Raw genomic sequence first — 57,671 nt, 5'->3', positions numbered from 1 at the left:
TGGATCACACCTTCTTCATCAAGATGCTCGCGCATAACGGTCGCGGCCTGCTGGCGAGTTTTAACATCTGCCTCGGTAACTGCATTAATCGCTGCGAAAATTTCATCGTGGCGCCGAACTTGATAATCCACTGGGGCAATGTCAATCAGCACTAGTTTATCAATACGTTCCGGGGCAATAGCAGTCAGTGCCATTGCCACTTTGCCACCCATTGAATGGCCAATAATAATGGCTTTTTCAATGCCATACTCGTCGAGCGTTTCGACGACGTCTTGCGCCATCGCGGCGTAGTTCATCTCTTCGCTTCGTGGCGATAACCCGTGGTTGCGTAGATCGATTTGCAGTAAATCATGATCCTTCCCAAGGTCACGGGCCAGCACGCCCAGGTTATCAAGGCTACCAAAAAGACCGTGAATAAGGACGATGGGGGAATTACTAGTCGATTGTTGCGCAGTTTGCAGGCGAGCATTCAATTTCATGGCAAAGTTCTTTTTTTTTACTTCGTGTGGTTAGGGTATCATAACGGCATCCTGCCGCACTGCCGCAAATTTCCAGTTTAGTCTGACTTTGTGGTGTGACAAAAGCTTGGCGCTACCCGAGGTTGGGTTTTGTACTTATAATCCCAACAACTTGTATACCCGTCATACTTCAAGTTGCAGGGGTGTTGGCTGCACTCACAAACCCCAGTCACTTACTTTAGTAAGCTCCTGGGGATTTGCTCCCTTGCCGCCTACCTGTAACTCGAATTATTTGGGTCAATTCAGAAAAGATATCGCACTGGATTAAGATGAAAACAATTGAAGTTGATGACGAGCTCTATCGCTATATTGCCAGCCACACGCAGCACATTGGTGAAAGCGCGTCCGATATTTTACGGCGCATGTTGAAATTTACCGCCGGCCAAACTCCAGCTACACCAGCAACTACCGGTCAGACGGCGGCAACTGCTGCACCTGCTCCGGAAGCCAAACCCGTAAATAAAGCACGCGATCGCGTTCGTGCGGTTCGTGAATTACTGCTGTCCGATGAATATGCGGAGCAAAAGAAAGCGGTTAACCGTTTCATGATGGTGCTTTCAACTCTGTATACACTTGATGCTCAAGCTTTTGGTGAAGCGACTGAATCGCTGCATGGTCGTACACGTGTCTATTTTGCAGGTAATGAACAGACGTTGCTGCAAAACGGAAACCAGACCAAACCTAAGCATGTTCCAGGAACGCCATACTGGGTTATTACTAACACCAATACTGGTCGTAAATGCAGCATGGTCGAACACATCATGCAATCAATGCAGTTCCCAGCGGAATTGATTGAAAAGGTTTGCGGCACAATTTAACACCTCGCGTCAGAAGGAAAGGCCAATGGCTAACCACCCTCGTGCAGGACAACCGGCACAACAGAGCGATTTGATTAACGTAGCCCAACTGACGGCCCAGTATTATGTACTGAAGCCTGAAGTGGGGAATAGCGAACATGCGGTGAAGTTCGGGACATCCGGTCACCGTGGTAGTGCGGCACGTCAAAACTTCAACGAGCCTCACATTCTGGCAATTGCTCAGGCGATTGCAGAAGATCGTGCAAAAAATGGCATTACCGGGCCGTGCTACGTGGGGAAAGATACCCACGCGCTGTCTGAACCTGCGTTTATCTCCGTACTGGAAGTGCTGGCTGCGAACGGTGTGGATGTCATTGTGCAGCAGGCGAATGGCTACACGCCAACGCCAGCTATCTCTCACGCCATTCTGACGCATAACAAAAATGGCGGTGCACTGGCAGACGGTATCGTTATTACGCCTTCACACAACCCGCCTGATGATGGTGGTATCAAATACAATCCACCAAATGGTGGACCGGCTGATACTAATGTCACCAAAGTTGTTGAAGATCGTGCCAATGCATTGCTGGCCGCAGGTCTGAAAGACGTGAAACGTATCTCTCTTGATCAGGCGTGGAAAAGTGGCCACGTACAAGAGCAAGATCTGGTGCAGCCGTTTATTGAAGGGCTGGTGGATATCGTTGATATGGCCGCCATCCAGAAAGCGGGCCTGAAGCTGGGTGTTGATCCACTCGGTGGTTCCGGTATCGAATACTGGCAGCGCATCGCCAAACACTACAATCTGGATCTGACGATTGTTAACGATCACGTCGATCAAACCTTCCGCTTTATGCATCTAGACAAAGATGGCGCGATCCGCATGGATTGTTCATCCGAGTGCGCAATGGAAGGTCTGCTGGCGCTGCGTGACAAGTTCGACCTGGCTTTCGCCAATGACCCGGATTACGACCGCCACGGTATCGTCACTCCTGCAGGTTTGATGAACCCAAATCACTATCTTGCTGTTGCGATTAACTATCTGTTCCAGCACCGCCCGCAGTGGGGCAAAGATGTTGCCGTCGGTAAAACACTGGTTTCTTCTGCAATGATTGACCGCGTGGTTAACGATTTGGGCCGCAAACTGGTAGAAGTACCGGTTGGTTTCAAATGGTTTGTCGACGGTTTGTTTGACGGCAGCTTCGGTTTTGGTGGCGAAGAGAGCGCTGGGGCATCGTTCCTGCGCTTTGACGGTACACCTTGGTCGACGGATAAAGATGGCATCATTATGTGCCTGCTGGCGGCAGAAATTACAGCCGTAACCGGTAAAAACCCGCAACAGCATTACGACGAACTGGCTGAACGCTTCGGCGCGCCAAGCTACAACCGCCTACAGGCTTCCGCCACTTCCGCTCAGAAAGCGGCGCTGTCTAAACTCTCCCCAGAAATGGTGAGCGCAAGCACCCTGGCGGGTGACCCGATCACCGCACGCTTAACGGCGGCTCCGGGCAACGGCGCATCCATCGGCGGCCTGAAAGTGATGACTGAAAACGGCTGGTTTGCGGCGCGTCCTTCCGGTACGGAAGACGCGTACAAAATCTATTGTGAAAGTTTCTTAGGCGCAGAGCATCGCCTGCAAATTGAGAAAGAAGCGGTAGAAATTGTCAACGAAGTGCTGAAAAACGCGAAGTAATTTGTAGAGTTTAAGAGGGCGCCGTAAGGCGCCTTTTTTGTTTGTCGGATCTACAACATGAACCGATAACCAATCCCCGTTTCCGTCAACAAATGCGCCGGGCGCGCAGGATCGTTTTCCAATTTCTGCCGCAAATGCCCCATATAAATCCGCAAATAATGGCTGTGTTCCACCGCGTTCGGCCCCCAAACCTGGTTGAGCAACTGGCGCTGCGTCAGCACTTTTCCATGGTTATTGATAAGCGTGGCGAGCAGGCGAAATTCAATCGGCGTGAGGTGGATTTCTGCACCATCGCGGGTAATGCGGCGGTTCGCGAGATCAACGCTGATATTTGAAAACTGATAAACCGGGTCGGGCTGCGCAAGACTTGCATGGCGACGTAAGACTACGCGCAGTCGCGCTTGCAGCTCACCAATACCAAAGGGTTTGCTGAGATAGTCATCGGCGCCGGCATCCAGGGCATCAATCTTCACCTGTTCGTCGCTTCGAGCTGAAAGCACCACAATCGGCGTCTGGCTCCACTGGCGAAAATCGCGGATAAAATCAATGCCGTCACCATCTGGCAAACCAAGATCGAGAATGACTAAATCGGGCTTGCGCGTTGCGGCTTCCAGCAAACCACGTTGCAATGTTTCTGCTTCATGTACGCGTAGCGATTCGGCTTCCAGCGCAGTGCGCAGAAAACGACGGATCTCTTTTTCGTCTTCAACAATCAAAACTGATATCACATAACCTCGTTCATCTCAGCCAGCTCAGGTGGTGGGGGCAGAGGTAAAATAACATGAAAACTGGCTCCGCCTTCTGGTCGGTTGGCTGCAATAATTTTCCCATCGTGAACTTCGACAATCGCCCGGCAAATTGCCAGACCCAATCCGACACCAGGAATGGCTGACTCTTTGTTGCCACGGGAAAATTTATCAAAAATCTTCTGTTCTTGCCCAGTTGGAATGCCTGGGCCGCTGTCCCAGACTTCCAGATCGAGTTTATCAGCCGATGCCTGCGCGCGAATGCCAATTTCCGCTTTATACCCGGCGTATTTCACGGCGTTTTCCAGCAGATTTATTAACACGCGCTCAAACAGCGGGCCATCAACATGAATCAATAACAGCGGGTCAGGCAACGCCAAATCAATATGCCGCCCGCCGAGTCCTGGCTCCAGCATTTTTAACGCGCTGCCGACCACTTCTTCCAGCGTCAGCCACTCTTTGCGCAGATTAAATCCACCGGACTGAATCCGCGCCATATCCAGTAAGTTGTTCACCAGGCGCGTGGTATTGAGGACGTGCTGGCGAATATCGTTGGCTTGCGGAGCGTGTTTCGAACCTTCAGAGGCCAGATCTAACGTCAGAATTTCTGCCTGACCAAAAAGCACTGTCAGGGGAGTGCGCAAGTCGTGTGAAAGTGCTGCAAGCAACGAGTTGCGCACTTGTTCTCGCTCACTGGAAAGTCGGGCTTGTTCTTCGCTGGCGGTCAGTAACAATCGCTCCAGTGCAGTCGCCGCCAGTAACGTGAAGGTCTCCAGTAACCGTTGCTGCTCGGGGATCATTAACTGGCGTAAATTATTCGGTTCGACAATTAACAGGCCGAGAGTTTTTTCCGGTGTTTTTAGCGGCAGAATTTGATACGGCACACCGGGCAGTGTATCCGTGCCGGCACCGGCTGGTTGGCCTTTATCAAAGCTCCAACGCGCTATAGCTTCGTCCCAGTTTTGAGGTTCGCCCCTGGCATTTACCCGCTCTAATTGGCCATTTTCGTTGGGCAGCAATAACTGTGTACGGGCATTGAAACTGTTATTGATAAATAGCTCGCTGGTGGCCGCAATATCCTGCGGAGTGCGTTCTGCGGCGAGGGCTTTCGACATCTCATAAAGATGACGTGTGCGCTGTTCGCGATAACGGGCAATTCGTGCCTGATAACGCACCCCCGCGGTGAGATTACCGATAACGAGGCCGACCGTTAGCATCACGGCGAACGTTAGCAGGTACTGAATATCAGAAACCGCCAGCGTGCCATGGGGGGCAATAAAAAAGAGATCAAAACTAAGAACGCTTATCACAGTTGCCAGCACCGAAGGCCAGCGCCCGTAGAATAGCGCGACGATAACGACACCCAGCAAATAGAGCATCACCAGGTTGGCGGCATCGAAGTCCATCAGCCACTGATTGGCAATAAACGTTGTGATGGCACATAAAGCAATCGCCACCCCGCAGCCGCGTAACTGCACGCGCCATTTTTCCGCAAAGCTGCGCGAGTCCGTGGCTGATGGTGACGCTGATGCGGGTTTATCGTCGAGGGCGACGATCACTAAATCGAGGTCTGGGGCACGGCGGGCTAAACGATCGGCAAAGGATTCCCGGCTCCAGAAGCGACGAGTGGTGCGCCTGCCGATAATAATCTTGCCGAGATTGTGCTCGCGTGCGTAACGCAAAATCGCTTTATCTTCTGCCGGATCGGCAAGTGTGGTGGTCTCTGCCCCCAACTCTTGAGCGAGGCGAAGCGAAGCTAAAATAGCGCGACGTTGATGTTCAGGTAAACGGTGAAGCTGTGGCGTTTCGACATACACGGCGTGCCAGATGCTACCTAGTTTTGCTGCCAGGCGTGCGGCGGTACGAACCAGTTTCTCATTGCCAGAACTGTGGCCGATACACAACAAAATGGCATCACGCGTGTGCCAGACTTTCTCTTCGCCCTGGTTATCACGCCATGCCCGCATTTGGTCGTCAACGCGATCGGCGGTGCGGCGCAGTGCCAGTTCACGCAGCGCAATCAAATTCCCTTTCCGGAAGAAGTGCTCAATGGCGCGTTCGGCCTGGCCTGCGATATACACTTTGCCTTCGTGCAGACGCTGGCGTAAATCATCGGGCGGCAAGTCGACCAGCACGATTTCATCGGCAGCATCAAAAATAGGGTCGGGTACCGTTTCGCGTACTTGAATCCCGGTCACGCCGCCGACAATATCGTTGAGGCTTTCAAGATGCTGCACGTTGACGGTGGTAAATACATCAATCCCGGCATCCAGTAACTCGTCCACATCCTGCCAGCGCTTAGGGTGACGCGAACCGGGCGCATTGCTGTGCGCCAGTTCGTCCATCAGAATCAGCGCCGGGTTACGCGCTAGTGCAGCGTCGAGGTCGAACTCATGAACCCAGCGTCCACGATGGTGCGTGCGCCTGGCGGGCAGCAGATCCAGCCCGTCAAGCAATGCAGCCGTCTCTTTACGCCCGTGAGTTTCCACCACGCCAATCAAAATACCTAGCCCTTGTGCGCGCAGGCGCTGCGCTTCCTGGAGCATGGCGTAGGTTTTCCCCACGCCCGCACAGGCACCGAAAAATATTTTCAGCTTCCCGCGTGTTGGGCGGCTAACCTGCTCTAGCAGCTTATCCGGATCGGGGCGCTGCGGTTCCTGCGTCATAACAACTCCTTTGAGCCTGGCTTTGGTAGATGTCGCTTACGGTGCTTGCAAAGCATCCAACGCCACGTTAACCAACAACACATTCACCACCGGTTTACCGAGGAAACCGACCAAAGGCTGAGTAGTATTTTCGTCTATCAACCGTTGGATCTGTTCAATCGGAAGATTGCGTGCTTTGGCGATACGCGGGATTTGCCAGGCTGCGGTTTGCGGGGAGATCTGCCCGTCCAGACCGCTGGCTGATGCGGTCACCAGTTCAACGGGAACAGCCGGATTAGCCTGCGGATTTGCCGCGCGTAACGCTGCAATACGTGTCGCGACCACCTTATCCAGCTCTGGGTTACTTCCCGCCAGGTTGCTGCCGCCTGAAGCCATGGGATTATAGGGCGTTTCAGCCGTAGCAGAAGGGCGGCCTTGTAAATACTTCGCCTCGGTGAAGTTTTGTCCAATCAACTTCGAGCCACGTACCGCCGTGGTATCAATAATCAATGAACCATTGGCTTGTGCCGGGAACCACCACTGGGCTAGCAGCGTTGTCATTAGTGGGTACAAACCCCCTGTAATCAGGGTGAGCAAAATCAGTAACAGTATAGCGGGACGTAAACCAGACATTTGTTTTTCCTCTTAAACCAGGCCACAGACGGTCAGCAGCAAGTCGATAGCTTTGATGCCAATAAACGGCACAACTAAACCCCCCAGACCGTAAATCCACAGGTTGCGGCGCAGCATCGCTGCGGCACTGAGCGGTTTGTAGCTCACGCCCCGTAACGCCAGTGGAATCAAAAAGATGATGATCAGCGCGTTAAAAATCACCGCACTTAAAATCGCCGAAGCAGGGGAGTGCAGGTGCATCACGTTTAGCGCATTAAGCTGCGGATAAGTTGCAGCAAACGCGGCGGGAATAATCGCGAAATACTTCGCCACGTCGTTGGCAATACTGAAGGTGGTCAGCGAGCCACGGGTCATCAGCATCTGTTTGCCGATGTGTACCACTTCAATCAACTTGGTGGGGTTAGAATCCAAATCCACCATGTTGCCCGCTTCTTTTGCCGCTTGCGTGCCGGAGTTCATGGCCACCGCCACATCCGCCTGCGCCAGCGCCGGGGCATCGTTGGTGCCGTCGCCGGTCATCGCTACTAAACGACCTTCCGCCTGATACTGGCGAATCAACGCCAGTTTCGCTTCCGGTGTTGCTTCCGCAAGAAAATCATCAACACCCGCTTCGGCAGCAATCGCTGCCGCCGTCAAACGGTTATCCCCGGTGATCATCACCGTTTTAATCCCCATCTGGCGCAGTTGGGCAAAGCGCTCTTTAATGCCGCCTTTGACGATATCCTTCAGGGCGATAACACCGAGCACATTGGCACCTTCTGCCACCACCAGCGGTGTTCCACCGGTGCGGGCAACACCTTCTACCAGAGTGTCGACCTGCGGCGGGAAGTGTCCGCCGTTCGCCTCAACGTGGCGACGAATAGCATCCACCGAACCTTTGCGAATCATGCGGTCTTGAATATTGATGCCGCTCATGCGGGTTTGCGCGGTAAACGGCACAAAGGTGGCATGCAGGTTTTGCACGTCGCGTTCGCGCAGGTTAAAGCGCTGTTTTGCCAGCACCACAATGCTGCGGCCTTCCGGTGTTTCATCGGCTAGCGACGAAAGTTGCGCCGCATCGGCCAGAGTTTTTTCATCAATACCGGGTGCAGGCAGGAAATCAGAAGCCTGGCGGTTACCAAGCGTAATGGTGCCGGTTTTATCCAGCAGCAATACGTCGACATCGCCCGCGGCTTCAACGGCACGCCCGCTGGTGGCAATCACGTTTGCACCCAACATGCGGCTCATCCCGGCAACACCAATCGCTGAAAGCAGCCCGCCGATGGTGGTGGGAATTAAACAAACCAGCAGGGCAATCAGCACCGTGACGCTAACTGCCACACCACCGTATTGCGAGAAGGGCCACAGCGTGGCGGTTGCCAGTAAAAAGACGATAGTCAGTGCCACCAGCAAAATCGTCAGCGCAATTTCATTCGGCGTTTTGCGGCGTTGCGCACTTTCCACCATCGCAATCATGCGGTCGAGGAAGGTTTCGCCAGGGTTCACGCTGCACTGAATCACCAGCCAGTCGGAAAGAATGCGCGTGCCGCCAGTGACGGAGGCAAAGTCGCCACCTGATTCACGAATCACTGGTGCGGATTCGCCGGTAATCGCGCTTTCATCGACTGATGCGCCGCCTTCCAGCACTTCGCCATCACAAGGGATAATGTCGCCCGCTTCAACCAGCACAATGTCGCCTTTACGCAGATCGGCGGCGGGAACATGGTCCATTTGCGCGTCATGGTGAGGGGCGCGTAATTTGCGCGCCCAACTGGTTTTCTTCACCCCTTTCAGGCTATTGGCTTGCGCCTTGCTACGGCCTTCAGCCAGCGCTTCGGCAAAGTTTGCGAACAGTACGGTAAACCACAGCCAGATGCTGATGGCTAAGGTAAATGGTGCGTCACCCTGAAGTTTTCCACTGAACATGGCAATCGCCAGAACCGTAGTCATCACGCTACCCACCCAGACGATAAACATCACCGGGTTACGCCACTGCACCTGCGGGGTAAGTTTTTTAAAGGAATCTATTAGCGCCTGACGAATCAGCGATGGTTCAAATAGCGCCTGTTGCTTGCGACTCATGGAAGCCTCTTAATCACAAATTCACGAAGGAAAGGTGTTCCGCAACCGGGCCTAATGCGAGGGCGGGGATAAAGGTCAGTGCACCGACTAACAATACGGTGCCAATCAGCAGGCCAATAAACAGAGGGCCGTGAGTCGGCAGCGTACCGACGCCTGCGGTTTGCGACTTTTTAGTGACTAGCGTTCCGGCAATCGCCAGCACCGGGACAATCACCGCAAAGCGGCCGAACCACATGCATACTGCCAGAAGCACGTTCCAGAAAGGCGTGTTGGCGCTAAGCCCTGCAAATGCGCTGCCGTTGTTATTAGCGGCAGATGAGACTGCGTAAAGCACTTCGCTAAAGCCGTGGATACCAGAGTTGAATATCCCGGCGCGACCAGCCTCAGTCATCATCGCAAGGGAGGTACCGAGCAGTACCAATGTCGGGGTGACGAGGATTGCCATCGCAGTCATTTTCATCTCTGCGACGTCGATTTTTTTACCCAGATATTCCGGTGTGCGGCCAATCATCAACCCAGCGATAAACACGGTGAGCAAGACGAACAGCAACATGCCGTACAGCCCGGAGCCGACGCCGCCAAACACCACTTCACCGATCTGCATCAGCCACATGGGAATCATGCCGCCTAATGCTGTGAAGGAGTCATGCATTGCATTAACAGCGCCACAAGATGCTGCGGTGGTAATCACGGAAAATAGGCTACTGACCAGAATGCCAAAGCGACTCTCTTTACCTTCCATATTGATATTGCTATCAGCACCAAGCTGCATGAAATGCGGGTTACCTTGTGTTTCAGCCCACATCACCACCACAACGCAGATAACAAAAATGATGCCCATCGCCCACAAAATGGCGCGCCCCTGGCGTTTGTCGCCCACAGCTTCACCAAAGGCGAAACACAGAGCGGTTGGGATCAGGAAGATCGCCAGCATCTGCACAAAGTTGGTCAGCGCCGTTGGGTTCTCGAAAGGGTGAGAGGAGTTAGCGTTAAAGAAACCACCGCCGTTGGTGCCGAGCATTTTGATCGCTTCTTGCGAAGCCACCGGCCCCATAGGCAAGACATGCTGCACACCTTCAAGCGAGGTGAACGGCTGATATGCGGCGATATTCTGCAAGGTTCCCTGGCTAACAAAGAACAGTGCAATCAACAGTGAAATCGGCAGCAGGATGTATAACGTGATGCGAGTTAAATCGACCCACGCGTTACCAAGCGTAGTGGCGCTATGACGGGAAAATGCGCGAATCAGTGCAAACACCACGGCGATACCCGTTGCAGCGGAAAGGAAGTTTTGTACTGTCAAGCCAACCATCTGGCTGAAATAACTCAGCGTGGTTTCGCCGCTATAGGATTGCCAGTTGGTATTGGAGACAAAACTAACAGCAGTGTTTAACGCCAGATGCCAGGAAAGGCCAGGCAATTGCTGTGGATTAAGCGGCAAACTCCCTTGCGTCATTAAGATGATGAAAAGCAGTAGCAAACCTAAAACGTTGAAGACCAGGATCGCGGCAAGATAACGTTTCCAGCTCATTTCAGCCGTTTCGCTTCCCAGAACTTTCCACATCACCGATTCAACACGGCCCACGCCTGGCAGCGGTTCTCCTTCAATTAACCGCGCAAGCACGCTACCCAGCGGTTTTGCTAGTGCAAAAAGCACCAGCAGGAAGCTGGCAATTAATAAGAATGCAGAAGCGGCCATTAGAACGCCTCCGCATTAATCAGGGCATAAATTAAATATCCCAACAGCATAAAGACCAGCACAACTCCAACGATCAGTCCTGCACTCACAATCCACCTCCGCGTGCCCTTCATACTTCGATTTGCAGGTGTGTTGGCTGCTCTCGCTCACCCGAATCACTTACTTGAGTAAGCTCATCGGGATTCTCTCGATTGCCGCGTTACTCGGCAGAGCCTCGCCCCGTTGGGGCCAGCGCAAGCGCTGTTCAAAAGGATTAAGCCTTTTGTCCTGCAACTCGAATTATTTAGGGCTGATATGTAATGCAACGAGTGTGAAATTTTCAGTGCAAAGATGTCGTAAAAGTCTGGGGACGGGGTGTAAAAAAAGTATAAAAATGCCATATACACCTCGCCCTGCATCCCAAAGTGACTTTGGGATAAAGCCATTAATTAACTAATGGTTAGTATCTATTTAACTATTTTGTAACTTAATTACGCAGGGGGAATGTAAATTAGTGGCAAAAAGTGTCCTTTAGTGGTCGGATGAGTAGTAAACTTTCAGCCAATGCGATACTATTTTGGGCAGATAACAAGTTCCAACTTCCCGGTTTTTGCTACCGGTCACAATTTAAGGGAGAAGCCTATGACTCTATATAAAGACTATCCATTGCATCAGGTCATCCTGCGTCGCACTTTTGTTGTTGTAGCAGGTGTTCTGGCTTTGCCAGTGATGCTGTTCTGGAAAGATCGCGCCCGTTTTTACAGCTACCTGCACCGCGTCTGGTCTAAAACCAGCGAAAAACCAGTTTGGATGGCTCAGGCTGAAGCCGCATCCGCTGATTTTTACTGAGTTTGCTAAGCGGATATAAAACATCAAAGCCCCATCAGCTCATAACTGATGGGGCTTTTTTACGGCTCATGATCGCGGGTTAATGTGCCAACTCTTTCCAGTTATAAATATGATTGGTGGTATCCATCACGGGTGCTTTCCCTGCCAGCCTGTTAGCGGTACGTTGCACTGTTTCTTCTAGCCTGTCTCCAGGTAGCGAAATTCCCATCCAGCGGCGCAATATTTTGTCGTTATTCACCGTTGAATAAATATCCTCTACCGTTCCGGTATCTGGGTTATTAACCTGCTGGCTGTACCAGATAAACATTGGCACTTCAAAAGCGTGCTGGCTTGGTTTTACCCCTCCGTGGTGATAAACCACGTTTTGTGTCGGTTCGCGTTCCAGCGCGTGATCGGAAAAATAAGCGACAGAAGCTCGCCTGTCTTTCAGCAGAGAGAAAATATTGCCGAGTAGTTTGTCAGTGAAGTGGATCGAGTTGTCATAACAGGCATCTATACCATCACTTTGCCTGCTGAAGGGGGCGTCAGTGGTCGGAAAACGTGTGCATTCCGGTTCATGGCTACCATAGATATGCAGCACAATGAGCTGTTTACCTTGATGATTTAAAGCCTTACGCAAATCGGGTAACAACGCATCATCAAACCCATTGTTAACCCAGTGTTTATGGGCGGCATTCATCGCGATACCGGTAATCGCATTATTGTAATCACCAAGCATCCCCTGCTTACTAAACCATGATGTATCAAAACCGGCCTGATTCGCCAGGTTAATAATGTTATCCGAGTAATGGTGGATATTATGGTTTTGCACGGTATCTGCTGTGATCGCCAGCGGTACGGCGGTAATAGTGATCGGTGCGCCGCTAATGGCATGATTCCAGAGTAGAAGGTGGCTGCGCTCGGCCTCCAGTTGTGGCGTGGTGGGTTGCGGGTAGCCATAAATACTCATGTTTTCGCTACGCGCTGACTCCCCGATAACCAACACATAAGTATCAATACCGGTTTCCTGTGTTTGCAACTGGTAATCAGGGATCTGACTTGCTATTTGCCTTATTAATCGCTGGTCACTCCATGCCTGAAGAAAGTATTTAACATTGCTTATAGGTAAATAGTTAATTACACGTGCAGTAATACTTCCCTGGCTGTTTTTCTTAATGTTATGGACTGTCGCTTGCACAATATTACTGAACAGTAATATGGCTAATAAATAAAACGGTGATTTTGCGAGCCATTTATCACCAGGCGTAGGAATAGTCGCAACGCTGCGTAATAACAAAATGACCAGGGCGAAAAAACCGAAGCAATATTTTTTGTAGAGCCACAACATTGCGCTGATTTCGTGGCTATCGCTCTCCAGTACACTCATTGCGAAACCATAACTAAACTCTGTGCCAAAGGTGCCGTGGGCATAGAAAGTTAGCGTAACATCCCATGCCACCAACAATAGCGGCAGCAGTGCCACGAATAAGCGGAGGAGTTTGTTTTTAATTAACCCAAACGATAACATTAATAATACAAATATTATCATTCGTTGAAACATAACATGCATTGGTGAGAACAAAACATTCGCCACTGCAACAATTAACATACAAACAACCAAGGGAATAAATTGGCGCGCTTTACCTAACATATAAATAACGTCCACGAAGAGTTACCGTTTAAACGGTCTTATAAAATGTGCTATCAACGGGGAATTAATATACCGGAAGGCATAATTAAGAATAGATATATTCATTGGATGAATTGATTCTTTGACATAAATCAGTATGTCGAAGGATGAACATCAGCTACTGAACCTTTTAGTTATTGCTCTAAATGTGGGAGGATAAACCCCTCATCACAACTACTGGAGCACAGCATGTTGATTTGGCAAGATTTACACCATTCGGAATTGAGCGTAACCGATCTCTACACACTTTTGGCGCTACGCAATGAAGTGTTTGTGGTCGAGCAAAATTGCCCCTACCAGGATATTGATGGTGATGATCTGGTGGGTGAGAACCGCCATATTCTTGGTTGGAAGGGTGGCAAACTTGTGGCCTATGCCCGCATCCTTAAAAGCGACAGCGAGTTTGAACCGGTAGTGATTGGCCGTGTCATTGTTGATAAAAGCGTGCGCGGTGAAAAACTGGGTTACCAGTTGATGGAACAGGCGATGGCGTCTTGCCAGCAATATTGGCCAGAAAAAACAGTCTATTTAGGCGCTCAAGCTCATCTGCAATCGTTCTATGCCCACTTCGGATTTACCCCAGTTACTGACGTGTATGACGAAGACGGTATTCCCCATATCGGTATGGCAAATCGTTAATGACAGATTAATCGCCAGGTAAAAAGCACTAGTGTTGTCTATAGTTAGCGGACGAGTATTTTTTAAACACGGAGAACAGTGATGCAACCGTATGAATCTCGTCTTGATGATGATTTAACTCTGCTTAGTGAAACGTTAGAAGAAGTGCTGCGTTCCTCAGGCGATCCTGCTGACCAAAAATACATTGAGCTGAAAGCACGTGCAGAAGCGGCGCTCAGCGAAGTCAAAGCCCGGGTCAGTAGTGCGTCGGATAATTATTACTATCGTGCAAAAAAAGCCGTTTATCGCGCCGATGATTATGTGCGTGAAAAACCATGGCAAGGAGTGGGTGTTGGGGCGGCGGCAGGTCTGGTGTTAGGACTGTTACTCGCCAGACGCTAACCCAAATCGGCACATAAATTCACCGTGTGCCGATTAAAGAAAATCTTACCCATTGGGTGGGATTTTTTTTTGCCGCCATGACCACGTATAATCAGGGGTTTTCAGGGAAGGTGAGGTAAACGTGAATTCAGTTGTCGTCGCGCTGCAACAGTTACAGCTTGCATTGAACGCAGAATTTGCGGATGCACCGGGCTTACAGCAGTTATCTTGTGCTGTTACCCTCAGTGATGCCTCAGATGCACTCGCATGGTTGACTAGCCAACGTCTTTATCCTCAGTTTTACTGGCAACAGCGCAATGGCGATGACGAAATTGCCGCCCTCGGTGCTGTTTGCCAGTTCGATACCTTAGATGCCGCCAGGGCATTTATTGATGCCTATGCGGACCAGCCAGCTGTTCGTATTACTGGCGTAAATGCATTTTCACCCACCAGCAGTTTTTTATTTCTCCCACGCCTTGAATGGCGGCGCATTGGTGGCGATGCTTTTCTCTACCTTAATATTTACAGCGAAACTTCCCTGCAAGGTGATGCGCGGGCAGCACTTCAATTCCTTGAGCAAATGCTGCCTGCAAAGCAATTGCCATTACAGCGTTTAAATTGCGTCGGTGAGCAACATATTCCAACACAACCAGAATGGAATCAGTTAGTTGACCGTGCGATATCTGCAATTGAGCAGCACGAGCTCGATAAAGTCGTCCTGGCGAGAGCCACCGATCTGCAATTTACTACCGCAGTTTCCGCAGCCGGGTTTATGGCGGCCAGTCGCCGGGTGAACCTGAATTGCTATCATTTCTTGATGGTGTTTGATGGTAGCCATGCGTTCCTTGGCTCGAGCCCGGAACGCTTGTGGCGGCGCATTGATAGCGCTTTACGCACCGAAGCGCTTGCCGGAACGGTTGCTAACCATCCCGACGACCATCGAGCCTGGTCTTTGGGGCAGTGGTTGCTCAAAGACGATAAAAACCAACGTGAAAACATGTTGGTCGTTGAAGATATTTGCCAGCGTTTGCAAAAAAAGGTGGGGGCTATTGATGTATTGCCGCCGCAGGTGGTACGTCTGAGAAAGGTACAACACTTGCGCCGTTGCATCTGGACCGATTTGGCTCAGCCTGACGATGCTTTATGCCTTGCAATGTTGCAACCTACTGCCGCTGTTGCCGGGTTGCCGCGTGATGTAGCGCGTGGGTTTATCGCCCATAATGAACCGTTTGAGCGTGAATGGTATGCGGGGTCGGCGGGTTATATCTCGCAGCGTCAAAGTGAGTTCTGCGTTGCGTTACGCTCGGCAAAAGTAATCAATAATATGGTGCGTTTATATGCCGGAGCTGGAATTGTCGCAGGTTCTGATGCGGCGGAAGAATGGCAGGAAATAGAAAATAAAGCCGCCGGGTTGCGAACGTTGTTAACAAAATCAACGTTCTAAATTATAGGTATGTCTGAGACAATTCGAACTTCATTGTGCTTGTTGCCAACAAAAATGCAGTTTGAAGGGTATTACCGACCCATATCAAAATAACCGTTCCAGCAATAATTATAATGAGTCAGCAAAATTGACTCAGGACTGAATCATGTCGATAAGCTCGTTTAACCGCCGTTGGGCTACGGTAATCCTTGAAGCGCTGACTCGCCACGGCGTGCGCCACGTCTGCATTGCTCCTGGCTCGCGTTCTACACCTCTGACCCTTGGGGCGGCTGAAAATCGGGCTTTTATTTGTCATACACATTTTGACGAGCGTGGTTTAGGTCACCTGGCATTAGGTCTGGCAAAAGCAAGCCAGGCTCCGGTCGCTATTATCGTGACTTCCGGTACGGCGGTGGCAAACCTCTATCCGGCGATTATCGAAGCGGGTTTGACCGGTGAAAAACTGGTGGTGCTTACCGCCGATCGTCCACCGGAACTTATTGATTGCGGCGCCAATCAGGCGATTCGCCAGCCTGGGATTTTTAGCTCCCATCCTACTCAATCGATTAATTTACCTCGTCCAACACAGGATATTCCTGCGCGCTGGTTGGTTTCGACTATCGATAACGCACTAGGCCAGCAGATGGCTGGTGCGATTCACATCAATTGTCCATTTGCCGAGCCGCTGTATGGCGAGCCTGATGAAACAGGCATGAGCTGGCAACAGGCATTGGGCGGCTGGTGGCAAGGTGATAAACCCTGGTTACGTACTGGCCTGACTCAGGAAGTGCTTAAACAGCGTGACTGGTTCTTCTGGCGTCAAAAACGTGGCGTGGTGGTTGCCGGGCGTTTGAATCCTGAAGAAGGAAAACAGGTCGCTGCATGGGCGAAAATGCTCGGCTGGCCGTTAATTGGCGATGTGCTTTCGCAAACTGGGCAGCCATTGCCGTGTGCAGATTTATGGCTGAGCAACAGCCAGGCGGTGACCGAACTTGCCGAAGCACAAATTATTATTCAGTTTGGCAGTAGCCTGACCGGAAAACGCGTTCTGCAATGGCAGGCAACCTGCGAGCCTGAAGAGTACTGGTTGGTGGATAATTTGCCAGGCCGACTTGATCCTGCGAATCATCGTGGCCGTCGCTTGTGTTGCGATATTACACAATGGCTCGAACTTCACCCCGCTGAAAAGCGCGTGGCGTGGGATGAGAAATTAACTACGCTTGCAAAAATCGCCCAGCAGGCGGTTAAAAAGGGCACTCTCGAATTCGGCGAAGCCCAGGTTGCGGCGCGCCTGGCTGAATTGTTACCGGAAGCCGGGCAGCTGTTTGTCGGCAATAGCCTGATTGTTCGTCTGGTTGATGCTTTCGCGCAATTGCCCGCTGGTTATCCGGTATTTAGCAATCGCGGTGCAAGCGGTATTGACGGCTTACTTTCAACAGCTGCCGGCGTGCAACGAGCCACCGCGCGTTCAACGCTGGCGATTGTTGGCGATCTATCGGCACTTTACGACATCAACTCACTGGCATTATTACGTCAGGTTTCCGCTCCCTTCGTTTTGCTGATCGTGAATAATAATGGCGGGCAAATATTCTCGCTGTTGCCAACGCCTGCAGACGAACGCGAACGCTTCTATACCATGCCGCAAAACGTCAATTTTGCCCACGCAGCAGCGATGTTCAGCCTCTCCTATAACAATCCGGCAAGCTGGGATGAGTTGCAGGAAGCAGTGACCCATGCCTGGTGTTCTCCTCATGCGACCATCATTGAGCTCACCGTTAGTGAAACTGACGGTGCGCAAACCTTGCAGCATTTGCTCGCACAGGTCAGTCAGGCATGATTCTGCACGCTGTTTTTCATGAAGGCCGCGATGCCAACTTGCCGTGCCTGGTTTGGCTGCATGGCTTTTTAGGCAACCGTAAGGAGTGGGAAACCTTCAGCGAACATTTCACCGATTGGCCGCAACTCTTCATCGACTTGCCCGGTCACGGTAAATCAGCCGATATTACGGCTGAAGGCTTTGCACAAGTCGATAAATTACTGCGAAATGCGCTACTTAGTTACAACATCCTAAAGTACTGGCTGATTGGTTACTCTCTTGGTGGACGAGTGGCGATGTATCATGCTTGTCAGCTTGAGAATTCCGCTTTGTGCGGCTTGATTGTTGAGGGGAGCCATCCTGGACTTACGGATGAGAATGCTCGCCGAGAAAGAAAAAACAGTGACCAGCAATGGGCGCAGCGGTTACGCACACAACCGCTAAAAGAGGTGCTGAACGACTGGTATCATCAGGCCGTTTTCCAGTCGCTCAATAAACAGCAACGCGCTTTGCTTATCGCACAACGCAGCCAGAATAATGTCCAGAGCCTTGCCGCAATGCTTGAGGCGACTTCTCTTGGGAACCAACCAGATTTAAAGGCTACGCTCAAGCAATTGCCGTTGCCTTTTTACTATCTTTGCGGTGAGCGGGATGAAAAATTCCGCGCCGTGGCAACCAGCCTGGAATTGTCACCGCACCTTATTACTGCCGCAGGCCATAACGCGCATCGGGAAAACCCGATGGCTTTCACGGCCTGCCTGCTCAATTTTTTGCGAAAACCTATCGAGGAAACACCATGATTTATCCAGATGAAGAAATGCTTTATGCGCCAGTTGAATGGCAGGATTGCTCGGAAGGTTACACCGATATTCGCTATCACAAATCAGCTGACGGTATCGCTAAAATCACCATTAACCGCCCCGAAGTGCGTAATGCATTCCGCCCGTTGACCGTAAAAGAGATGATTAATGCGCTGGCTGATGCCCGTTACGACGACAACATTGGCACCATCATCCTGACCGGCGAAGGCGAAAAAGCCTTCTGTGCAGGCGGCGATCAAAAAGTACGCGGCGATTACGGCGGTTACCAGGACGCAAGCGGCACCCATCACCTGAATGTGCTGGATTTCCAGCGCCAGATTCGCACCTGTCCAAAACCAGTTGTGGCAATGGTTGCGGGTTATTCCATCGGCGGTGGTCATGTACTGCATATGATGTGCGACCTGACAATTGCTGCTGAAAACGCGGTATTCGGCCAGACTGGCCCGAAAGTGGGCTCGTTCGACGGTGGCTGGGGTGCTTCTTATATGGCGCGTATCGTCGGCCAGAAAAAAGCGCGGGAAATCTGGTTCCTGTGCCGCCAGTACGACGCAAAAGAAGCATTGGATATGGGCCTGGTGAACACCGTTGTGCCAAATGCCGACCTTGAAAAAGAGACTGTGCGCTGGTGCCGTGAAATGCTGCAAAACAGCCCAATGGCGCTGCGTTGCCTGAAGGCTGCGCTGAATGCTGACTGTGATGGTCAGGCCGGTTTACAAGAACTGGCCGGCAACGCCACCATGCTGTTCTACATGACTGAAGAGGGTCAGGAAGGTCGCAACGCGTTCAACCAAAAACGCCAGCCGGACTTCAGCAAATTTAAACGGAACCCGTAATGCGTAGCGTCGAACTGTGGCGCTTTCAGGTGCCGATGGATGCGGGTGTAGTGCTGCGTGAGCGGCGCCTGAAAACACGCGACGGACTCTTAGTGCGCCTGACCGACGGCGAAAAACAGGGCTTCGGTGAGATCTCGCCGTTGCCTGGTTTTAGCGTAGAAACTGTCGATGACGCATTGAGCGTGGCACAAAGCTGGCTGCAAGTCTGGCAAACTGGCGCGGAAATCGACCTGCCTGAAATGCCATCGGTGGCGTTTGGCCTGAGTTGCGCGCTGGCCGAAATCAGTGGTGAATTGCCTCAGGCGGCGGATTACCGTGCGGCGCCATTGTGCACCGGTGATCCGGACGAACTGTTTGCCATGCTGGCTGCTATTCCCGGTGAGAAAATCGCCAAGGTGAAAGTGGGTTTGTATGAAGCCGTGCGCGACGGCATGGTGGTCAATCTTCTGCTGGAAGCGATGCCTGATTTGCGTCTGCGTCTTGATGCCAACCGTGGCTGGACACCGCTCAAAGCGCAGCAGTTCGCCAAATACGTCAATCCTGATTTCCGACCGCGCATTGCGTTTATCGAAGAGCCGTGCAAAACCCGTGAGCAATCCCGTGAGTTTGCCCGTGAAACGGGAATTGCGATCGCCTGGGATGAAAGCCTGCGTGAGCCTGATTTTGAGTTTGCCGCCGAGCCTGGCTTAAGTGCGGTGGTTATCAAGCCGACCTTAACCGGGAGTCTTGAGAAAGTCCGTCAACAGGTTGAGCAGGCCCATGCCCTGGGATTGACGGCGGTTATCAGTTCTTCGATTGAGTCGAGCCTCGGCTTAACACAATTGGCGCGAATTGCCGCGTGGCTGACGCCGCAAACGCTACCAGGTCTCGATACGCTGTCGTTGATGCAGGCACAGTTGGTGCGCGAATGGCCAGGCAGCCCACTGCCGTGCTGGTCACTGGAATCTCTTGAGCGAGTGTTATGAGTTTTCAAGATTTCCCCTGGCAGTATTGGTCACAAATTCGTGGTGACCAACCGGCACTTACTTTAGGTCATGAAAGCCAGAACTGGCGCGAGCTATGCCAGCGCGTTGATGCGCTGGCAGGCGGCTTCCGGCAGCAGGGGGTGCTTGAAGGGCAAGGCGTTGTGTTGCGTGCGAAAAACAGCCCGGAAATGGTTTTCGCTCTGCTCGCGTTATTGCAATGTGGGGCGCGTGTATTGCCGCTTAATCCACAGTTGCCTGAATCTTTGCTCCAACAGTTACTTCCCACGCTGACTATCAGCCATGCATTGATCTTTGATGCGCCGCTTACCGTTGCCGATATCAACCCGTTAACTCTGCTGGAAGGTGAACGTTTCAAGGTTGAGTGGCAACCTGCAAGGTTTGCATCGATGACGCTGACCTCCGGCTCAACGGGCTTACCCAAAGCGGCGGTTCATACCAGTGATGCTCATCTTGCCAGTGCCGCAGGTGTGCTGGCGGTGATGAGCTACGGTGCGAATGACAGTTGGTTGTTATCACTGCCTCTGTTTCATGTCTCCGGCCAGGGCATTTTGTGGCGCTGGCTGTTGACGGGTGGTTGCATGGTAGTGCGCGATTTACATCCTTTGAGCGATGCATTGCAAGGCTGTACGCATGTGTCACTGGTGCCGACCCAGCTCTGGCGACTGCTTGATCAATCCCCTCCGGAAACCTTGCGTGAAGTGTTATTGGGTGGCGCGGCAATTCCCGTTGAGCTCACGCAAGCGGCGCAGGAAAAAGGCATCAATTGCTGGTGTGGTTATGGATTAACGGAACTGGCCTCAACGGTGTGCGCCAAACGTGCTGATGGGTTGCCGGATGTGGGCAAAGCTCTGCCAGGCCGGGAAGTGAAAATCGTTGATCAGGAAGTGTGGATTCGTGCCGATAGCCTGGCATCAGGCTACTGGAAAGAGGGTGTTGTCGTGCCGCTGGTTAATTCACAGGGCTGGTTTGCAACACGCGATCGAGGGGTTCTGAATGGGCCGCGTCTAACGCTTATTGGCCGCCTCGATAATCTGTTTTTCAGTGGTGGGGAAGGGATCCAGCCGGAAGAAGTTGAGCGCGTGATTACCACTCATCCCGCGGTGAAACAGGTTTTTGTCGTGCCAATAGATGATGCCGAATTTGGCCAACGCCCGGTTGCGGTGGTGGAGGCCGACGAGGATTTTGACCTGTCGCTATTGTCAGAGTGGTTGCCGGGAAAAGTAGCCCGTTTTCAGCAGCCGGTGCGTTGGTTGCGCCTGCCTGATGAATTCAAGCAGGGTGGGATTAAGATTTCGCGATTACAGTTAAAGTTATGGGTAAAGCGGGTGGCTAAAATTTAATGCCACCCGCTCGATTTAGTGTCGGATGTCGCTAACGCTAATCCGACCTACATACCCGATTCTAAGTCTGATTTATGCCGCTGCCGGCGGATTATGCGCAGAATCGGTGGCACGATAATCACGACAATCGCCATAGTCAGCAGACCTTTCGCGACACCACTTTCCCACAGAATGCTCAATCCACCGTTGCTGATAGACAGTGCACGACGCAGGTTTTGCTCCAGCATCTCACCTAGCACGAAGCCCAGAATTAAAGGTGACATCGGGAAGTGCATTTTGCGCAAAATATAGCCCAGCACGCCCAACCCCACCATCAGTAGCAAATCGAAGGTGGTGCTATGTACCGCGTAGACGCCAACTGCGGAAACTGCAGCAATAGCGGGCACCAGGAACCACAATGGAATACTCAACATTTTGGTAAAGAAGCCGATTAACGGGATGTTCATGATAAGCAACATAACGTTGGCAATCAGCAATGAAGCAATCAATCCCCAAACAATATCCGGCTGCTCGGTAAACATCGCAGGCCCTGGTGTAATGTTATACAGAGTCAGTGCACCCATCATCACTGCTGTAGTGCCAGAACCCGGCACGCCCAGTGTCAGCATCGGAATAAACGAACCACAAGCAGAGGCATTATTTGCTGCTTCCGGTGCTGCGACGCCGCGAATATCGCCTTTGCCGAATGTCTCGCTATTGCCGCTGATTTTCTTCTCGGCCATATACGCAATCGCACTGGCGATAGTCGCCCCCGCGCCCGGTAAAATCCCGACGAAGAAGCCGATTACCGACGATCGTAAAGTGGCTCCCGTGCAATGCGCGGCTTCTTTCATGTTAAACATCATGCGCCCGGTTTTGCGTACCAGCACTTGCCCGCTGCTGGTGCTTTCGAGCATTAACAGGATTTCGGAAACCGAAAACAAACCAATGACGACCACAATAAATTGCGCACCGTCGGAGAGGTGAACGCTATCGAATGTGAAGCGATATACCCCGGTGTTGGCATCCACTCCGACGGTGGCAAGACCCAGACCAATCAACGCTGCAAGGAACGATTTCAGCGGGTTTTGCGCCATCATGCTGCCAAGGCAAGCAATGGCAAAGACCATTAATGCAAAGTATTCAGCAGGTCCAAACGCCAGCGACCATTGCGCCAGTGCTGGTGCAAAAAGAATGATGCCAATAATTGCCAGTAGGGAACCAATAAATGAACTTACGGCGGAAATGGATAACGCCACGCCACCACGACCCTGCTTCGCCATCGGATAACCATCGAGTGCGGTCATAATGGCGGCTGCATCTCCCGGAACGTTAAGCAGTATCGATGAGATGCGTCCCCCGTATTCACAACCGATATAAACCGTTGCCAGCAGAATTAATGCTGACTCTGGTGGTAATTTAAGTGCGAAGGCCAGTGGCAGCAAAATCGCCACGCCATTAATCGGGCCGAGGCCCGGGAGCAACCCAACGATGGTGCCAACAAAGCAGCCAATCAGGGCGATCATCAGGTTTTCCGGCGTCAGTGCAACGGCGAAACCTTGCGACAAATAAAACCAGGTATCCATCAGTACGTGCTCCGTTAATTCAGCCAAACGCCAAGAGGAAGAGTGACATCCAACAGACGATCAAAGCCGTAGAACAATACGCCTCCCATTACCACCCCGGAAATTAATGCCACCGGAATTGTCGCGCCAAATAGCAAACCGATACAGGTGGTGAGGATCGTCGTTGCCAGAGGGAAACCGAGCCATTCGAATGCCCATGCGTACAGTGCAAGGCTTGCGACCATAATCAGTAAGCGTTGCAGCGTTTGGCGGTGCGACCACTCCACCACGTCGGGATGACGCAGTATCAACAACACTGCGCACATCAACATCAGGCCGATAATGGTTAAAGGAAACGGGCGCGGCCCTACGGGTTCATAACTGTATTCACTCTGAATTTGCCAGCCGATAAACAGGCCGCCAATACACAGAACAATCCAGATCCCGGCAAAAATACGATCGCTCATCATCGCCTCCGATTATTTAGCGAGGCCAAATGCTTTGGCTTGCTCGCGATAATCAGTGACCTGTTTCTTCACGTAATTATCCAGCTCTTTGCCAGTCATGTTGAATTCGAACAGGCCACGCAGATCGCGCTGTTTTTTAAAATCTTCGGTTTGTTGGAGTTTGTTGAAGGTATCGACCCACCACTGATATTCCGCATCGCTTACTTTCGGACCGACGTAGAAACCGCGGATTATCGGCCATACCAGATCATAACCTTGCTCTTTTGCGGTAGGGATTTGCGCCAGTTCACCTGGTAAACGTTCGTTAGCAAACACTGCCAATACGCGCAGTTTGTCGCCGTTGATATAAGGCACCATTTCACTGAGATCGCCTGAAACCACCTGAACGTGATTACCCATCAGCGCCGTTACTGGTTCGCCGCCACCTTCAAAAGCGACGTAACGCATTTTATGTGGATCGACGTTGGCTTTTTGCGCAAGCAAGGCAGTCTTCATCCAGTCCTGGCTGCCGATGGATGCACCAGCACCAATCACCACGCTGTTAGGATCTTTTTCCATTGCAGCCAACAGTGACTTCAGATCCTTCCACGGTGAATCAGCACGCACGGCAATCATGCCGTAATCGGTGCCAACACTTGCCAGCCAGCGCACATCATCCACGCCATAACGGCCAAATTTACCTTGTGATAGGTTTAGCAAAGAACCACCGGAGAAGGCGACAACGGTGCCTGCTTCCGCAGGGCGCTGAGCGACAATTGCGTTGTAAGCCACAGCACCGACGCCGCCAGGCATGTAGGTAACGCGCATTGGTTTTTCTAGCACGCCAGTTTCTTGCAGGCTGACCTGAATCAGTTTGCACGTCAGGTCGAAACCACCGCCAGGTTTGGCCGGGGCGATACATTCGGTGCGGGAAGGGACTTCTGCTGCCAGTGTACTGAAAGCGGTTAATAAAAAAGCTGAAGCAATAAAACCAGAGATTAGGGTACGTTTCATTTTCTATTCATCCTCACGTCAAAAAGGCGGTAGATGTTTCGCATTATGTGAAGTGCATTACAGCTACTTTGTTACGTGATTGTTAGCGTAATAACCTTTCTTTTACCTTTCAGGGCGATCGAAACTTTACAGGATGTGATATGCGTCTCTTACTAGCGGAGTAATACTGAATAAAACTCAATGGGGTACTCCAGCCCTGGTTTTTGGAGCACAAGGAGGAGTAACCATTATTCAAACTGGTATTGGTTCTTCTGGTGAATGGAGCATCGGGTTACTAAACTACCAGGAAAATTAAAATTAAAATTAAAATTAAAATTAAAATTAAAATTAAAATTTACGAAATTTAGTTAAATATATCTAATTATTAAATATTATAGCTTTTAGAGCAATATTTCATTAGATATGCAAAGTGTACTTTAACCCTCAATGAAAGAGGGTTATTAAAATGGGTTGTATATTTTTGACTTACATTATCTTATGCATTTAAATATACTTATAAATTCTCCAGATGATAAAATTTCACATGCAGGAGAAACGTTATCAACCTTGGAGTTATTTCTAGAAAATAAATAATAATTTCTATCAGAGCTGTTATATTTTATTTTTCTCTGAGAAAATCCACCATAAACCATTATTGCAGCTCTCTCTGACTGTGATGTGTCATTTGGGATGTGTATATTTATGTCATTGTTATTGTCACTTTTAATTAATGATAGTTGTTTGTAATAATCTGGAGCGAAATTATCAGATGCCTTGTTTATTGTTTTTTTAATCTGAAAAAGTGACATTGGAAGTAAGACGAGTAATAATAAAACCCATGGTTTTTTTATTTTTGAAAAAAGAATGGCACTTGTAAAACATAGCAATAATGTGTGTGGGTAGCCATACCAAGACAGTCTTGTTTCTGCTAACGTAAAGAAAGTAATTAATGTAACTATGGTCACTATAAGAATTACGATGTCGTAGCTAAATGTTTTTTTAAATCCATTTCTTAATAAAGATATCGTTAATGATGAAATAAATGCAATCATTACAGATAAATAGTTACTAAAAAGCGCATTAATATAAAACCACGCATTACTGCGATGCCCCTCAATTTGTGATGATGATCTATGTAATAAGTCATAGTCTATCATTTTTTTTATAAAAACAAATCCATCATACTGATAACGTATTGATAGCCACATAATTATTGGGAGAAAGAAGCATGTTAATGGGATTAAAACTAATTTGGTTGTAATTCCATTGTATCTAAGCATGTAAGTATAGGCGGTAATAAATGCAAAACCGAAAGAAAGCGCATGCCAGCTTTTTGTAAGAAATGCGAGTGATATTAAAAGGGCTGCCAATGATATATTTTTAACGCTATAACCCATGGAGAGATAAATCACTGAAACTATAGAGAATAATAAATAAACTGAGTCAGGATCTGCTGTTCTGAAGCCATGTTCCATCATCATTTGTCTACATGAAAGCACTAGCAACATAAATATTATTGCTGATACATAGCCATATCTTCTTGCTGCAAGATAAGAGCATATAGACACTAATAGTACCCCGGAAACTATTGATGCCATGCGCAATGTTAAAAGAGATTTTCCGAGTGTTGCAGAGAATAATATTATTGTCCAGAAACTAACAGGTGGTTTTAGGTTCCACATATCAGGACTTGAACCCCACCAGTTGACAATAAAGTTACCCGAATCCATCATTTGCAAGGCATTTACAATATGCCTACTTTCATCCCAGTCTTTAAACGGTGATGAACTAATATTATATACACATATTATTGAAAATAAAATTATCAGGAAACACAGTATGTATTTCTGCAATCTATTATTAATGATCACGTTCATTACCTTTAGAGAAAGTATTTTTTTCAATGAAAAACTTAGGTCTTTTTTTATTTTCCATATATATCTTACCAATGTATTCCCCAATTACTCCTAGACATAGCATTTGAACTCCACCGATAAATAATATTGCTAATATTACTGATGTCCAACCGCTTATAGTATGCCCAAGAAAATATTGGGTAAGTGTATATAAAACTCCGGCGGAAGAGAGCATTGATATAAGAAAGCCAAGGAATGTGACAATGCGTAATGGTGTAACAGAAAAAGATGTAATGCCTTCGAGAGCAAGGGATAGCATTTTTCTTAATGGGTATTTAGACTCACCTGCCAAACGCTCACTGCGTGAGTAGTAAACCCTATCACTTGGATATCCAATTAATGGAATTAATCCACGTATATATAAATTTTGTTCTTTATATTGTAATAACGCTTTCAACGCTCGCCTGCTCAATAGTCTGAAATCCGCATGGTTCTCAATTTGACTGACACCCATTAGAGACATCAATTTATAAAATGATTCGGCGGTAAATTTCTTAAAGAGTGTATCAGAGGTTCTGTCATTTCTCACGCCGTATACGGTATCGTTGCCTGAAATGAATGAATCAATCATTTTCTCAATGACAGATGTATCATCCTGCAAATCAGCGTCAATACTTATTGTGATATCTGAATCAATGCAACTTGACAGTCCAGCAATTAATGCTGTCTGATGTCCTTTATTTCTAGATAGTTTAATGCCTTTCACGCAATCAAAGTTTTTACTCGCTTGCTCAATTAAATTCCACGTTGTGTCTTTGCTGCCATCATCAACAAAAATCACATGACTTTTAACATCAATTTTCCCTTTCTTTACCATGTCTTTTATTTTCGCTAAAAGTTCTTCAAGGCAAAAACTGAAAACCTCTTGCTCGTTGTAGCAAGGGACAACTATCGAGAGGACTGGTAAGCTATTCATTTCATTACCCAAATTTTATTAATTATAAATCCACATGCTGTATAGAAAAACATACCAATAATTTGAATAAGGTATTCATTATCAATGTTTAACAACATAGTAGCATTCATTGCTATTAAATTTATGCTGTAACATATAGCACAGCATGTTATGAATTTGATTAATCGTGGTAATGATGGTTTTGATGAGAATGTGAAATAAGTGTTTAATACAAAGCTGAACAAAATACCTGCAAAATATCCAGATAGATTTGACAGATACAGGCCAGTACCCAAAGTTGTTAGCGATAGTATTACCGCTGCTGTTGCAATTGTATTCACTCCACCAACAACACAGTATCTTATCGCTTGGCTATAGTAGATAGATGAGAGCCTATTCATAATCGCCGATTATTTGATATGTAAAATTATTCATGAAGTGTATCACCCAAGATTTCTAACTTCATAAAAAATCATAATGGACTCACGATTTATCGCTATATACCTGCGATCTGCATTGGGAAAAGGATACTTTGCCTGCAGGATTTTAACGGAAATTGGTCTTGTTGAGCGAACATTGGAAGAAAAACAGCCTTAAGCCCCATTAGTTATCGTAACTATTTTGAAGGCTGTCGCAAAGAATCTATGCATGTGACCGAGGTTATTTGTGCAAATAATTTCATGTTAAACCACCGGCAGTTCTTACTCCACAAAGTTGCAAATATGTAACATCCATCCATCATCTACAGTGATATTATGCACCTCGAATCAATACGGATTTCAAAAACCGGATAACAACTGGTAAGTTTGTTTGGTTTATCGTTTAAAATCATGTGGATATATTAAAGGTGCGTCTTTTACTAGCGGAAGATAACCGTGAGCTGGCTCACTGGCTCGAGAAAGCCCTGATACAAGCGGGTTTTGCTGTGGATTGCGTATTTGATGGGCAGGCCGCCGATCATCTATTACAAAACGAACGCTATGCGGTCGCGGTAATGGATATCGGGATGCCGAGAATGGATGGTCTGGAGGTTTTACAGCGTTTGCGTAAACGCGGGCAGACAGTGCCAGTACTGTTGCTAACAGCACACAGTACGGTGAGCGATCGCGTGAAAGGGTTGAATTCGGGGGCTGATGATTATCTGCCAAAGCCTTTTGAGCTGGAGGAGCTTGATGCCCGGTTGCGGGCTCTGGTGCGGCGCAGCGAAGGGCAAATCCATGAGCAACAACAGTTGGGGCAACTTGCTTTTCATGATGACGGTTACTTCTTATTGGAAAATAAACCGCTAGCGTTAACGCCCCGCGAGCACGCGATCTTGACGGTATTGATGTATCGCCGTACTCGTCCGGTTCCCAAGCAGCAGCTGTTTGAACAGGTGTTTAGTTTGAGCGACGACGCCAGCCCGGAAAGCATCGAACTTTATATTCACCGGCTACGGAAAAAATTAATCACCAGCAATGTTCAAATAACTACGCTACGTGGGCTCGGCTATGTGCTGGAGTGCAGCGATGCGAGCCATTAAACCGCAATCTTTATTCGGACAGTTGCTACTTTTTCTGGGGTTACCATTATTTATTTTGTGGGGCTTATCAGCGGTAAGCGGCTATTTAAGCGCGATGAATGCTGCCACTCAGGCCTACGACCGTACATTATTGGCCTCGACACGCACTGTGGCGGAACAGCTGGTGGTCCATGAGGGTAAGCTCGCAGTGGATGTTCCGTGGGTCGTGCTCGATAGTTTCGAGCGCAATATGAACGACCGGTTGTATTACAAAGTCACCGATACACAGGGTAATGTCATATCGGGTTACGACGACTTACCCGATATGCCGATAAATACCGCCGGCACCGATCTCTATCCCGCACTGGCGTGGTTCTATAACGCAACATACCGGGGACAGGAATTGCGTGTTGCGCGCCTGCTACAGCCTGTCAACGAAGGTGGGGTCAATGGGATGGCACAAATTATTGTTGCCGAAACCGTTCAGTCGCGGCACGCACTTGCTGTTCGTTTGTTGATGTCTGCAACACTGACTCAAGGGGGCCTGGTGCTACTTACCCTTACGCTCGCCTGGCTGTTATTAAGACGTGTGCTAAAACCGATGCGCCAACTTTCAGTGCTGATGGTGCGCCGCGATCCTGGCGATCTCAATCCGCTACCAGATTTATTGCCCTGGTCGGAAACGCGATTATTGATCGTTTCGTTTAACCGCTATATCGACAGGCTGCGTGGCCTGGTGACAAGACAGTCTCGGTTCAGTGCCGATGCTTCCCACCAACTGCGCACACCACTCACGGTGCTAAAAACTCAGGTGTCAGTAGCACTCAGTAGTCCCAATCCTATGCAATGGCGTGAAAGTCTGGAGGCAATGCAAGTAACGCTGGATAACACCATCCATCTTACCGAGCGGTTATTACAACTTTCGCGCCTCAGTCGCCTGGACCAGGCGGAAGGGCAAACGATGGAGGCGGTGGATTTGGTGAAAATAGCCCAGGCGTGTTGTTTCTCCTGTATGGCGCAAGCGAGAAGCAAAAATATCGATTTAGGTTATGAAGGGTTATCAGCTGCATGGATAACCGGCGAGCCGTTGTTGCTGGGGGAGATGTGCATGAATCTGCTGGATAATGCGCTGAAATATACTCCCGAGAACGGCATTGTGACTATTCGCGTCACCCGTGATGAATCGCAAATTGTCTGGCTGGAAATAGAAGATAACGGCCCGGGTATTGAGAGTGGGCAGGTTCGCCATGCGCTGATGCCATTTCATCGCTTAGATAACAGTGCTGAGCAAAGTGGGGCGGGGATTGGGCTTGCGCTGGTTAATGATATTGCGCGTTATCATCGTACTCGGCCTGAATTGCTACGTTCAGCGCCTGGTGGGTTGTTGGTGAGAGTAAAGCTGGCGGCTGTTTAACAGGGCGTTTTTTCATTTTCTTACAAACGAATGAAGAAAAGCATTTCTAACGCATTGATTACCTCACCCCTGGCTGTAAAATCGGCGTTTTTTCAGGGACATCCCTTTTTACTGCTCAGGATTGAAAGCATGAACAAATTACTTTTGGCTGGCGTTGCCGGTTTAGCACTCGTATCTGCATCTGCAAGCGCTATCAGCGTTAGCGGCCAGGCGGGTGAAAAATATACAAACATCGCAGTAGGCTTCGGCCAGGATTCTGCCGGTCTGACCATGAACGGTAACTACGCCCATAACGATGACGATGGTGATACCGCAGGTCTGGGACTCGGTCTGAATGTGCCATTGGGTCCATTTATGGGTACAGTTGGCGGACGTGCGGTTTATCTGAATCCGAAAGATGGTGATGAAGGTTATGCGTTGGCAGTGGGTGGTGGTTTGAGCTGGCAGGTATTCGATAGCATCTCCGTATTCGGTGATTACTATTACTCCCCAGATTCTCTTTCCAGTGGCGTGAAAGATTACCAGGAAGCCAGTGCGGGTGCTCGTTGGACTGTTATTCGCCCAATCACTGTTGAAGCCGGTTATCGCTATATCGGTGTTAACGGTAAAGATGGCAACCGAGATAACGCTATTGCAGACGGTCCATACGTCGGCGTTTCCGCAGGTTTCTAAATCCTCTTCGTCTTTCGCGTTGCAGGGGCGTTGGCTGCTGCCGCGCGCCCTGGTCGCATAGTTATCTATGCTTCCAGAGACTTACGGCTTTGCCGCCTTCCTGCAACACGAAATCCTTTGAGGATTATCTTTTTGGTAATCCTCAAATTAATTTGCGATATTGTGAACCGTTTTCTTCCCGCGGAGCACAACAATGATAAAAGTGGAAATGCTGTCTACCGGCGACGAAGTGCTGCATGGTCAAATTATTGATACCAACGCAGCCTGGCTTGCTGATTACTTTTTTAACCAGGGTTTACCGATGTCGCGCCGTAATACGGTGGGCGACAGTCTTGAAGATTTAATCGCGGTGCTTAAAGAGCGCAGCGAACATGCCGATGTTCTAATTGTGAATGGTGGCCTTGGGCCAACCAGTGATGACCTCAGTGCGCTGGCTGCCGCTACTGCCGCAGGCGTGGAGCTGGTGATGCATCAGGAATGGCTTGCGCATATGGAACGTTTCTTTGCCGAACGCGGGCGTGAAATGGCACCGAGCAACCGCAAACAAGCGCTTATTCCCGCAACCAGTGAAATGGTTGATAACCCGGTCGGTACTGCATGTGGATTTGCTCTAAAGCTCAACCGCTGTCTGATGTTTTTCACTCCCGGAGTTCCTTCCGAATTTAAGGTTATGGTCGAGCAACAAATCATGCCGCGCCTGCGTGAGCGTTTTGTGCTGCCTGAGCCGCCAGTTTGCCTGCGTCTTACCACTTTCGGGCGTTCCGAAAGCGAGTTAGCCCAAAGTCTTGAGCCGATTCCTTTACCGGACGGCGCAGTGATGGGGTATCGCTCATCAATGCCGATTATCGAGTTAAAATTGACTGGCCCAGCAAGCCAGCGTCAGGCGATGGAAGCCGTATGGCCACAAGTGCAGCGTGTCGCCGGTGAAAGCGCCATTTTTGAAGGAACAGAAGGTTTACCTGCGCAACTTGCAGAACGCCTAAGAGCACAGTCACTCAATATTGCCGTCAGCGAACAATTCACCGCCGGGCTGCTGTGCCTGCAACTTGCCAGTGCACAAGCACCATTAGGTAATAGCGAAGTGCTTTCCGCACGCCCTGAAACACTGGTGCAGATAACGGAGCGTGCAAAAAACTTCGCGCTGCAAGCGGGAAGTGCTCTGGCACTGGTGGTGGGGAGCCTTGATGACGAGCATCTTCATTTTGCACTGCACACGCCAAAAGGGACTTATGGACTGCAAGTGAAATTCAACGTAACCCGCTACGCCCTGCGTACACGCCAGGAAGTCTGCGCGATGATGGCCCTCAACATGCTGCGCCGCTGGCTCAACGGCTGGGATGTCGCCGCTGAGCATGGCTGGGTGAATGTTGTCGACTCACTAGAAATCTAATAACTATGCGAGTGCCCGAGCCAAAAGCGTAATCGGGTGCTCGCATTTCTTACTGGTGGACATCTCAATCTGCCATTTGCAGGTTTCGCAATCTGTGACCACCAAATCGACGCCGCTCTCCTCAATCTGCTGGAATAACGGTGCGCCAATGCTTTGTGAAAATTGATAGTTTTCCTTTTTAAACCCGTACGTCCCCGCAATTCCGCAGCACTGGGATTCCAGCATAACCAACTCCACGCCAGGCAAACGCTGCAAAAGATCCAGCGTGTAAAGCGACCAGCCCATTTTCTCCATATGACATGGCGTGTGGTAAGCAATACGCAGCGGTAACGCTTTAAGTTTCAACTTTCTCCCGTTTTCTAGTTGCTTCCAGATAAAACGAGTTGCTAGTTCAATATGGTCACGCATCGGGCGAGTGTCGACATCCAGCACATGCGGATATTCATCGCGTAAAGTGAAGGTGCAGGTTGACGAGGTGGCGACCACCGGCAGCCCTTGCTCAAGCACTGCTTTGCTCAGTGAAGCTGCGTTAATAGCGGCCTGCTTTTTCGCTTTGTCGATAAAACCGTTGGCAATCAACGGCACGCCACAGCACTTTTCCCGCTCCAACAATTGCACGCCAAATCCCATCGCGTTCATCACGCGCACTAAATCTTTGCCGAGTTGGGAGTGGTTGTAGTTAACGTAACAGCCATGGAAAAACGCCACTTGCTCAGCAAAGGATTTTTGCGTCGTTGCCTGTTTGCGATACCACTGACGAAATGTTCCTGACGAGTATTTCGGTAATGCGCGGTGGCTGTCGATGCCGAGAGTTTTATCGAGCAAATTTCTCACCGGTATCAATGACGTTGCTGTATTCACCAGCGGTGCGAACGGTGTCGACAGTGTGCCCATTAAATCGGTATGGCTGAGAATGGCATCCCTTAATTTAAACGGTGTTTTGCCATAGCGGGCTTTGGCACGCTGGATGATATCGCCAATTTTCACATCAGACGGGCAGGCGACTTCGCAGCGTTTGCAGTTGGTGCAAAATTTAAGGGCGTCGTCATAAAGTGCTGCATCTTTCAGGCGCAGGCGCTCTCCGTCAGGACCGGACTGCTTAGGGCCGGGGTAGTCCGGGTTAACACGGCTGACCGGGCAGACAGTGGTGCAGACGGTGCATTTAATGCAGTTTTCAAAACTGGTTTCATCAAGCAGATTCATGCGCTGCCCCCTGCGATTCAAGAATGCGTTGTGCGACGTGCAGTGCGCCAGTCATTGATACACCCGCGCCGCAACCTTGTTGCAGCGGGTCGAACCCCGCCAGTACCGAACCGATGGCGTAAAGGTTTTCAATGCGTTGCCCGCCGATAGTAGGCTGAAAATATTTATCAACGGCAACGCCTGCCTGTAAATATGGCTGCGGGCTGAAAAAATCTTCGTGACACCACTCTTCACGCAGCGCCGGAGCGCGAATATCCAGCCCGAAAATCGGTTCCCGTATCCCACTGAATTTTGCTTCCAGGCCATTGCTGAAAAAGCTGCCGCTGGCGAGAACATAATGGTTTGCCCGCAGCGGGACTTCTGCGTGGTTGCGGGTGAAAATCGCACTGATATTTTGCTTGTGTGTTTCCGTCCTCACCACGGCATCGCCGGGCATCATTATCCCGTTGAGTTGCTGAAAACGGCGGCGCAACTGGTGATACAACCGCATACCGAGCACCGAAGGGGGAAGTGTGGGTAACAGGCAAACTGGGCACGGCAACTGATGACTGATGTTTTGCCAGGATTGTGAATCATCAACGCCCAGACATGCCGGGAGAAACAGAGCGTCAGTATGTTGCGCCAGGGTTTTAAGCTCATCAATAAGCAGGAGTTGTTGCTCAGGCTTATCCAGTACGCGGGCGATATTGGCGGCGCGGAACTCGCTGGGGTTATTGCGTAACGTGTCCAGTGCGGGAAGTGTCAGTTCCGCGGTTTTCACATTGATGTTGTTCTCTGCCAGTGAACCGGCTACCAGTTCAGGCTGAAAATCGAGAAATCCTGCAATGCCCACTACAGTTATGCGCTGCCAGGGAAGAGGAGCAACCGGAATTTCCACAGGACTTAACCACGTTGCGCGTTGTGTACCCAGCGGGGTAATACGCAGATGATTTTGCTGATAACTCCCCGTGAGCATGATATTGCAACGGGCCAGCAGCGCTTCGCTTTCAGTCGCATAGCGGCGTACGTTATCCGTACCCATCAGGCTGTAAGGGTGTTCCGGTGCTTGTTGTTTTAAGGTATCCAGCACCTTCAAAGGAAAGTCGACCGGAGTACCATCGGGCAACTCGGCCAGTAAATCCAGCGATCCGGACGAAAAATGCAGTGCGCTTTGACCCCGGCTGACGATAGCGCAACGCAGCCCCGCTTCCGCAAGACGGATACCGCACACCAGTCCGGCGAGCCCACCGCCAATAATCAGGCTGTCGAATCTCATTGTGGTGTTCCTTTTTTTAGCCCGCACAACCCCTGGTACACCCAGGCGGTAAATTCGCTTTCTCGCAGCGCATCATCCCATGCGATGGGGCGAATGCCTTTCCAGCGCTCATTAAGAAAAAGTGACAGCTGATCGAGCGATTGCGCAGGTGTTGATGTGCCAAAGCGCTGTAAAAGCCCGGCTGCACGGCAGGCACACAACTCCCCCTGGCAGGTGCCCATACCCACGCGAGTACGGCGGCGTAAATCGCCAAGATTGCGAACGGCAAGTTTGTTGACCGCGTAGCGAACTTCACCGGCCGTTACCGCTTCACATTCACATACCAGGCTATTGCTCAGACGATCGCCCGCAAGAAGTTGCTCGGCGCGATCGCCATGACGCCAGACTGCCGAACGGCGGATCGTGGGCGGCAATGATATGACTTTACTGAGCGTCTCTTCTTGCGAGCTTCCCGAGCCGGGAAGTGGAGTTGTCGCTGTAGTACAAGGCTGGGTATTACCGAGTTTTTCACACACGGCGTTAGTCGCCCACTCGGCCATCAGGCGGTAGGTCATGAGTTTGCCGCCGGTGATGGTGATGAATCCGTCCATTCCGTCACGCTTTGCGTGATCCATTAATACGATCCCCCGGCTGGCGTTGCGCCCGGTCGGATCGTTGTCGCTGGCAACCAGCGGGCGAACGCCGGCATAGGCACGCAGGATGCGGGTGGCGGCGAGTTTAGGGGCAAGCTTCGAACCTTCACGAATCAGAATATCGACCTCTTGCGGCGTGACGCGCATATTGTCGATTTGGTCGTATTCGATGGGGGTTGAGGTTGTGCCAATAAGAGAAATGGTATCTCCTGGCACCAGAATATCGGCATCAGCAGGTTTGCGGCAGCGGTTGATCACCATGTTGTTGATGCGGTGACCCAGGATCAGCAGCGAACCTTTTGCAGGCAGCATGCGAATGCTTAAATCAGCATATTCAGCGATACGCTGCCCCCAGATCCCGGCAGCATTCACGACGATATTTGCATATAAATCGTGGTGTTGATTGCTCTGGTGGTTATAGACCCTGACACCCGTTACGCGACTGCCCTGGCGAATCAACCCGGTAACTTCCTGCCCGGTAAGAATTTCTGCGCCATGTTCTCTGGCATCGAGCATATTGGCGGCGGTCAGGCGGAAGGGGTCGACAGTTCCATCCGGCACGCGAACCGCACCGATAAGTGCAGGATTGGCCGCTGGTTCTATCCGTAATGCTTCTTTAGGATCGAGTTGTTGCGCATTGATTCCGGCGTCCTGGCACGCCGCAATAAACTTGCTCTGCAAGGCTAAATCATCTTCAGGAAGGGTGATAAACAATCCGTCTGTGCGCTCAATACAGTGGTGAGCAATACGTTTAAGGATGCGGTTTTCTTCAATACACTCGCGGGCCGACTCGCTATCGGTCATGGCGTATCGCGCGCCGCTGTGGAGTAAGCCATGATTTCTGCCTGTCGCACCGGTGGCGATATCATGCCTTTCCAGTAGTAGCGTGCGTAAACCGCGTCGCGCACAGTCGCGGGCAATCCCTGCCCCCGTTGCACCTCCACCAATAATAATGACATCCCTTTCTTTGCTATCCGCGTTCATGCGCTTCTCCTGGAAAGAACCTCTTGAACGCTATTCAGCCACAGAAAAGACTATCAATGTTTGATATCGAGCAAATTCGAGCATAAAACGAAAGTAAAATGTGATGTTATGCACTATTTCGATAGTTTGTAATAAAAATGTAATATGTTGTGGGGTGTTTCACACTAACTCAGCGGGATAATCCTTAACATGCGCTCGCAAATGAACATTGCTTATAAACCCTGCCACGGAGGCATTTATGCTAAGCATTTTCAAACCAAGCGCGCACCAACCCCGGCGTGAGAGCGAGCACATTGACCCAACTTATAAACGCCTGCGCTGGCAAATCTTTATGGGGATCTTCTTCGGTTACGCGGCCTACTATCTGGTGCGTAAAAACTTCACCCTGGCAATGCCGTACTTGATTGAGCAAGGTTTCTCGCGAGGGGATTTAGGATTCGCGCTTTCCGGTATTTCTATCGCCTACGGCTTTTCAAAATTCATCATGGGATCGGTTTCTGACCGCTCTAATCCGCGTGTTTTCTTACCTGCCGGTTTAATTCTGGCGTCGCTAGTCATGCTATTTATGGGATTTGTACCATGGGCGACATCCAGCATTGCGGTGATGTTTGTGCTGCTGTTCTTATGTGGCTGGTTCCAGGGCATGGGCTGGCCGCCGTGTGGGCGCACCATGGTTCACTGGTGGTCCAAGAAAGAGCGTGGCGGAATTGTTTCTATCTGGAACTGCGCGCATAACGTAGGCGGTGGCTTGCCGCCACTGCTGTTCTTACTCGGGATGGCGTGGTTTAACGACTGGCATGCGGCTCTTTATATGCCAGCCTTTGCGGCGATTCTGGTGGCGCTCATTGCTTTTGCATTGATGCGCGATACACCGCAATCCTGCGGGTTGCCGCCAATCGAAGAGTACAAAAATGATTACCCGGACGACTACAACGAAAAAACGGAAGAGGAACTGACAGCTAAGCAGATTTTTATGCAGTATGTGTTCCCGAACCGCCTGCTTTGGTATATCGCCATTGCTAACGTTTTTGTCTACTTGCTGCGCTATGGGATTCTTGACTGGTCACCTACTTATCTCAAAGAGGTGAAGCACTTCGCGTTAGATAAATCCTCCTGGGCTTACTTCCTTTACGAATACGCCGGGATCCCGGGCACGCTGCTGTGCGGCTGGATGTCGGATAAAGTTTTCCGTGGGAATCGTGGTGCAACCGGCGTGTTCTTTATGATTCTGGTGACGATTGCGACCATTGTGTACTGGCTAAACCCACCGGGAAATCCGGGTGTGGATATGGCGTGTATGATTGTGATTGGCTTCCTGATCTACGGACCGGTGATGCTGATTGGCCTGCACGCGCTGGAACTGGCACCGAAAAAAGCCGCGGGAACGGCAGCGGGCTTCACTGGCCTGTTTGGCTATCTTGGTGGTTCGGTTGCGGCGAGTGCGATTGTCGGTTATACCGTTGATTTCTTTGGCTGGGACGGCGGTTTTATGGTGATGATCGGCGGCAGTATTATGGCCGTGATCCTGCTGCTGGTGGTAATGGTGGGTGAGAATAAACATCATCAGGAAATGAAAGCGCGGGAAAGTCGAAGCTAGAAAATATTAAACCTCCCGCGGGAGGTTTTATTACATCTCGATCTCAATATCGCCCTGTGCCTGGCAGCAGCAGGGCAGTATTTCACCAGGCTGGATAAACGCCAGCGGTTCGGTAAGCCACTTCACTTCGCCTGCCGTCAGCCGGATGCGGCAGGAGCCGCAATAACCTTCGCGACACTGATATTCCACGGCGACCTGGTGAAATTCCAGAGTCGCCAGCAGGGAAGGATGTTCTTCTTCACACAGGAGTTGTGCTCCGGTGATTCGTAGCGTAATGCGGCTCATAAATTACAGTTGGAAATCGCTTAAATCGTCGGTGTTAACGTTCGAATCAATCTGACCGACCAGATAAGAGCTCACTTCCACTTCTTGCGGTGCAACCTGCACGTTGTCAGACACAAGCCAGGCGTTAATCCATGGGATTGGGTTAGAGCGCGTTTTAAATGGCAAGTCCAGACCGACAGCCTGCATACGGATATTGGTAATGTAATCAACATACTGGCAGAGAATATCTTTGTTCAGACCGATCATCGAACCGTCGCGGAACAGATAGCTTGCCCACTCTTTTTCTTGCTCGGCAGCCAGTACGAACAGGTCGTAGCATTCCTGGCGGCATTCCTGGGCGATTTCCGCCATTTCAGGATCGTCTTCACCGGAGCGCATCAGGTTCAGCATGTGCTGAGTGCCGGTCAGGTGCAGGGCTTCGTCACGGGCAATCAGCTTGATGATTTTAGCGTTGCCTTCCATCAATTCGCGCTCGGCGAATGCGAAGGAACAAGCGAAGCTGACGTAGAAGCGAATTGCTTCCAGTGCGTTAACGCTCATCAGGCATAAATAGAGTTGGCGCTTGAGTGCACGCAGGTTCACGGTCACGGTTTTGCCGTTCACGTTATGCGTACCTTCACCCAGCAGATGCCAGTAGCTGGTCATCTCAATCAGTCGGTCGTAGTAACCGGAGATATCTTTTGCGCGCTTTAAGATCTCCTGGTTAGTGACGATATCGTCAAACACAATCGCCGGATCGTTAACGATATTTCGGATGATATGGGTGTAAGAGCGTGAGTGGATGGTTTCGGAAAACGCCCACGTTTCAACCCAGGTTTCCAGTTCAGGAATGGAAATCAGCGGCAGCAGAGCCACGTTTGGGCTGCGGCCCTGAATGGAGTCCAGCAGCGTCTGGTATTTCAGGTTGCTGATGAAGATGTGTTTTTCGTGATCGGGCAGCGCCTGATAGTCGATACGGTCACGGGAAACGTCCACCTCTTCCGGACGCCAGAAGAAGGAGAGTTGCTTTTCAATCAGCTTTTCGAAGATGTCATATTTTTGCTGATCGTAGCGAGCCACGTTAACCGACTGGCCAAAGAACATCGGTTCTGCAAGCTGATCGTTTTTCGTCTGTGAAAAAGTGGTGTAAGCCATGAGGTTAAATCCTGTAATACGTCGAAAAAATCCCCTCAGCAAGGTGAGGGGATTTTAAGTTAGATTTTACATGCGCCGCTTTCGCAGCCATCGTCCTGGATTGAAGGCGCCAGGTCGTCTTGCGCATCTTCCGCGCCGTCGCGGGTGTTCTGATAATAAAGAGTTTTAACACCGAATTTATAGGCGGTGAGCAAATCTTTGAGCAACTGCTGCATCGGCACTTTACCAGACGCAAAGCGCGTTGGGTCATAGTTGGTGTTTGCAGAGATCGACTGATCGATAAACTTCTGCATCAGACCGACTAATTGCAGGTAACCATCATTATTCGGCAGGTCCCACAGCAGCTCATATTTGTCTTTCAGCGTTTCGTAATCTGGCACAACCTGGCGCAGGATACCGTCTTTTGACGCTTTAATGCTGATATGGCCGCGCGGTGGTTCGATACCATTGGTGGCGTTAGAAATCTGCGAAGAGGTTTCAGACGGCATCAAAGCAGAAAGCGTGGAGTTACGCAGGCCGTGAGTTTTAATCGACTCACGAAGCGCTTCCCAGTCCAGATGCAGCGGCTCATTGCTGATCACATCCAAATCTTTCTTGTAGGTGTCGATTGGCAAAATGCCTTTTGCGTAAGTGGTTTCGTTGAACCACAGGCAAGGGCCTTGCTCTTTCGCCAACTCGTTCGATGCTTTCAACAAATAGTACTGAATCGCTTCGAAGGTTTTGTGCGTCAGGTTGTTGGCGCTGCCGTCGGAGTAACGAACGCCATTCTTCGCCAGATAGTAAGCGAAGTTAATTACACCAACACCCAGAGTACGACGGCCCATCGCACCGCGTTTCGCGGCAATGATTGGGTAGTCCTGGTAATCCAGGAGCGCATCCAGCGCACGCACAGCCAGGATCGCTAATTCTTCCAACTCATCAAGGCTTTCGATAGCACCCAGGTTGAATGCAGACAGCGTACACAGTGCAATTTCACCGTCTTCGTCGTTGATGTCATTCAGTGGTTTGGTCGGCAGCGCGATTTCCAGGCACAGGTTAGACTGGCGAACTGGCGCGATAGCCGGGTCAAACGGGCTATGGGTGTTGCAATGGTCAACGTTCTGAATGTAGATACGGCCAGTTGAGGCACGTTCTTGCATCATCAGTGAGAACAGCTCAACCGCTTTCACACGTTGCTTACGGATGCTGTCGTCTTTTTCGTATTTGGTATACAGCTGCTCGAATTTTTCCTGGTCGGCAAAGAATGCGTCATACAGACCTGGAACGTCAGACGGGCTGAACAGCGTAATGTCTTCGCCTTTCAACAAACGGGTGTACATCAGTTTGTTGATTTGCACGCCGTAATCCATGTGACGTACGCGGTTGCCTTCAACACCACGGTTGTTTTTCAGTACCAGCAGGCTTTCAACTTCCAGGTGCCACATTGGGTAGAACAGTGTCGCAGCACCGCCACGCACGCCGCCCTGAGAGCAGGATTTCACTGCTGTCTGGAAGTGTTTGTAGAACGGGATACAGCCAGTGTGGAACGCTTCACCGCCGCGAATTGGGCTACCCAGCGCACGGATACGACCGGCGTTGATGCCGATGCCTGCACGTTGGGAAACATACTTCACAATTGCGCTGGAAGTGGCGTTGATGGAATCCAGGCTGTCGCCACACTCGATCAGTACACAAGAGCTGAACTGGCGAGTTGGGGTACGCACGCCAGACATAATCGGCGTAGGCAGAGAAATTTTGAAGGTAGAAACCGCATCGTAAAAACGCTTCACATAGCTCAGACGGGTTTCACGCGGGTAGCCGGAGAACAGGCACGCGGCAACCAGAATATAAAGGAACTGTGCGCTTTCGTAGATTTCGCCGGTGACACGGTTCTGAACCAGATACTTACCTTCGAGCTGTTTTACAGCCGCGTAGGAGAAGCTCATGTCGCGCTCGTGGTCGATGTAATCGTCCATCTGCTTGAACTCTTCTTCCGTGTAGTCTTCCAGCAGATGTTGATCGTATTTGCCCATCTCAACCATTTTCACTACATGGTTATAGAGTTTAGGCGGCTCGAACTCACCGTAAGCTTTTTTGCGCAGATGGAACACAGCCAGACGCGCAGCCAGATACTGGTAATCAGGCGCTTCGCGAGAGATTAAATCGGCTGCTGCTTTGATGATGGTTTCATGAATGTCAGAGGTTTTGATGCCGTCATAAAACTGGATGTGCGAGCGCAGTTCAACCTGTGATACGGATACGTTATTTAAGCCTTCGGCGGCCCAATCCAGAACTCGATGGATTTTATCCAGATCGATACGCTCAGTGCGACCGTCACGTTTTGTAACCAGCAGACTCTGATTCATGTGCGTTTGTACCTGTCCGTGAAATGAAAAATGCCCCGTTTATCCACAGTTGGCCTCTAGTGGCTAACCTTGTGGATAAATACTATATGTAGGGGGTTGTGGATTACTTGATCACTATATGGTGAGTATTCTAGTAACTAATCGGCTGAGAACAAGTATTGATTTCGAGACGGATTTCAGGTTGTGACAAGCGGAATTTCGCTAAGTCCACGTCACATAAGGCCTGTGACAATTGTCAATGGGATGCAAAAAAAATGATATTTTTGATCGAGTGCTGATTTCTTAAACTTCATTGATAAGTGCGCGGTTTGATACCGCGCAATTTTCATCAAACTAGCTTATGGATATCAATCAATTTTCAGCTTTTGTGTGCAGCATGTAATTAACATCAACACCTGGTGCGAGTTTGAACGTATTGGTCAGCGGGTTGAAATGTAACCCGGTGATGTGGCGTTCGCGCAGTGGGGTATCGTCAACCCAGGAGAGTAATTCCGCAGGCTTGATGAATTTCTTAATGTCGTGCGTGCCTTTTGGCACCATGCGCAGGATGTATTCCGCACCCACCACCGCCATCAACCAGGATTTGCCATTACGGTTAAGAGTGGAGAAAAAGACGTGTCCACCCGGTTTTACCAGTTTCGCACACGCAGTGACGACAGATTTCGGATCCGGTACATGCTCGAGCATTTCCATACAGGTCACCACGTCATACTTCCCGGCAAATTTTTCCGCGTGCTGCTCAACGGTTTCCTGAACGTAGTCAACTTTAATACCGCTTTCCAGCGCATGGAGCTTAGCAACCTGTAATGGCTCGAAACCCATATCCAGCCCGGTCACATTAGCGCCTTCGCGCGCCATGCTCTCTGCCAGAATCCCACCGCCACAGCCGACATCAAGCACCGTTTTACCAAATAACCCATCAGCGCGTTGGCTGATATATCCCAAACGCAGCGGGTTGATGCGGTGCAGAGGCTTAAATTCGCCTTCAAGATCCCACCAGCGTGAGGCTACGGCTTCGAATTTGGCGATTTCATCATGGTCGACGTTCTGGATAACCGGCTGGTTTTCGGCATTCATGGGGCTACTCACTCCTTGTTCGTTTCGTGGCGGGAGTATATCAGTCAATGTCTGTGAATAAACCATTCGGCAACCATGTTGTGGTTTCCCCAAAGTAGGGCGATTGTGTTATAATTTGCGACCTTTGAATCCGGGACACAGTAGAGGGATAGCGGATACATGAGCGACCTTGCCAGAGAAATTACACCGGTCAACATTGAGGAAGAGCTAAAGAGCTCATATCTGGATTACGCGATGTCGGTTATTGTCGGCCGCGCACTGCCAGATGTCCGCGATGGACTCAAGCCGGTACACCGTCGCGTACTTTACGCCATGAACGTATTGGGCAATGACTGGAATAAAGCGTACAAAAAATCCGCCCGTGTTGTTGGTGACGTAATCGGTAAATATCACCCTCATGGTGATACCGCTGTCTATGACACTATCGTGCGTATGGCGCAGCCATTCTCATTGCGTTACATGTTGGTAGATGGCCAGGGTAACTTTGGTTCTGTGGACGGTGACTCCGCCGCGGCGATGCGTTATACGGAAATCCGTATGTCGAAAATCGCTCACGAACTGATGGCCGATCTCGAAAAAGACACGGTAGATTTCGTCGATAACTACGACGGAACCGAGCGCATTCCTGATGTTATGCCGACCAAAATTCCTAACTTGCTGGTTAACGGTTCATCCGGTATCGCAGTAGGCATGGCAACTAACATCCCGCCTCATAACATCACTGAAGTTATCAACGGCTGTCTGGCGTTTATTGAAGACGAAGACATCACCGTTGAAGGGTTAATGGAACACATCCCAGGCCCAGACTTCCCAACTGCCGCTATCATCAATGGCCGTCGTGGCATCGAAGAAGCGTATCGCACTGGTCGTGGCAAGATTTACATTCGCGCCCGTGCAGAAGTTGAAGCAGATGCGAAAACAGGTCGTGAGACCATCATCGTTCATGAAATTCCATACCAGGTGAACAAAGCTCGCCTGATTGAGAAAATCGCTGAACTGGTGAAAGACAAACGCGTTGAGGGCATTAGCGCTCTGCGTGACGAGTCTGATAAAGACGGCATGCGCATTGTTATCGAAATCAAACGCGATGCAGTGGGCGAAGTGGTTCTGAATAATCTTTATTCTCAGACTCAGCTGCAAACTTCCTTTGGTATCAACATGGTTGCGCTGCACCAGGGCCAACCTAAGATCATGAACCTGAAAGACATTCTTTCTGCGTTTGTGCGTCACCGTCGTGAAGTTGTGACTCGTCGTACTATTTTTGAACTGCGTAAAGCACGCGACCGTGCACACATCCTCGAAGGTCTGGCGATTGCGCTTGCGAACATCGACCCGATTATCGAGCTGATTCGTCATTCTCCAAATGCCGCAGAAGCGAAAGCTGGCCTGATTGCCCGTTCATGGGCTCTGGGCAACGTTTCTGCCATGCTGGAACGTGCGGGTGATGATGCTGCGCGTCCGGAGTGGCTGGAACCAGAATTCGGTATTCGTGATGGTCAATATTTCCTGACCGAGCAACAAGCACAGGCAATTCTTGATCTGCGTTTGCAGAAACTGACCGGCCTTGAGCACGAAAAACTGCTCGACGAATACAAAGAGCTGCTGGAGCAGATTGCTGAGTTGCTGCACATTCTGGGCAGCGCTGAACGTCTGATGGAAGTGATCACTGAAGAGCTGGTTGCGATGCGCGATCAGTTCGGCGACAAACGTCGTACTGAGATCACTGCAAATACCTCTGATATCAACATTGAAGATCTGATCAACCGCGAAGATGTGGTTGTGACTCTGTCCCACCAGGGCTATGTGAAATATCAACCGCTGACCGACTACGAAGCACAACGTCGTGGTGGTAAAGGTAAGTCCGCAGCACGTATTAAAGAAGAAGATTTCATCGACCGTCTGTTGGTTGCCAATACCCATGACACCATTCTGCTGTTCTCCAGCCGTGGCCGTCTGTATTGGATGAAGGTTTATCAGTTGCCGGAAGCGAGCCGTGGTGCGCGTGGCCGTCCAATTGTGAACCTGCTGCCACTGGAAGCGAACGAACGTATTACCGCGATCCTGCCGGTACGTGAGTATGCCGAAGGCGTTAACGTATTCATGGCGACCGCAAGCGGTACCGTGAAGAAAACTGCGTTGACCGACTTCAGCCGCCCACGTTCAGCGGGCATCATCGCCGTCAACCTCAACGAGGGTGACGAGCTGATTGGTGTTGATTTGACGGACGGTAGCAACGAAGCCATGTTGTTCTCGGCTGCGGGTAAAGTGGTGCGCTTCAAAGAAGACGCCGTTCGTACCATGGGCCGTACTGCAACAGGTGTTCGTGGTATTAAGCTTGCAGGTGAAGACAAAGTCGTTTCCCTGATCATTCCACGCGGCGAAGGTTCGATCCTGACCGTGACGCAGAATGGTTATGGTAAACGTACCGCGGCTGATGAGTATCCGACTAAGTCACGTGCAACTCAGGGCGTTATCTCCATCAAAGTGACCGAGCGTAACGGTAGCGTCGTTGGCGCGGTTCAAGTTGAAGACACCGACCAGATTATGATGATTACCGATGCTGGTACTCTGGTTCGTACTCGCGTTTCTGAAGTGAGTGTCGTTGGCCGTAACACCCAGGGCGTTATTCTTATCCGTACTGCGGATGATGAAAACGTGGTGGGCCTGCAACGTGTTGCAGAACCGGTTGATGAAGAAGAACTGGATGCTATCGACGGTACCGTTGCGGAAGGTGATGACGAAATCGCACCTGAAGCAGACGTAGATGACAACGCTTCTGATGAAGCAGACGACGAAGCAGACGAATAATCTGAATTTTGTTGTTTGATATGACTCATAACGCCCGATGCATTTATTGCATCGGGCGTTTTTTATTTTAATATCAAGTTAGGCTTGGTTTAACTCATAAGGTAACTCAATGGCTATTCCTGAGAAGTATGAAGATGTAGAGCGCTGGGCGTTTGGTGATACAGAAAAACAGGCGGACGAACTGGTTAAATTAGTGCTTGATGGTGTGAAAACAGCCACCTGCGCTAACCTGGATGGTGAGGGCATTGCCCAGCCAGGCGATATCTTTGTGGTGGTAGATGGCAAGAATAAGCCGGTTTGCGCGATTGAACTGACCACCACGGAAATGACGACTTTTGAACAGGTGGGCGAAGCCCATGCTCTGGCTGAAGGTGAAGGTGACCGCACGCTGGTCTACTGGCGCAACGAGCATAAACGCTTTTTCGAAGAGTACGATTTGTTCTCTCCGGATATGACTTTAGTGTTGATGCACTTCAAAGTTATCGAAAAGTTCTGAAAATTGGTCTGAGCTCGGTTAAGTACCGAACCCAGACACTTTTGGTGGTCTGATTTTCACTGTCCAAATTTAATGAAGGCAGTTTAATTTCAGGCCATTTTTACATCGTTGGTTTAGTTCAGCCTTTCAACAATCATCGCGGTCCCTTGCCCACCCCCAATGCACAATGTTGCAAGCCCCAGCGTTTTATCGCGGGCAGCCAGTGCATGGAGAAGCGTCACCAAAATACGTGCACCGCTGGCACCAATAGGGTGTCCAAGTGCGATAGCGCCACCATTCACGTTGATTTTCCCCGCATCAAACCCTAGCTCCTGACCAACAGCCAAATACTGGGCGGCAAAGGCTTCATTGGCTTCGATTAGGTCAATATCACTCAGTGAAAGCCCGGCTCGCTTAAGCACATTTCTGGTCGCAGGTACGGGGCCCATACCCATAATAGAAGGGTCGACGCCCCCATTTGCATAAGCACGAATACGGGCGAGTGGCACAAGGTTTAGCTCATGAGCGCGTTGTTCACTCATGACCAGCAACGCGGCAGCGCCGTCATTTATACCGGAGGAGTTCCCCGCAGTGATGCTTCCTGATGGATCAAATGCCGGGCGTAGACGGGCTAACCCTTCCGCAGTGCAGTCGATTTTAGGAAACTCATCCTGAGAAAACAGTGTTTCACCTTTGCGTTGCTTTACCGTTACAGGAACAATTTCTTTGCTAAAGACGTTCTGCTCTATCGCGTTGACAGCTTTACGCTGTGATTCCAGCGCCAGAGCATCCTGCATTTCGCGACTAATACCGTATTGGCGGGCGACATTTTCAGCGGTGATCCCCATATGGTAGCCATAGGTTGCACACAGTAAACCATCGCGCAATATGGTGTCGGTTAGCGTACCGTCTCCCAGTCGATAGCCCCAGCGCGCTTTGGTATCAAGCAAGTAGGGTGCCTGGCTCATATTTTCCATGCCACCGGCCACTATGGCCGTCGCGTTACCTGCCTGAATCGCTTGTGCAGCAAGGGCCACGCTTTTCAATCCGGAGCCACAGACTTTGTTAATGGTAAATCCGCAAACGGTTTGGTCGAGGCCTGCTTTTAGTAATGCCTGGCGGGCCGGGTTTTGCCCGAGCCCTGCTTGCAGCACATTACCCATGATGACTTCATCTATGTCGTTTCCTGTATAGCGGGCACGTTCCAGCACTTCTTTGATAACAATCGCACCCAGATCGGTGGCATTAATACTGGATAATGCCCCATTGAAGTTTCCTATAGCGGTTCGGGCAGCACTGACAATAACAACGTTATTCATAGTCACACTCCTTCCTTAGTCGAGAGATATCAAAATAGCGTCAGGCCAATAACGAATATCACGCCTGAGAACAGTAGTGCGGTAACGCAATAACCCATGATGTCGCGTACGCCCAATCCTGCTATAGCCAGTGCAGGCAATGCCCAGAAGGGTTGCGCCATATTCATCCACTGTTCGCCATACGCAATTGCCATCACTGATTTACCCAAATCGGCGCCCAGAGCTTGTGCGGCAGGAATAACGAACGGCCCCTGAATTACCCAATGCCCACCTCCTGATGGCACGGCGAAGTTGATCAGTGCGGAGCTGAAGAATGTCATAAGGGGGAAGGTTTCTTTATTGGCAACATTGATGAAAAACTCGGTAATCATGCCACCGAGGCCTGAGTGTTCCATCATTAATTGAATGCCTGCGTAAAAGGGAAATTGCACCAGAATCCCTGCGGTACTACGGGCAGCAGCGCTAATCGCACGCATGTATGCCATTGGTGTCTTGTGAAGCAGAAGACCGGCAACCATAAACATCATGTTCACGGTGTTGATGGTGATGTTGAAACCTTTTTCATAAAACTGGAAACCCAGGTAGGCAATGCCCAATGCACTGACAATAAGCGCCAACAGGCGGCTTTCTTCCAGGCGCTCAGAAGGTGGAGCATCCTTTGCCAGGGTTTTCTGGAAATCGGCCTCTTCTTGCAATAAAACAGGGTCAATCGTAATCACATCACCTGGTTTTGGCATCATCATGCGTGTGACGAAAGGCATCATCACGATAAGCCCAAGGGTGATGAAAAGATTGAAGCCGCGGAACAAGGTATCTGATACCGGAATAAGCCCCGCAATATGTTCAACCGGGTTGCCTGGAGTTGCTGCAAGCAGCGGCATTGAGCCAGAAAAACCACCGCCCCATGTAAGAAAACCGATGTAAGCGCAGGCGATCAGCAGTGGATAATCGGAACCCTTCACCCGGCGAGCCACCTCACGGGCAAACATGGCGCCTACCACCAGCCCAAAACCCCAGTTAATCACGCAGGCAACTGAACCAAAGAAGGTCACCAGCATGACGCCCTGAGTCGGCGTTTTTGCTGCAGAAGCGGTAAATTGCAGGATACGTTTAACGGGAGTGGAGCTGGCAAGTGCATGCCCGGTAACAATAATGAGTGCCATCTGCATGCCAAATGCGAGCAGATTCCAGAAACCATCGCCCCACATTTTTACGATGCTTACCGGCGAATGTGGCGTTAACCCCAACGCAATGATAAATGTCAGTAGCGTCAGTAACATGGCAAAGATGAGCGGGTCCGGGAGATAACGACTCACGAAACGCGTCATCAGGCGGGAGATTTTACCGATCATACTAAACCTCTCTCAGCGCCTAATGGCATGAGGTGCAATTCAGGATCCACGGTAAATTCGGCTGCAGTTTTTTGCACTATCTCCTCAATGCTGACTCCTTCGGCATGTTCGGTTAGCCACATTTTTCCCTCTTTGAAACGGAACACGGCTAACTCGGTCACCAGCATATGAACGGCGTTAAGCGCGGTCAGAGGGAGCGTGCAGTTAGGCAGGATTTTGGACGAACCATCTTTTGCACAGTGCTCCATAGCAATGATGACGTGACGAGCTCCTGTCACCAGGTCCATTGCGCCACCCATGCCTGGTACCATCTTCCCAGGGATCACCCAGTTAGCCAGATTAGCGTGTTGATCAACTTGCAGCCCGCCAAGTACGCAGGCATCAACATGACCACCGCGAATCAGTGCGAACGACATGCCGCTGTCAAACATTGCTGCACCCGGTAAGATTCCGCAAAGTTGCCCTCCGGCGTTAACCAGATCCGGATGGGGATCATTGATGGGACCAAGGCCGAGAAAACCATTTTCTGATTGGAGAGTGATGTGAATTCCTTCTGGCAGGTAATCAGCCACTTTGGTCGGTAACCCAATCCCCAGGTTGACTATTGCGCCGTCGTGTAATTCTAAGGCGACGCGTCGGGCAATTTTTTCTTTAGCATTCATGGCATTACTCCTGGGGATTAACAATGAAATCAATGACGGCGGCGGGGGTGATGACGTTGTCTGGTGCAATATCACCGACGGGCAGAAGTTCATCTGGCTCAGCAAGAGTTATGTCAGCGGCTAGCGCAATTAATGGATTGAAATTTCGGGCGCTAAGTTGGTAGGTCAAATTTCCAGAGGTATCAGCCTGATGTGCGCGAATCAATGCAATATCAGCTCGTAGAGGGCGCTCCAGCAACCAGGTTTTTCCTTCAAGTACAATCTTCTGTTTACCTTCCTCCACTACGGTGCCAACGCCTGTAGCAGTTAATATTCCGCCAAGCCCAGCACCGCCACAGCGGATTTGTTCAATCAGTGTTCCTTGTGGAACAAGTTCAACTTCAAGTTCACCATCAATCATTTGCCGCCCAGTTTCTGGGTTGGTGCCAATGTGCGAAGCAATGACTTTCTTAACACGTCGGTTACCAATTAACGGGCCGATACCTGTATCAACGAAGGCGGTATCGTTGGCAATTATCGTAAGGTTTTTAACACCCGAAGCCAGTAACGCTTCAATTAGGCGGGGTGGGGTTCCTACGCCCATAAAGCCACCGACCATAATGGTCATGCCATCGCGGAAGTGCTCAGCGGCGTTACCAATAGTGATTATTTTGTTTTTCATGCTATTTCCCTTAGTCACTCTCCTTATGGAGATGTCCATGACATAGCAAGGGGAATGCCAGTTCGTGGGAAACACAAAAAAATGAATTCAACTAATTGAATTTAATGAAATATTTTTCATTTTTGAACGAATGGTACTGGAGGGTATAGATGGAGTGAACCTGACAAGAATTGCACAGTTGCGCAATTCTTGTCAGGGAAAGATTAGCCTTCGGAGATTTGCTCAATATTGTATTCTTGTAATTTATACATTAATGCCCGACGGCTGATCCCTAACAGCATTGCTGCCCGAGTTCGATTGCCATAGCTATCGTTAAGCGCAGTGACGATCAGCGTTTTTTCATAGCGCTTAACGTTTTCTTTCAGAGAGCCCGTCGTACCAGGCTCTTTGTCGTTTATGGGTTTAGAGGCTTGTAAGAGGGGAGGTAAATCTTCCGGGAAAATCACCATACCAGTGCTCATGATGACGGCACGCTCGATAATATTGGAAAGCTCACGAATGTTGCCAGGCCAGGTGTGAGACTCCAATAACGCCATGGCGGAGGTGTCGATTTCAATAATTTCTCTTTGATTTTCCAGGTTAAACTTTTGCAAAAAGTGGTTTGCCAGCAGTGAAATATCCTCCAGACGCTCTCGTAGTGGAGGAAGTGTTAAATGGATAACGTTCAGGCGATACCAAAGGTCATTACGGAATGTACCAGCTTCAACCATGGCGGGAATATCCCGGTTAGTTGCAGCGATAATTCGAATATCAACACGTACAGTCTGGCTACCGCCAATGCGTTCAAATTCTCTTTCCTGGAGAACGCGCAAAAGCTTTACTTGCAGGTTTAGCGGCATTTCACCGACTTCATCCAGCAGCAATGTGCCTCCGTGGGCTCGTTCAAACAAACCACGTCGTTGCAATTGTGCGCCGGTGAAAGCTCCTTTTTCATGACCAAAAAGCTCACTTTCCAGCAGTGATTCCGGCAATGCCGCACAATTGATTTTGATAAACGGCCCATGGCTACGGCCACTATTATAATGAATGGCTCGCGCGATTAGTTCCTTACCCGTGCCGCTTTCTCCTGATATCAATACGCTGGCGTGGCTAAGCGCAATTTTGGCGGTATCGCGACATATTTCCATCATGGATGGGCTTTGGGTGAGGATATGACCCCATTGATAGCTTTTCGACAATTGCTGATGCAGTTGGTTAATTTGTTGCTTCATGTCCTGCATTTGCATAGCACGCAGGATGACGAGCTTAACCTCACTTAAATCGAAAGGTTTAATAACGTAATCAAAGGCACCAAAACGAAGCGCTTCTACAGCGGTTTCCACGGCGGCATAAGCTGTCATCAGAATGACTGGCGTTGCCGGGCGAACAGCACGCATTTTTTCCAGTGCTTCAATACCATTAAGCACAGGCATGCGTATATCCATTAACACCACATCGGGTTGATGTGAATGGAACAACTTGAGCGCCTCGCAGCCGTTTGCCGCGCAAAGTGGACGATGCCCATCAAGCGTGAAAGCGGTGGTGAGCATCCGACGAACGTTTGCTTCATCATCAACAATCAGTATTTGCCAGCTTTGTTTCATGATCGCTTCCTTGAGTTTGATTCACGGGTAATAACAGCGTGAAAGTGGTTCCCTTATTTGGATGGCTGGAGAAGCGGATATCACCCTGATGAGAATTGATAATGCGCTGACTGATTGCCAGACCAAGCCCTGTTCCTGATGATTTTGTAGTGTAAAAAGGATCGAATATTTTGCTTTTTATCTGTTCGCTAATACCGCAACCATTGTCTTTAATACGCAGTATTTGATGGGTATCGCCCAGTCGTCGGGTGCGGATGAAGATTTTTCCTCTGGCGGGAATCGCTTGTACGGCATTGATCAGAATATTAAGAATGACCTGTTTTAGCATTTCTCCATCGGCCTCAATATCTGTGAGCGATTGATCGACTCGGGTAAGAAAATCAATTCGCGCCTCAACACCTTTGGTTTTAATTAACACCAGGCAATCATTGAGGATTTGATTGAGATTTACGGCCTGCCATTTTCCCGTTTGAGGACGGGCAAAATCCAGTAACTGTTGAATGACAGCATTAATAGACTGGATCTCTTTAAGGATAATGCGCAGGTACTCCTGACGTTGCGGATCTGTCTCCAGCTCTCTGAGAATTTGGGCAAATCCTTTAATTGCGGTGAGAGGGTTTCGGACTTCATGCGCAACACCAGCCATGAGTTCGCCGAGGGCGGCTAATCGCTCTGCCTGTGCCATTCTGCGTTGTATTTCTTTGCGGGCGGTGAGATCAGACAAAATCACCAGTGCGCCAATTAGTTCGTTGTTAGCATTGAAAATCTGGCTGGTGGTGACACTCAGTTCAATGGTGCGATGCCGTGCTGGGAAGGTGATTTCCCTGGCAACAAAACTGATGCCTTTTTCCAGAGTTTCCAGAATGGGGCTATGGAAGAGCGAGGTAGAAAACATTGTAGAGTAGGGTTTGCCGAGGAGTTCGTCCTGGCGGTATCCCGTCGTCGTTTCGGCAGTAGGGTTCATCAGGGTAACAAGCCCTTGAGTATCGACAGCAATCACACCATCTGCTGCGTTTTCAATAATCAGGTCATTAAGTGTTCTGGTTTCACGCAATGCTCGCGCCAGAGCATTGACACTGGAAGTTATATCACCCATTTCGCCCGTTAACGTTGGCAGTTGGGTGTCCAGGTTTTGCGGCAATGCCGCAAGCCCATGTTTAATGACTTCAATATCTGAACTCAGACGGCGTGAGAACACAATGATCAGGCAAATGCTGATAAGCAAACCGACAGCGAGTACGATAATGACTCGCAAATCCATCGCCAGCGCTTGCTGGCTAATATCTTCGGACAATTCATTAGCCCAGATATAGCCAATTATTTCCCCGTTGCGTCTGATTGGCAGCATCACATTCATAATGTTGCCGCGTACTTGCTTACCCCATACGACTTGGTTTTGTCGGCTGGTCATGACATGTCGACCAGGGTGATCTACGGAAATGCTCAGACCCACATTACTTTGATAATCATTTTTGGGGGCGTAGGTAATAATGGCATCAAGTTGGCGGTGATAGTAACCCGCCCCCACGCCAGGGAAGGAAGTTGCTATCTGCTCGGTTCGTGATGAAAGGTGCTGATTCAAGGCTTGAATTCTTGCCGCCCGGGGTAGGTTTGCGTACAGAGCAAAGTCATCGCCAAGTTGCTTATCTAACAGATGCGTTACCGCGAATAACTTATTTTGTTTTTCCTGAAGTAATGCCGCTCTGCCTTCGCTTTCAACAAAGTAGCCAATTGTCAGGATGGGAATAGTTACCATCAATACTACTATGAGAATGAGCTTACTGCGTAGTCGTCGTGGGGTGCATTGTTGGTAAAGGGACCGTAACATTAACATTAGCCTTCCGATGGCGAGTTGTTGATGAATTATGAAGTGATGTTATGAGTAAGTCCGGATCGGCTGTCAAACTATCACACAGTGATCGTTCCCTTTGCCGTTGCGGGCTGCCATTTTTGCGGCTACCTTAACGGCATCTAAAGTTTTGCTATTTCCACGACCAGGCTCAATTTGAAATATCTTGTCTCCTTTCGCACCACACTAAAAGTCTCCCGCTACCTGTTTCGGGCACTGGCTTTATTGCTTTGGCTGCTGATTGCGCTCTTTTCGGTGTTCTACATCATGAATGCCCTACACGAAAAAGAGTCAGAAATTCGCCAGGAATTTAATATCAGCTTCGACCAGGCGCAGCGTTATATCCAGCGTACGTCTGATGTGGTGAAAGAGCTCAAGTACATTGCGGAAAATCGTCTGACCGCCGCTAATGGCGTGTTGCCGTCCGTGGAAAATGATGACAACAGAGTCGACCCACCGAGTTTCATGCCGTTGTTCCCGGACTCTGACTGTTCAGCTGTCAGCTCAACCTGGCGTTCTTCTTTGCAATCCCTGGCGTGGTTTTTACGCTATTGGCGAGACAATTTCTCGGCGGCCTACGATCTTAATCGCGTCTTTTTAATTGGCGGTGACAATCTGTGCATGGCGGACTTCGGCCTGCGGGAAATGCCCCTTGAGCGTGAAAAAGCGTTAAAAACGCTGCATGAACGCATCATGAAATACCGCAATGCACCACAAGATGAGCGCAGCAATAGTATTTACTGGATTGGTCAGGGGTCACGTCCAGGCGTCGGGTATTTCTATACTCTTACGCCAGTGTATCTGGCTAACCGCTTGCAGGCTCTGTTAGGTGTTGAGCAAACCATTCGTATGGAGAACTTCCTTTCACCGGGTTCAATGCCAGTTGGCGTGACGATTCTCGATGAAAATAGCCGTCCATTGATTTCACTGACTGGCCCGGGAGCTAATTTTCAGCCTGATGAAAAATGGCTTCAGGAGCGTTCGTGGTTTGGCTATACCTCCGGATTTAAGCAATTTATTCTCAAGAAAAACCTGCCACCATCATCGATGAGCGTGGTGTACTCCGTACCTGTGGATATGGTGCTGGAACGCATTCGCATGCTGATTCTCAATGCCGTGCTGCTGAATATCCTGGTTGGGGTCGTGCTGTTTACTCTGGCACGTATGTATGAAAAACGGATCTTTATTCCAGCAGAAAATGATGCCCTGCGCCTCGAAGAGCACGAGCAGTTCAACCGTAAAATTGTCGCCTCAGCGCCGGTCGGTATCTGTATTTTGCGCACTCAGGATGGCACCAATATTCTGAGTAACGAGTTGGCGCACAATTATCTCAACATGCTCACCCATGAAGACCGACAGCGGTTAACGCAAATTATCTGTGGCCAGCAGGTTAACTTTGTCGATGTGCTGACCAGTAGCCATACCAACTTGCAGATTAGCTTTGTCCATTCGCGTTACCGAAATGAAAACGTGGCGATTTGTGTGCTGGTGGATGTCAGCGCGCGCGTCAAGATGGAAGAGTCGCTCCAGGAAATGGCACAAGCCTCAGAGCAGGCGAGCCAGTCAAAATCTATGTTCTTAGCCACCGTGAGCCACGAACTGCGCACACCGCTATATGGCATCATTGGTAACCTGGATTTATTGCAGACTAAAGAACTACCGAAAGGGGTAGATCGCCTGGTGACGGCGATGAACAACTCATCGAGCCTGTTGCTGAAAATCATCAGCGATATTCTCGACTTCTCAAAAATTGAATCCGAGCAGTTAAAAATAGAGCCGCATGAGTTCTCACCACGCGAAGTGATGAGCCATATCACCGCAAACTACCTGCCGCTGGTGGTGCGTAAACAACTCGGACTGTACTGTTTTATCGAACCGGATGTGCCGCTGACGTTGCAAGGTGACCCGATGCGTTTGCAGCAGGTCATTTCTAACTTGCTCAGTAACGCCATCAAATTTACCGATATTGGCTGCATTGTTTTGCATGTCAGTGTCGAAGGGGACTACCTCTCCTGGCGCGTGCGTGATACCGGCGTGGGCATCCCGGCTAAAGAAGTTACGCGCTTATTTGACCCATTCTTCCAGGTGGGCACAGGCGTACAGCACAACTTCCAGGGTACAGGGCTCGGGCTGGCTATCTGCGAGAAGCTCATTAGCATGATGGATGGCGATATTGCCGTAGATACCGAAGTGGGGATGGGCAGCCAGTTTACGATCCGTATTCCTTTATATGCTGCAAAATACGCCGAGCAATCCCATGTTGAAGGGTTGGTTAATAAACGCTGCTGGCTGGCGGTGCGTAATGCTTCGCTGAGTAAATATCTCGAGTCCGTGCTTGCTCGTAACCAAATCGAAGTTCGGCAGTATCAGGGCCAACGGCCTGATAACGACGATATATTGATAACTGATGATGAACTGGAAAAAGACTGGGAAGGACGTGCAGCGATTATTTTCTGCCGTCGTCATATCGGTATTCCAATCGAAACATCACCTGGTTGCTGGTTACATAGCCTTGCGGCACCTCATGATCTCATGCTGCTGCTGGGCCGTATTTACAGCGTTACGGTGAATGTGCCGGGGGCTGATTCTGCATCGCCTGCACCTTCCGACAACAACGAACGAAACGATGACATGATGATCCTCGTCGTTGACGATCACCCTATCAACCGACGTTTGCTGGCAGATCAGTTGGGATCGTTGGGCTATCAATGTAAAACGGCGAACGACGGTGTCGATGCACTGAATGTGTTGAGTAAAAATCACATTGATATTGTGCTGAGCGACGTGAACATGCCGAATATGGATGGTTATCGCCTGACACAACGGATTCGTCAGCTCGGTTTGACTTTGCCTGTGGTGGGGGTGACGGCAAATGCGCTGGCAGAAGAGAAACAACGGTGTATTGAGTCGGGAATGGATAGCTGCCTGTCTAAGCCAGTAACGCTGGATATCCTGAAAACGACGGTCGATCTTTATGCCGCAAGGGTGCGTAGCGGCAGATAAAAAAATGGTGGATGTCGCTTACGCTAATCCACCCTACGATTGCTTTCTTGTAGGTCGGATAAGCGCAGCGTCATCCGACATTGATTTATTCTTTGTCGGCCGGGGACAGACTTACCGACGAAAGATAGTTCAACAACGCAATGTCATTTTCCACACCCAGTTTCATCATTGCTGATTTCTTCTGGCTACTGATGGTTTTGATGCTGCGGTTCAGTTTGCGGGCAATCTCAGTCACCAGGAAACCTTCGGCGAACAGACGTAAAACTTCGCTCTCTTTTGGAGACAAACGCTTGTCACCGTAACCACCCGCGCTGATTTTTTCTAGCAGGCGAGATACGCTTTCCGGTGTGAATTTTTTGCCTTTCTGCAGTGCTGCCAGCGCTTTTGGTAAATCAGTTGGCGCGCCTTGCTTGAGCACAATTCCTTCGATATCCAGTTCTAACACCGCGCTCAAAATAGCTGGGTTGTTATTCATCGTCAGCACGATGATAGAAATGCTAGGGAAGTGACGCTTGATGTATTTGATAAGCGTAATGCCGTCGCCGTATTTGTCGCCAGGCATTGAGAGATCGGTTATCAAAACATGAGCATCAAGTTTTGGCAGGTTATTGATAAGCGCTGTGGAATCTTCAAATTCACCGACAACATTCACCCACTCGATCTGCTCGAGTGATTTACGAATGCCGAACAGGACAATCGGATGGTCGTCGGCAATAATTACGTTCATAGTGTTCATGTAATAGGCTACCTTGCTACAGCAAACTCTTGACGTAAGCGTCAATATCGCTGGTATATTTTTGTATGTTGGTAGCATCACTTTCACGAATGTGATGCTCTAACGTTTCACATAACTGCTTGCCGGGTACCAGATTGAGCATTGCAAACACTCCCTTCAAACGGTGAGCTGTTTGCGCTAATGCTGCGAAATCGTGCGCCGCTGATTCAGTATACAATCTCCTAACATCTTCCGGTACTGTGTCGACAAACAGCGCGTAATAGCCGCTGGCATGAAGTTGTGCATTTTCATCGCCACCCAATGGTGATTCCGAAATACCTTCTTGCGCCAGTTGCTCTTCTATCAGCTGCAGCACCGCATCCTGCATGGCATTACTGATATTAAAGTTAACTCGGAACTGGCCTGGGCCTAGCTTCCGCATTCCGTTCTCATCATC

Annotated in this window: 48 protein-coding genes (2 of these 48 cut by a window edge); 19 read left to right on the top strand and 29 right to left on the bottom strand. The window is 49.8% G+C overall.

Going from position 1 to position 57,671, the window contains the following annotated elements; translation table 11 throughout:
* Positions 1-479, bottom strand: partial view of an esterase gene (gene ybfF / locus LVQ76_RS01025; RefSeq protein ID WP_232920777.1) — the 5' portion only. 298 nt of this gene lie to the left of the window's left edge; only the first 479 of its 777 coding nucleotides appear in the window; it begins with the start codon at positions 477-479; its stop codon lies off the left edge, out of view.
* A gap of 308 nt (positions 480-787) precedes the next feature.
* On the opposite strand from ybfF, the gene seqA reads away from it, so the two are divergent.
* Together seqA and pgm are read left to right on the top strand one after the other, a co-directional pair.
* Positions 788-1,336 (top strand): replication initiation negative regulator SeqA, encoded by a 549-nt coding sequence (gene seqA / locus LVQ76_RS01020; protein ID WP_232920776.1) that lies wholly within the window; start codon positions 788-790, stop codon positions 1,334-1,336.
* A 25-nt stretch (positions 1,337-1,361) separates the two neighbouring features.
* The gene (gene pgm / locus LVQ76_RS01015) at positions 1,362-3,005 is read left to right on the top strand and encodes a phosphoglucomutase (alpha-D-glucose-1,6-bisphosphate-dependent) (RefSeq protein WP_232920775.1); all 1,644 of its coding nucleotides are present in this window, start codon (positions 1,362-1,364) and stop codon (positions 3,003-3,005) included.
* 50 nt (positions 3,006-3,055) lie between these two features.
* Here pgm and kdpE read toward each other — a convergent pair whose 3' ends face one another.
* Genes kdpE through kdpF form a run of 6 tightly spaced genes read right to left on the bottom strand, consistent with a single transcriptional unit; the run spans position 3,056 to position 10,878 of the window.
* Positions 3,056-3,733 carry a two-component system response regulator KdpE gene (gene kdpE / locus LVQ76_RS01010; RefSeq protein ID WP_232865142.1) on the bottom strand — a complete coding sequence of 226 codons (678 nt, stop codon included), beginning with the start codon at positions 3,731-3,733 and terminating at the stop codon, positions 3,056-3,058.
* Complete coding sequence (gene kdpD, locus LVQ76_RS01005; RefSeq protein ID WP_232920774.1) at positions 3,730-6,417, bottom strand: two-component system sensor histidine kinase KdpD; 2,688 nt, start codon at positions 6,415-6,417, stop codon at positions 3,730-3,732. The genes kdpE and kdpD overlap by 4 nt, the downstream gene beginning before the upstream one ends.
* Before the next feature lie 36 nt (positions 6,418-6,453).
* A complete protein-coding gene (gene kdpC / locus LVQ76_RS01000) occupies positions 6,454-7,029 on the bottom strand; it encodes a potassium-transporting ATPase subunit KdpC (protein WP_232920773.1) in 576 nt (191 codons plus the stop codon).
* A 12-nt stretch (positions 7,030-7,041) separates the two neighbouring features.
* Entirely contained in the window at positions 7,042-9,090 is a 2,049-nt protein-coding gene (kdpB, locus tag LVQ76_RS00995) for a potassium-transporting ATPase subunit KdpB (protein WP_232920772.1), read from the bottom strand.
* A 13-nt stretch (positions 9,091-9,103) separates the two neighbouring features.
* Entirely contained in the window at positions 9,104-10,789 is a 1,686-nt protein-coding gene (kdpA, locus tag LVQ76_RS00990) for a potassium-transporting ATPase subunit KdpA (protein ID WP_232920771.1), read from the bottom strand.
* Positions 10,789-10,878, bottom strand: coding sequence for a K(+)-transporting ATPase subunit F (kdpF, locus tag LVQ76_RS22350; protein ID WP_120066070.1), 90 nt, complete (start codon positions 10,876-10,878; stop codon positions 10,789-10,791). The genes kdpA and kdpF overlap by 1 nt, the downstream gene beginning before the upstream one ends.
* A gap of 532 nt (positions 10,879-11,410) precedes the next feature.
* On the opposite strand from kdpF, the gene LVQ76_RS00980 reads away from it, so the two are divergent.
* Positions 11,411-11,617 (top strand): YbfA family protein, encoded by a 207-nt coding sequence (locus LVQ76_RS00980; protein ID WP_034456665.1) that lies wholly within the window; start codon positions 11,411-11,413, stop codon positions 11,615-11,617.
* A 79-nt stretch (positions 11,618-11,696) separates the two neighbouring features.
* On the opposite strand, the gene LVQ76_RS00975 is transcribed toward LVQ76_RS00980, so the two are convergent.
* The gene (locus LVQ76_RS00975) at positions 11,697-13,247 is read right to left on the bottom strand and encodes a phosphoethanolamine transferase (RefSeq protein WP_502257489.1); all 1,551 of its coding nucleotides are present in this window, start codon (positions 13,245-13,247) and stop codon (positions 11,697-11,699) included.
* Positions 13,248-13,475: 228 nt separating this feature from the next.
* Between LVQ76_RS00975 and LVQ76_RS00970 the strand changes: the two genes are divergently transcribed.
* The 8 genes from LVQ76_RS00970 (at position 13,476) to menE (ending at position 21,504) form a co-directional block, all read left to right on the top strand.
* Positions 13,476-13,925: a GNAT family N-acetyltransferase gene (locus LVQ76_RS00970; RefSeq protein WP_064517112.1), complete on the top strand. Its 450-nt coding sequence runs from the start codon at positions 13,476-13,478 to the stop codon at positions 13,923-13,925.
* A gap of 81 nt (positions 13,926-14,006) precedes the next feature.
* On the top strand, positions 14,007-14,306 hold the full coding sequence (elaB, locus tag LVQ76_RS00965) for a stress response protein ElaB (protein ID WP_064517114.1): 300 nt from the start codon (positions 14,007-14,009) through the stop codon (positions 14,304-14,306).
* Between the two features lie 121 nt (positions 14,307-14,427).
* Positions 14,428-15,729, top strand: a complete 1,302-nt coding sequence (gene menF / locus LVQ76_RS00960; protein WP_232920769.1) for an isochorismate synthase MenF — start codon at positions 14,428-14,430, stop codon at positions 15,727-15,729.
* Positions 15,730-15,874: 145 nt separating this feature from the next.
* Positions 15,875-17,545 (top strand): 2-succinyl-5-enolpyruvyl-6-hydroxy-3-cyclohexene-1-carboxylic-acid synthase, encoded by a 1,671-nt coding sequence (gene menD, locus LVQ76_RS00955; protein ID WP_232920768.1) that lies wholly within the window; start codon positions 15,875-15,877, stop codon positions 17,543-17,545.
* A complete protein-coding gene (gene menH / locus LVQ76_RS00950) occupies positions 17,542-18,324 on the top strand; it encodes a 2-succinyl-6-hydroxy-2,4-cyclohexadiene-1-carboxylate synthase (protein WP_232920767.1) in 783 nt (260 codons plus the stop codon). Before menD ends, menH begins: the two co-directional genes overlap by 4 nt.
* Entirely contained in the window at positions 18,321-19,178 is an 858-nt protein-coding gene (gene menB, locus LVQ76_RS00945; RefSeq protein ID WP_034456650.1) for a 1,4-dihydroxy-2-naphthoyl-CoA synthase, read from the top strand. Before menH ends, menB begins: the two co-directional genes overlap by 4 nt.
* Positions 19,178-20,143, top strand: a complete 966-nt coding sequence (gene menC, locus LVQ76_RS00940) for an o-succinylbenzoate synthase (RefSeq protein ID WP_232904035.1) — start codon at positions 19,178-19,180, stop codon at positions 20,141-20,143. Before menB ends, menC begins: the two co-directional genes overlap by 1 nt.
* Positions 20,140-21,504: an o-succinylbenzoate--CoA ligase gene (gene menE, locus LVQ76_RS00935; RefSeq protein WP_232920766.1), complete on the top strand. Its 1,365-nt coding sequence runs from the start codon at positions 20,140-20,142 to the stop codon at positions 21,502-21,504. Before menC ends, menE begins: the two co-directional genes overlap by 4 nt.
* A 47-nt stretch (positions 21,505-21,551) precedes the next feature.
* Here the strand turns inward: menE and LVQ76_RS00930 are convergent, their stop codons facing one another.
* From LVQ76_RS00930 to LVQ76_RS00905, 6 genes are all read right to left on the bottom strand, one after another.
* Positions 21,552-23,069: a tripartite tricarboxylate transporter permease gene (locus LVQ76_RS00930; RefSeq protein ID WP_232920765.1), complete on the bottom strand. Its 1,518-nt coding sequence runs from the start codon at positions 23,067-23,069 to the stop codon at positions 21,552-21,554.
* Positions 23,070-23,083: 14 nt separating this feature from the next.
* Positions 23,084-23,515 carry a tripartite tricarboxylate transporter TctB family protein gene (locus tag LVQ76_RS00925; protein WP_232920764.1) on the bottom strand — a complete coding sequence of 144 codons (432 nt, stop codon included), beginning with the start codon at positions 23,513-23,515 and terminating at the stop codon, positions 23,084-23,086.
* 12 nt (positions 23,516-23,527) lie between these two features.
* A complete protein-coding gene (locus LVQ76_RS00920) occupies positions 23,528-24,508 on the bottom strand; it encodes a Bug family tripartite tricarboxylate transporter substrate binding protein (protein WP_232920763.1) in 981 nt (326 codons plus the stop codon).
* A gap of 470 nt (positions 24,509-24,978) precedes the next feature.
* Entirely contained in the window at positions 24,979-26,358 is a 1,380-nt protein-coding gene (locus LVQ76_RS00915) for an ArnT family glycosyltransferase (RefSeq protein WP_232920762.1), read from the bottom strand.
* Positions 26,348-27,319 carry a glycosyltransferase family 2 protein gene (locus LVQ76_RS00910; protein ID WP_232920761.1) on the bottom strand — a complete coding sequence of 324 codons (972 nt, stop codon included), beginning with the start codon at positions 27,317-27,319 and terminating at the stop codon, positions 26,348-26,350. The genes LVQ76_RS00915 and LVQ76_RS00910 overlap by 11 nt, the downstream gene beginning before the upstream one ends.
* Complete coding sequence (locus LVQ76_RS00905; RefSeq protein ID WP_232920760.1) at positions 27,316-27,699, bottom strand: GtrA family protein; 384 nt, start codon at positions 27,697-27,699, stop codon at positions 27,316-27,318. Before LVQ76_RS00905 ends, LVQ76_RS00910 begins: the two co-directional genes overlap by 4 nt.
* Positions 27,700-28,145: 446 nt before the next feature.
* Between LVQ76_RS00905 and tctD the strand changes: the two genes are divergently transcribed.
* The 4 genes from tctD to LVQ76_RS00885 all read left to right on the top strand — a co-directional run bounded on the left by tctD (position 28,146) and on the right by LVQ76_RS00885 (position 32,275).
* Positions 28,146-28,820, top strand: a complete 675-nt coding sequence (gene tctD, locus LVQ76_RS00900) for a transcriptional regulator TctD (RefSeq protein ID WP_232920759.1) — start codon at positions 28,146-28,148, stop codon at positions 28,818-28,820.
* On the top strand, positions 28,807-30,213 hold the full coding sequence (locus LVQ76_RS00895; protein ID WP_232920758.1) for a sensor histidine kinase: 1,407 nt from the start codon (positions 28,807-28,809) through the stop codon (positions 30,211-30,213). The genes tctD and LVQ76_RS00895 overlap by 14 nt, the downstream gene beginning before the upstream one ends.
* Positions 30,214-30,342: 129 nt before the next feature.
* Positions 30,343-30,885 (top strand): YfaZ family outer membrane protein, encoded by a 543-nt coding sequence (locus LVQ76_RS00890; RefSeq protein ID WP_232920757.1) that lies wholly within the window; start codon positions 30,343-30,345, stop codon positions 30,883-30,885.
* Positions 30,886-31,078: 193 nt separating this feature from the next.
* A complete protein-coding gene (locus LVQ76_RS00885; RefSeq protein WP_232920756.1) occupies positions 31,079-32,275 on the top strand; it encodes a nicotinamide mononucleotide deamidase-related protein YfaY in 1,197 nt (398 codons plus the stop codon).
* 3 nt (positions 32,276-32,278) lie between these two features.
* Here the strand turns inward: LVQ76_RS00885 and glpC are convergent, their stop codons facing one another.
* The 3 genes from glpC to glpA are packed head-to-tail and all read right to left on the bottom strand — an operon-like array spanning position 32,279 to position 36,349.
* Complete coding sequence (gene glpC / locus LVQ76_RS00880) at positions 32,279-33,478, bottom strand: anaerobic glycerol-3-phosphate dehydrogenase subunit GlpC (protein WP_232920755.1); 1,200 nt, start codon at positions 33,476-33,478, stop codon at positions 32,279-32,281.
* Positions 33,465-34,733 (bottom strand): glycerol-3-phosphate dehydrogenase subunit GlpB, encoded by a 1,269-nt coding sequence (glpB, locus tag LVQ76_RS00875; RefSeq protein WP_232920754.1) that lies wholly within the window; start codon positions 34,731-34,733, stop codon positions 33,465-33,467. Before glpB ends, glpC begins: the two co-directional genes overlap by 14 nt.
* Positions 34,730-36,349: an anaerobic glycerol-3-phosphate dehydrogenase subunit A gene (glpA, locus tag LVQ76_RS00870; RefSeq protein ID WP_232920753.1), complete on the bottom strand. Its 1,620-nt coding sequence runs from the start codon at positions 36,347-36,349 to the stop codon at positions 34,730-34,732. Before glpA ends, glpB begins: the two co-directional genes overlap by 4 nt.
* 238 nt (positions 36,350-36,587) lie before the next feature.
* Between glpA and glpT the strand changes: the two genes are divergently transcribed.
* Entirely contained in the window at positions 36,588-37,946 is a 1,359-nt protein-coding gene (gene glpT / locus LVQ76_RS00865) for a glycerol-3-phosphate transporter (RefSeq protein WP_232865126.1), read from the top strand.
* A gap of 30 nt (positions 37,947-37,976) precedes the next feature.
* Here glpT and yfaE read toward each other — a convergent pair whose 3' ends face one another.
* From yfaE to ubiG, 4 genes are all read right to left on the bottom strand, one after another.
* The gene (gene yfaE / locus LVQ76_RS00860) at positions 37,977-38,231 is read right to left on the bottom strand and encodes a class I ribonucleotide reductase maintenance protein YfaE (RefSeq protein ID WP_232920752.1); all 255 of its coding nucleotides are present in this window, start codon (positions 38,229-38,231) and stop codon (positions 37,977-37,979) included.
* A 3-nt stretch (positions 38,232-38,234) separates the two neighbouring features.
* Positions 38,235-39,365: a class Ia ribonucleoside-diphosphate reductase subunit beta gene (gene nrdB, locus LVQ76_RS00855; RefSeq protein WP_064517141.1), complete on the bottom strand. Its 1,131-nt coding sequence runs from the start codon at positions 39,363-39,365 to the stop codon at positions 38,235-38,237.
* A 59-nt stretch (positions 39,366-39,424) separates the two neighbouring features.
* A complete protein-coding gene (gene nrdA / locus LVQ76_RS00850) occupies positions 39,425-41,710 on the bottom strand; it encodes a class 1a ribonucleoside-diphosphate reductase subunit alpha (protein ID WP_151992846.1) in 2,286 nt (761 codons plus the stop codon).
* Between the two features lie 351 nt (positions 41,711-42,061).
* A complete protein-coding gene (ubiG, locus tag LVQ76_RS00845) occupies positions 42,062-42,787 on the bottom strand; it encodes a bifunctional 2-polyprenyl-6-hydroxyphenol methylase/3-demethylubiquinol 3-O-methyltransferase UbiG (protein WP_232865124.1) in 726 nt (241 codons plus the stop codon).
* 159 nt (positions 42,788-42,946) lie between these two features.
* Between ubiG and gyrA the strand changes: the two genes are divergently transcribed.
* Together gyrA and LVQ76_RS00835 are read left to right on the top strand one after the other, a co-directional pair.
* The gene (gyrA, locus tag LVQ76_RS00840) at positions 42,947-45,595 is read left to right on the top strand and encodes a DNA topoisomerase (ATP-hydrolyzing) subunit A (RefSeq protein ID WP_151992844.1); all 2,649 of its coding nucleotides are present in this window, start codon (positions 42,947-42,949) and stop codon (positions 45,593-45,595) included.
* 109 nt (positions 45,596-45,704) lie between these two features.
* A complete protein-coding gene (locus LVQ76_RS00835; protein WP_232920751.1) occupies positions 45,705-46,091 on the top strand; it encodes an ASCH domain-containing protein in 387 nt (128 codons plus the stop codon).
* A 113-nt stretch (positions 46,092-46,204) separates the two neighbouring features.
* Here LVQ76_RS00835 and LVQ76_RS00830 read toward each other — a convergent pair whose 3' ends face one another.
* From LVQ76_RS00830 to atoS, 6 genes are all read right to left on the bottom strand, one after another.
* Positions 46,205-47,389 (bottom strand): acetyl-CoA C-acetyltransferase, encoded by a 1,185-nt coding sequence (locus LVQ76_RS00830; protein WP_232865123.1) that lies wholly within the window; start codon positions 47,387-47,389, stop codon positions 46,205-46,207.
* Positions 47,390-47,418: 29 nt separating this feature from the next.
* Positions 47,419-48,741: a TIGR00366 family protein gene (locus tag LVQ76_RS00825; RefSeq protein WP_232904026.1), complete on the bottom strand. Its 1,323-nt coding sequence runs from the start codon at positions 48,739-48,741 to the stop codon at positions 47,419-47,421.
* Positions 48,738-49,403 (bottom strand): 3-oxoacid CoA-transferase subunit B, encoded by a 666-nt coding sequence (locus LVQ76_RS00820; protein WP_232904025.1) that lies wholly within the window; start codon positions 49,401-49,403, stop codon positions 48,738-48,740. The genes LVQ76_RS00825 and LVQ76_RS00820 overlap by 4 nt, the downstream gene beginning before the upstream one ends.
* A gap of 4 nt (positions 49,404-49,407) precedes the next feature.
* Positions 49,408-50,064 (bottom strand): acetate CoA-transferase subunit alpha, encoded by a 657-nt coding sequence (gene atoD / locus LVQ76_RS00815; RefSeq protein WP_232904024.1) that lies wholly within the window; start codon positions 50,062-50,064, stop codon positions 49,408-49,410.
* A 203-nt stretch (positions 50,065-50,267) separates the two neighbouring features.
* Entirely contained in the window at positions 50,268-51,647 is a 1,380-nt protein-coding gene (gene atoC / locus LVQ76_RS00810) for an acetoacetate metabolism transcriptional regulator AtoC (RefSeq protein WP_232865119.1), read from the bottom strand.
* A complete protein-coding gene (atoS, locus tag LVQ76_RS00805; RefSeq protein WP_370640045.1) occupies positions 51,616-53,475 on the bottom strand; it encodes a two-component system sensor histidine kinase AtoS in 1,860 nt (619 codons plus the stop codon). Before atoS ends, atoC begins: the two co-directional genes overlap by 32 nt.
* 177 nt (positions 53,476-53,652) lie before the next feature.
* On the opposite strand from atoS, the gene rcsC reads away from it, so the two are divergent.
* Positions 53,653-56,499, top strand: a complete 2,847-nt coding sequence (gene rcsC / locus LVQ76_RS00800; RefSeq protein ID WP_232865117.1) for a two-component system sensor histidine kinase RcsC — start codon at positions 53,653-53,655, stop codon at positions 56,497-56,499.
* Between the two features lie 85 nt (positions 56,500-56,584).
* Here rcsC and rcsB read toward each other — a convergent pair whose 3' ends face one another.
* Together rcsB and rcsD are read right to left on the bottom strand one after the other, a co-directional pair.
* Positions 56,585-57,235, bottom strand: coding sequence for a response regulator transcription factor RcsB (gene rcsB / locus LVQ76_RS00795; RefSeq protein ID WP_232865116.1), 651 nt, complete (start codon positions 57,233-57,235; stop codon positions 56,585-56,587).
* A 16-nt stretch (positions 57,236-57,251) separates the two neighbouring features.
* A protein-coding gene (gene rcsD / locus LVQ76_RS00790; RefSeq protein WP_370640053.1) for a phosphotransferase RcsD crosses the window boundary here: on the bottom strand, positions 57,252-57,671 show its 3' portion. The gene runs 2,220 nt beyond the window's last position; 420 of the gene's 2,640 nt are visible here — the last part of the coding sequence; the start codon falls outside the window, past its right edge — the gene reads right to left on this strand; its stop codon occupies positions 57,252-57,254.

It is taken from the genome of Buttiauxella cochleicola (genome assembly GCF_021283185.1).
In the GTDB taxonomy this organism is placed as follows: domain Bacteria; phylum Pseudomonadota; class Gammaproteobacteria; order Enterobacterales; family Enterobacteriaceae; genus Buttiauxella; species Buttiauxella massiliensis.
Note: the sequence above shows the minus strand (reverse complement) of the source record. Positions and strands in the feature narration are given on the sequence as shown.

Bases quoted from the DNA above. Each gene is read 5' to 3' on its own strand.
- seqA (WP_232920776.1), top strand. From the start codon at position 788: ATGAAAACAATTGAAGTTGATGACGAGCTCTATCGCTATATTGCCAGC.
- pgm (WP_232920775.1), top strand. From the start codon at position 1,362: ATGGCTAACCACCCTCGTGCAGGACAACCGGCACAACAGAGCGATTTG.
- kdpD (WP_232920774.1), bottom strand. From the start codon at position 6,417: ATGACGCAGGAACCGCAGCGCCCCGATCCGGATAAGCTGCTAGAGCAG.
- kdpC (WP_232920773.1), bottom strand. From the start codon at position 7,029: ATGTCTGGTTTACGTCCCGCTATACTGTTACTGATTTTGCTCACCCTG.
- kdpB (WP_232920772.1), bottom strand. From the start codon at position 9,090: ATGAGTCGCAAGCAACAGGCGCTATTTGAACCATCGCTGATTCGTCAG.
- kdpA (WP_232920771.1), bottom strand. From the start codon at position 10,789: ATGGCCGCTTCTGCATTCTTATTAATTGCCAGCTTCCTGCTGGTGCTT.
- LVQ76_RS00980 (WP_034456665.1), top strand. From the start codon at position 11,411: ATGACTCTATATAAAGACTATCCATTGCATCAGGTCATCCTGCGTCGC.
- LVQ76_RS00975 (WP_502257489.1), bottom strand. From the start codon at position 13,247: ATGTTAGGTAAAGCGCGCCAATTTATTCCCTTGGTTGTTTGTATGTTA.
- LVQ76_RS00970 (WP_064517112.1), top strand. From the start codon at position 13,476: ATGTTGATTTGGCAAGATTTACACCATTCGGAATTGAGCGTAACCGAT.
- elaB (WP_064517114.1), top strand. From the start codon at position 14,007: ATGCAACCGTATGAATCTCGTCTTGATGATGATTTAACTCTGCTTAGT.
- menD (WP_232920768.1), top strand. From the start codon at position 15,875: ATGTCGATAAGCTCGTTTAACCGCCGTTGGGCTACGGTAATCCTTGAA.
- menH (WP_232920767.1), top strand. From the start codon at position 17,542: ATGATTCTGCACGCTGTTTTTCATGAAGGCCGCGATGCCAACTTGCCG.
- menB (WP_034456650.1), top strand. From the start codon at position 18,321: ATGATTTATCCAGATGAAGAAATGCTTTATGCGCCAGTTGAATGGCAG.
- menC (WP_232904035.1), top strand. From the start codon at position 19,178: ATGCGTAGCGTCGAACTGTGGCGCTTTCAGGTGCCGATGGATGCGGGT.
- menE (WP_232920766.1), top strand. From the start codon at position 20,140: ATGAGTTTTCAAGATTTCCCCTGGCAGTATTGGTCACAAATTCGTGGT.
- LVQ76_RS00930 (WP_232920765.1), bottom strand. From the start codon at position 23,069: ATGGATACCTGGTTTTATTTGTCGCAAGGTTTCGCCGTTGCACTGACG.
- LVQ76_RS00925 (WP_232920764.1), bottom strand. From the start codon at position 23,515: ATGAGCGATCGTATTTTTGCCGGGATCTGGATTGTTCTGTGTATTGGC.
- LVQ76_RS00920 (WP_232920763.1), bottom strand. From the start codon at position 24,508: ATGAAACGTACCCTAATCTCTGGTTTTATTGCTTCAGCTTTTTTATTA.
- LVQ76_RS00910 (WP_232920761.1), bottom strand. From the start codon at position 27,319: ATGAATAGCTTACCAGTCCTCTCGATAGTTGTCCCTTGCTACAACGAG.
- LVQ76_RS00905 (WP_232920760.1), bottom strand. From the start codon at position 27,699: ATGAATAGGCTCTCATCTATCTACTATAGCCAAGCGATAAGATACTGT.
- LVQ76_RS00895 (WP_232920758.1), top strand. From the start codon at position 28,807: ATGCGAGCCATTAAACCGCAATCTTTATTCGGACAGTTGCTACTTTTT.
- LVQ76_RS00890 (WP_232920757.1), top strand. From the start codon at position 30,343: ATGAACAAATTACTTTTGGCTGGCGTTGCCGGTTTAGCACTCGTATCT.
- LVQ76_RS00885 (WP_232920756.1), top strand. From the start codon at position 31,079: ATGATAAAAGTGGAAATGCTGTCTACCGGCGACGAAGTGCTGCATGGT.
- glpC (WP_232920755.1), bottom strand. From the start codon at position 33,478: ATGAATCTGCTTGATGAAACCAGTTTTGAAAACTGCATTAAATGCACC.
- glpB (WP_232920754.1), bottom strand. From the start codon at position 34,733: ATGAGATTCGACAGCCTGATTATTGGCGGTGGGCTCGCCGGACTGGTG.
- glpA (WP_232920753.1), bottom strand. From the start codon at position 36,349: ATGAACGCGGATAGCAAAGAAAGGGATGTCATTATTATTGGTGGAGGT.
- glpT (WP_232865126.1), top strand. From the start codon at position 36,588: ATGCTAAGCATTTTCAAACCAAGCGCGCACCAACCCCGGCGTGAGAGC.
- yfaE (WP_232920752.1), bottom strand. From the start codon at position 38,231: ATGAGCCGCATTACGCTACGAATCACCGGAGCACAACTCCTGTGTGAA.
- nrdB (WP_064517141.1), bottom strand. From the start codon at position 39,365: ATGGCTTACACCACTTTTTCACAGACGAAAAACGATCAGCTTGCAGAA.
- nrdA (WP_151992846.1), bottom strand. From the start codon at position 41,710: ATGAATCAGAGTCTGCTGGTTACAAAACGTGACGGTCGCACTGAGCGT.
- ubiG (WP_232865124.1), bottom strand. From the start codon at position 42,787: ATGAATGCCGAAAACCAGCCGGTTATCCAGAACGTCGACCATGATGAA.
- gyrA (WP_151992844.1), top strand. From the start codon at position 42,947: ATGAGCGACCTTGCCAGAGAAATTACACCGGTCAACATTGAGGAAGAG.
- LVQ76_RS00835 (WP_232920751.1), top strand. From the start codon at position 45,705: ATGGCTATTCCTGAGAAGTATGAAGATGTAGAGCGCTGGGCGTTTGGT.
- LVQ76_RS00830 (WP_232865123.1), bottom strand. From the start codon at position 47,389: ATGAATAACGTTGTTATTGTCAGTGCTGCCCGAACCGCTATAGGAAAC.
- LVQ76_RS00825 (WP_232904026.1), bottom strand. From the start codon at position 48,741: ATGATCGGTAAAATCTCCCGCCTGATGACGCGTTTCGTGAGTCGTTAT.
- LVQ76_RS00820 (WP_232904025.1), bottom strand. From the start codon at position 49,403: ATGAATGCTAAAGAAAAAATTGCCCGACGCGTCGCCTTAGAATTACAC.
- atoD (WP_232904024.1), bottom strand. From the start codon at position 50,064: ATGAAAAACAAAATAATCACTATTGGTAACGCCGCTGAGCACTTCCGC.
- atoC (WP_232865119.1), bottom strand. From the start codon at position 51,647: ATGAAACAAAGCTGGCAAATACTGATTGTTGATGATGAAGCAAACGTT.
- atoS (WP_370640045.1), bottom strand. From the start codon at position 53,475: ATGTTACGGTCCCTTTACCAACAATGCACCCCACGACGACTACGCAGT.
- rcsB (WP_232865116.1), bottom strand. From the start codon at position 57,235: ATGAACACTATGAACGTAATTATTGCCGACGACCATCCGATTGTCCTG.